Annotated in this window: 56 protein-coding genes (1 of these 56 running past the window's edge); 21 read left to right on the top strand and 35 right to left on the bottom strand. The window is 59.4% G+C overall.

The window, feature by feature from the left end; genetic code table 11:
• Positions 1–755, top strand: the 3' portion of a protein-coding gene (gene znuB / locus ACZZ0B_RS25885) for a zinc ABC transporter permease subunit ZnuB (protein ID WP_008081222.1). It extends 34 nt beyond the left edge of the window; only the last 755 of its 789 coding nucleotides appear in the window; its start codon lies beyond the left edge, outside the window; its stop codon occupies positions 753–755.
• 37 nt (positions 756–792) lie between these two features.
• Entirely contained in the window at positions 793–1506 is a 714-nt protein-coding gene (locus tag ACZZ0B_RS25880; protein WP_008081221.1) for a PA5502 family lipoprotein, read from the top strand.
• 75 nt (positions 1507–1581) lie between these two features.
• Here ACZZ0B_RS25880 and katE read toward each other — a convergent pair whose 3' ends face one another.
• Positions 1582–3723, bottom strand: a complete 2142-nt coding sequence (gene katE, locus ACZZ0B_RS25875) for a catalase HPII (protein ID WP_463546975.1) — start codon at positions 3721–3723, stop codon at positions 1582–1584.
• A gap of 260 nt (positions 3724–3983) precedes the next feature.
• Here katE and ACZZ0B_RS25870 point away from each other — a divergent pair, with 260 nt between their 5' ends.
• The 4 genes from ACZZ0B_RS25870 to ACZZ0B_RS25855 all read left to right on the top strand — a co-directional run bounded on the left by ACZZ0B_RS25870 (position 3984) and on the right by ACZZ0B_RS25855 (position 7844).
• Complete coding sequence (locus tag ACZZ0B_RS25870; RefSeq protein ID WP_008081216.1) at positions 3984–4991, top strand: methionine ABC transporter ATP-binding protein; 1008 nt, start codon at positions 3984–3986, stop codon at positions 4989–4991.
• A complete protein-coding gene (locus tag ACZZ0B_RS25865; protein WP_008081214.1) occupies positions 4991–5665 on the top strand; it encodes a methionine ABC transporter permease in 675 nt (224 codons plus the stop codon). Before ACZZ0B_RS25870 ends, ACZZ0B_RS25865 begins: the two co-directional genes overlap by 1 nt.
• Positions 5666–5742: 77 nt before the next feature.
• Positions 5743–6513: a MetQ/NlpA family ABC transporter substrate-binding protein gene (locus tag ACZZ0B_RS25860; RefSeq protein WP_440096071.1), complete on the top strand. Its 771-nt coding sequence runs from the start codon at positions 5743–5745 to the stop codon at positions 6511–6513.
• A gap of 108 nt (positions 6514–6621) precedes the next feature.
• Positions 6622–7844 (top strand): IS3 family transposase gene (locus ACZZ0B_RS25855; protein ID WP_463546540.1). Its coding sequence is split into 2 segments (ribosomal slippage): positions 6622–6973 and positions 6973–7844, totalling 1224 coding nucleotides; the frame shifts between segments, so codons are not numbered across the junction.
• Positions 7845–8001: 157 nt separating this feature from the next.
• Here the strand turns inward: ACZZ0B_RS25855 and ACZZ0B_RS25850 are convergent.
• The 5 genes from ACZZ0B_RS25850 to ACZZ0B_RS25830 are packed head-to-tail and all read right to left on the bottom strand — an operon-like array spanning position 8002 to position 11910.
• Positions 8002–8637 (bottom strand): SCO family protein, encoded by a 636-nt coding sequence (locus ACZZ0B_RS25850; protein ID WP_008081211.1) that lies wholly within the window; start codon positions 8635–8637, stop codon positions 8002–8004.
• Complete coding sequence (gene cyoE / locus ACZZ0B_RS25845) at positions 8634–9533, bottom strand: heme o synthase (RefSeq protein ID WP_463546539.1); 900 nt, start codon at positions 9531–9533, stop codon at positions 8634–8636. Before cyoE ends, ACZZ0B_RS25850 begins: the two co-directional genes overlap by 4 nt.
• Positions 9521–10600, bottom strand: coding sequence for a COX15/CtaA family protein (locus ACZZ0B_RS25840; RefSeq protein WP_463546538.1), 1080 nt, complete (start codon positions 10598–10600; stop codon positions 9521–9523). Before ACZZ0B_RS25840 ends, cyoE begins: the two co-directional genes overlap by 13 nt.
• A gap of 10 nt (positions 10601–10610) precedes the next feature.
• The gene (locus ACZZ0B_RS25835; RefSeq protein WP_463546537.1) at positions 10611–11204 is read right to left on the bottom strand and encodes a hypothetical protein; all 594 of its coding nucleotides are present in this window, start codon (positions 11202–11204) and stop codon (positions 10611–10613) included.
• A complete protein-coding gene (locus tag ACZZ0B_RS25830; protein WP_463546536.1) occupies positions 11170–11910 on the bottom strand; it encodes an SURF1 family protein in 741 nt (246 codons plus the stop codon). The genes ACZZ0B_RS25835 and ACZZ0B_RS25830 overlap by 35 nt, the downstream gene beginning before the upstream one ends.
• Positions 11911–11981: 71 nt before the next feature.
• Here ACZZ0B_RS25830 and ACZZ0B_RS25825 point away from each other — a divergent pair, with 71 nt between their 5' ends.
• Positions 11982–12185 (top strand): twin transmembrane helix small protein, encoded by a 204-nt coding sequence (locus ACZZ0B_RS25825; protein WP_016986462.1) that lies wholly within the window; start codon positions 11982–11984, stop codon positions 12183–12185.
• 9 nt (positions 12186–12194) lie between these two features.
• Here the strand turns inward: ACZZ0B_RS25825 and ACZZ0B_RS25820 are convergent, their stop codons facing one another.
• From ACZZ0B_RS25820 to coxB, 4 genes are all read right to left on the bottom strand, one after another.
• Entirely contained in the window at positions 12195–13082 is an 888-nt protein-coding gene (locus ACZZ0B_RS25820; RefSeq protein WP_008081199.1) for a cytochrome c oxidase subunit 3, read from the bottom strand.
• Between the two features lie 25 nt (positions 13083–13107).
• On the bottom strand, positions 13108–13659 hold the full coding sequence (locus ACZZ0B_RS25815; RefSeq protein WP_463546535.1) for a cytochrome c oxidase assembly protein: 552 nt from the start codon (positions 13657–13659) through the stop codon (positions 13108–13110).
• Positions 13660–13905: 246 nt separating this feature from the next.
• Entirely contained in the window at positions 13906–15492 is a 1587-nt protein-coding gene (ctaD, locus tag ACZZ0B_RS25810) for a cytochrome c oxidase subunit I (protein ID WP_008081194.1), read from the bottom strand.
• A gap of 82 nt (positions 15493–15574) precedes the next feature.
• Positions 15575–16702, bottom strand: coding sequence for a cytochrome c oxidase subunit II (coxB, locus tag ACZZ0B_RS25805; RefSeq protein ID WP_463546534.1), 1128 nt, complete (start codon positions 16700–16702; stop codon positions 15575–15577).
• 369 nt (positions 16703–17071) lie between these two features.
• Between coxB and ACZZ0B_RS25800 the strand changes: the two genes are divergently transcribed.
• Entirely contained in the window at positions 17072–17722 is a 651-nt protein-coding gene (locus ACZZ0B_RS25800; protein WP_008081191.1) for a hypothetical protein, read from the top strand.
• 123 nt (positions 17723–17845) lie between these two features.
• Here ACZZ0B_RS25800 and ACZZ0B_RS25795 read toward each other — a convergent pair whose 3' ends face one another.
• The 6 genes from ACZZ0B_RS25795 to ACZZ0B_RS25770 all read right to left on the bottom strand — a co-directional run bounded on the left by ACZZ0B_RS25795 (position 17846) and on the right by ACZZ0B_RS25770 (position 25409).
• A complete protein-coding gene (locus tag ACZZ0B_RS25795; RefSeq protein WP_463546533.1) occupies positions 17846–19372 on the bottom strand; it encodes a SulP family inorganic anion transporter in 1527 nt (508 codons plus the stop codon).
• A 90-nt stretch (positions 19373–19462) separates the two neighbouring features.
• Positions 19463–20191 (bottom strand): carbonic anhydrase, encoded by a 729-nt coding sequence (locus ACZZ0B_RS25790; protein ID WP_008081186.1) that lies wholly within the window; start codon positions 20189–20191, stop codon positions 19463–19465.
• Positions 20192–20428: 237 nt separating this feature from the next.
• A complete protein-coding gene (locus tag ACZZ0B_RS25785) occupies positions 20429–21487 on the bottom strand; it encodes a PA0069 family radical SAM protein (RefSeq protein WP_463546532.1) in 1059 nt (352 codons plus the stop codon).
• 74 nt (positions 21488–21561) lie between these two features.
• Positions 21562–22863, bottom strand: a complete 1302-nt coding sequence (locus ACZZ0B_RS25780; protein WP_463546531.1) for a c-type cytochrome — start codon at positions 22861–22863, stop codon at positions 21562–21564.
• A gap of 12 nt (positions 22864–22875) precedes the next feature.
• Complete coding sequence (locus ACZZ0B_RS25775) at positions 22876–24660, bottom strand: GMC family oxidoreductase (protein WP_463546530.1); 1785 nt, start codon at positions 24658–24660, stop codon at positions 22876–22878.
• Between the two features lie 2 nt (positions 24661–24662).
• A complete protein-coding gene (locus ACZZ0B_RS25770; RefSeq protein WP_158830073.1) occupies positions 24663–25409 on the bottom strand; it encodes a gluconate 2-dehydrogenase subunit 3 family protein in 747 nt (248 codons plus the stop codon).
• Positions 25410–25710: 301 nt separating this feature from the next.
• Between ACZZ0B_RS25770 and ACZZ0B_RS25765 the strand changes: the two genes are divergently transcribed.
• On the top strand, positions 25711–26355 hold the full coding sequence (locus ACZZ0B_RS25765; protein WP_463546974.1) for a dual specificity protein phosphatase family protein: 645 nt from the start codon (positions 25711–25713) through the stop codon (positions 26353–26355).
• On the opposite strand, the gene ACZZ0B_RS25760 is transcribed toward ACZZ0B_RS25765, so the two are convergent.
• The 3 genes from ACZZ0B_RS25760 to prlC all read right to left on the bottom strand — a co-directional run bounded on the left by ACZZ0B_RS25760 (position 26348) and on the right by prlC (position 30847).
• On the bottom strand, positions 26348–28393 hold the full coding sequence (locus ACZZ0B_RS25760; RefSeq protein ID WP_463546529.1) for a M3 family metallopeptidase: 2046 nt from the start codon (positions 28391–28393) through the stop codon (positions 26348–26350). The two genes, ACZZ0B_RS25765 and ACZZ0B_RS25760, sit on opposite strands and share 8 nt — an antisense overlap.
• 112 nt (positions 28394–28505) lie before the next feature.
• Entirely contained in the window at positions 28506–28799 is a 294-nt protein-coding gene (locus tag ACZZ0B_RS25755; protein WP_158830075.1) for a YheV family putative zinc ribbon protein, read from the bottom strand.
• Positions 28796–30847: an oligopeptidase A gene (prlC, locus tag ACZZ0B_RS25750; protein WP_463546528.1), complete on the bottom strand. Its 2052-nt coding sequence runs from the start codon at positions 30845–30847 to the stop codon at positions 28796–28798. Before prlC ends, ACZZ0B_RS25755 begins: the two co-directional genes overlap by 4 nt.
• 88 nt (positions 30848–30935) lie before the next feature.
• Here prlC and ACZZ0B_RS25745 point away from each other — a divergent pair, with 88 nt between their 5' ends.
• The 3 genes from ACZZ0B_RS25745 (at position 30936) to ACZZ0B_RS25735 (ending at position 32790) form a co-directional block, all read left to right on the top strand.
• On the top strand, positions 30936–31481 hold the full coding sequence (locus tag ACZZ0B_RS25745) for a gamma carbonic anhydrase family protein (protein WP_463546527.1): 546 nt from the start codon (positions 30936–30938) through the stop codon (positions 31479–31481).
• A gap of 29 nt (positions 31482–31510) precedes the next feature.
• On the top strand, positions 31511–32161 hold the full coding sequence (locus ACZZ0B_RS25740) for an HAD family hydrolase (RefSeq protein WP_463546526.1): 651 nt from the start codon (positions 31511–31513) through the stop codon (positions 32159–32161).
• A gap of 170 nt (positions 32162–32331) precedes the next feature.
• Complete coding sequence (locus ACZZ0B_RS25735) at positions 32332–32790, top strand: REP-associated tyrosine transposase (RefSeq protein ID WP_463546525.1); 459 nt, start codon at positions 32332–32334, stop codon at positions 32788–32790.
• A gap of 111 nt (positions 32791–32901) precedes the next feature.
• Here the strand turns inward: ACZZ0B_RS25735 and ACZZ0B_RS25730 are convergent, their stop codons facing one another.
• Positions 32902–33978, bottom strand: coding sequence for an aminopeptidase (locus ACZZ0B_RS25730; protein WP_463546524.1), 1077 nt, complete (start codon positions 33976–33978; stop codon positions 32902–32904).
• Between the two features lie 60 nt (positions 33979–34038).
• On the opposite strand from ACZZ0B_RS25730, the gene ACZZ0B_RS25725 reads away from it, so the two are divergent.
• Both ACZZ0B_RS25725 and ACZZ0B_RS25720 read left to right on the top strand, forming a co-directional pair.
• A complete protein-coding gene (locus tag ACZZ0B_RS25725) occupies positions 34039–34461 on the top strand; it encodes a PA0061/PA0062 family lipoprotein (RefSeq protein WP_440096085.1) in 423 nt (140 codons plus the stop codon).
• 40 nt (positions 34462–34501) lie between these two features.
• The gene (locus ACZZ0B_RS25720) at positions 34502–34921 is read left to right on the top strand and encodes a PA0061/PA0062 family lipoprotein (protein ID WP_463546523.1); all 420 of its coding nucleotides are present in this window, start codon (positions 34502–34504) and stop codon (positions 34919–34921) included.
• Positions 34922–34927: 6 nt separating this feature from the next.
• Here the strand turns inward: ACZZ0B_RS25720 and ACZZ0B_RS25715 are convergent, their stop codons facing one another.
• Both ACZZ0B_RS25715 and ACZZ0B_RS25710 read right to left on the bottom strand, forming a co-directional pair.
• Positions 34928–35167 carry a DUF1161 domain-containing protein gene (locus ACZZ0B_RS25715; RefSeq protein ID WP_008081158.1) on the bottom strand — a complete coding sequence of 80 codons (240 nt, stop codon included), beginning with the start codon at positions 35165–35167 and terminating at the stop codon, positions 34928–34930.
• 266 nt (positions 35168–35433) lie between these two features.
• On the bottom strand, positions 35434–35865 hold the full coding sequence (locus tag ACZZ0B_RS25710) for an OsmC family protein (RefSeq protein ID WP_463546522.1): 432 nt from the start codon (positions 35863–35865) through the stop codon (positions 35434–35436).
• A 242-nt stretch (positions 35866–36107) separates the two neighbouring features.
• Between ACZZ0B_RS25710 and ACZZ0B_RS25705 the strand changes: the two genes are divergently transcribed.
• Positions 36108–37109, top strand: coding sequence for an LLM class flavin-dependent oxidoreductase (locus ACZZ0B_RS25705; RefSeq protein WP_463546521.1), 1002 nt, complete (start codon positions 36108–36110; stop codon positions 37107–37109).
• 158 nt (positions 37110–37267) lie between these two features.
• Here the strand turns inward: ACZZ0B_RS25705 and ACZZ0B_RS25700 are convergent, their stop codons facing one another.
• Both ACZZ0B_RS25700 and ACZZ0B_RS25695 read right to left on the bottom strand, forming a co-directional pair.
• Complete coding sequence (locus ACZZ0B_RS25700) at positions 37268–37492, bottom strand: DUF1161 domain-containing protein (RefSeq protein ID WP_008081153.1); 225 nt, start codon at positions 37490–37492, stop codon at positions 37268–37270.
• 127 nt (positions 37493–37619) lie between these two features.
• A complete protein-coding gene (locus ACZZ0B_RS25695; RefSeq protein ID WP_008081151.1) occupies positions 37620–37835 on the bottom strand; it encodes a dodecin in 216 nt (71 codons plus the stop codon).
• A gap of 157 nt (positions 37836–37992) precedes the next feature.
• Here ACZZ0B_RS25695 and ACZZ0B_RS25690 point away from each other — a divergent pair, with 157 nt between their 5' ends.
• On the top strand, positions 37993–38319 hold the full coding sequence (locus tag ACZZ0B_RS25690; protein WP_007911686.1) for an ElaB/YgaM/YqjD family protein: 327 nt from the start codon (positions 37993–37995) through the stop codon (positions 38317–38319).
• Here the strand turns inward: ACZZ0B_RS25690 and ACZZ0B_RS25685 are convergent.
• Positions 38292–39209 (bottom strand): LysR family transcriptional regulator, encoded by a 918-nt coding sequence (locus ACZZ0B_RS25685; protein WP_008081149.1) that lies wholly within the window; start codon positions 39207–39209, stop codon positions 38292–38294. The genes ACZZ0B_RS25690 and ACZZ0B_RS25685 overlap by 28 nt on opposite strands.
• A gap of 114 nt (positions 39210–39323) precedes the next feature.
• Between ACZZ0B_RS25685 and trpB the strand changes: the two genes are divergently transcribed.
• The 3 genes from trpB to ACZZ0B_RS25670 all read left to right on the top strand — a co-directional run bounded on the left by trpB (position 39324) and on the right by ACZZ0B_RS25670 (position 41961).
• Entirely contained in the window at positions 39324–40571 is a 1248-nt protein-coding gene (trpB, locus tag ACZZ0B_RS25680; protein WP_077575227.1) for a tryptophan synthase subunit beta, read from the top strand.
• A complete protein-coding gene (trpA, locus tag ACZZ0B_RS25675) occupies positions 40571–41383 on the top strand; it encodes a tryptophan synthase subunit alpha (RefSeq protein WP_158831633.1) in 813 nt (270 codons plus the stop codon). The genes trpB and trpA overlap by 1 nt, the downstream gene beginning before the upstream one ends.
• A gap of 122 nt (positions 41384–41505) precedes the next feature.
• Positions 41506–41961 (top strand): anti-virulence regulator CigR family protein, encoded by a 456-nt coding sequence (locus ACZZ0B_RS25670; RefSeq protein ID WP_463546520.1) that lies wholly within the window; start codon positions 41506–41508, stop codon positions 41959–41961.
• Positions 41962–42163: 202 nt separating this feature from the next.
• Here ACZZ0B_RS25670 and ACZZ0B_RS25665 read toward each other — a convergent pair whose 3' ends face one another.
• The 10 genes from ACZZ0B_RS25665 to ACZZ0B_RS25620 all read right to left on the bottom strand — a co-directional run bounded on the left by ACZZ0B_RS25665 (position 42164) and on the right by ACZZ0B_RS25620 (position 52072).
• Complete coding sequence (locus ACZZ0B_RS25665; protein WP_463546519.1) at positions 42164–44125, bottom strand: DUF7844 domain-containing protein; 1962 nt, start codon at positions 44123–44125, stop codon at positions 42164–42166.
• Positions 44122–44442, bottom strand: a complete 321-nt coding sequence (locus ACZZ0B_RS25660) for a DUF2388 domain-containing protein (protein ID WP_007911662.1) — start codon at positions 44440–44442, stop codon at positions 44122–44124. The genes ACZZ0B_RS25665 and ACZZ0B_RS25660 overlap by 4 nt, the downstream gene beginning before the upstream one ends.
• Before the next feature lie 42 nt (positions 44443–44484).
• The gene (locus tag ACZZ0B_RS25655; protein WP_053116412.1) at positions 44485–44802 is read right to left on the bottom strand and encodes a DUF2388 domain-containing protein; all 318 of its coding nucleotides are present in this window, start codon (positions 44800–44802) and stop codon (positions 44485–44487) included.
• A 108-nt stretch (positions 44803–44910) separates the two neighbouring features.
• The gene (locus ACZZ0B_RS25650) at positions 44911–45228 is read right to left on the bottom strand and encodes a DUF2388 domain-containing protein (RefSeq protein ID WP_008081137.1); all 318 of its coding nucleotides are present in this window, start codon (positions 45226–45228) and stop codon (positions 44911–44913) included.
• A 374-nt stretch (positions 45229–45602) separates the two neighbouring features.
• On the bottom strand, positions 45603–45818 hold the full coding sequence (locus tag ACZZ0B_RS25645) for a DUF1127 domain-containing protein (RefSeq protein ID WP_008081135.1): 216 nt from the start codon (positions 45816–45818) through the stop codon (positions 45603–45605).
• A 321-nt stretch (positions 45819–46139) separates the two neighbouring features.
• Entirely contained in the window at positions 46140–47633 is a 1494-nt protein-coding gene (locus ACZZ0B_RS25640) for an acetyl-CoA hydrolase/transferase family protein (RefSeq protein WP_463546518.1), read from the bottom strand.
• Between the two features lie 214 nt (positions 47634–47847).
• On the bottom strand, positions 47848–49281 hold the full coding sequence (locus ACZZ0B_RS25635) for an NAD(P)(+) transhydrogenase (Re/Si-specific) subunit beta (RefSeq protein ID WP_016985542.1): 1434 nt from the start codon (positions 49279–49281) through the stop codon (positions 47848–47850).
• The gene (locus tag ACZZ0B_RS25630) at positions 49281–49601 is read right to left on the bottom strand and encodes an NAD(P) transhydrogenase subunit alpha part 2 (protein WP_003187417.1); all 321 of its coding nucleotides are present in this window, start codon (positions 49599–49601) and stop codon (positions 49281–49283) included. Before ACZZ0B_RS25630 ends, ACZZ0B_RS25635 begins: the two co-directional genes overlap by 1 nt.
• Positions 49602–49616: 15 nt before the next feature.
• Positions 49617–50738: a Re/Si-specific NAD(P)(+) transhydrogenase subunit alpha gene (locus tag ACZZ0B_RS25625; RefSeq protein WP_463546517.1), complete on the bottom strand. Its 1122-nt coding sequence runs from the start codon at positions 50736–50738 to the stop codon at positions 49617–49619.
• A 434-nt stretch (positions 50739–51172) separates the two neighbouring features.
• On the bottom strand, positions 51173–52072 hold the full coding sequence (locus ACZZ0B_RS25620) for a LysR family transcriptional regulator (protein ID WP_008081126.1): 900 nt from the start codon (positions 52070–52072) through the stop codon (positions 51173–51175).
• A 158-nt stretch (positions 52073–52230) separates the two neighbouring features.
• Between ACZZ0B_RS25620 and ACZZ0B_RS25615 the strand changes: the two genes are divergently transcribed.
• Positions 52231–53412, top strand: a complete 1182-nt coding sequence (locus tag ACZZ0B_RS25615) for an acyl-CoA dehydrogenase (protein ID WP_440096093.1) — start codon at positions 52231–52233, stop codon at positions 53410–53412.
• 13 nt (positions 53413–53425) lie between these two features.
• Positions 53426–54646: a CaiB/BaiF CoA transferase family protein gene (locus tag ACZZ0B_RS25610; protein ID WP_158831619.1), complete on the top strand. Its 1221-nt coding sequence runs from the start codon at positions 53426–53428 to the stop codon at positions 54644–54646.
• Positions 54647–54839: the final 193 nt, after the last annotated feature.

The following is a 54839-nucleotide window of genomic DNA, read 5'->3' as shown; positions in this document are numbered from 1 at the left end:
GTCTGGCGCTGGCACTGGTGGCCGGGCCGCTCGGTTCGTTTGTGGTCTGGCGGCGCATGGCTTATTTCGGCGACACCCTGTCCCACGCCGCGTTGCTCGGTGTGGCTTTGGGCTTTTTGCTGGATGTCAGCCCGACGGTCGCGGTCACCGTAGGCTGCCTGCTGCTGGCGGTGCTTTTGGTGACCTTGCAACAGCGCCAACCGCTGGCGTCTGACACGCTGTTGGGAATTCTCGCACCCAGCACGCTCTCTCTCGGCCTGGTGGTACTAAGCTTCATGCATGAAGTGCGGATCGACCTGATGGCCTATCTGTTCGGCGACCTGCTGGCGATCAGCCCGACCGACCTGGCGTGGATTCTCGGCGGCAGCGCGGCGGTGCTGGTGTTGCTGGTGACATTGTGGCGGCCATTGCTGGCGATCACCGTGCATGAAGAGCTGGCCAAGGTCGAAGGCCTGCCGGTTGCAGGTCTGCGCATGGCGCTGATGTTGTTGATTGCGGTGGTGATCGCCGTGGCGATGAAAATCGTCGGTGTGTTGCTGATTACTTCACTGCTGATCATCCCGGCAGCTGCGGCACAGCGTCACGCCCGCTCGCCGGAGCAGATGGCGGTTGGCGCGAGCCTGCTGGGCATGCTCGCCGTGTGTGGCGGGCTGGCACTGTCGTGGTTCAAGGACACCCCGGCCGGGCCGTCAATCGTTGTGACGGCGGCCGCACTGTTTCTGTTGAGTTTTGTTCTGCCCCGTCGTGGGGTGTAGACTTGGCCGCTTTTTGCGCAATTAGAGAGTCGCAGGAATGAAGCCGTTCGCCTCCCGTTATCTGCTCCTTGTCGCATTTTCAGTGCTGCTGGGCGCCTGCCAAAGCACGCCGCCGGTGGCCGAAGTCCCCGATGCGCGGGCTACGGCCATCGCACAGCTGGAGCAAAGCCTGGCCAGCAGCGAACTGGCCACCGCCGAAGACCAATTGGCTGCTTTGCAGAAAGAAACTCCCAATGATCAATCCCTTGAGCAATACCAGCGGCAGCTTGCCGAAGCGTATCTGCGTCGCAGCCAGATCGTGCTGCAGAAGGGGGATGTGAATGCCGCTGCTACGGCGTTAAGCCGTGCCCGTGCGTTGATGCCGAAAGCGCCGGCGCTGACCGGTGGCGTCAACGGCGCCATCACTGAAGCGCGCAAGGCTGAGCTGGAAAAAGCTGAAGCGGCGCTGCTGGCGGCCGAAGCCAAGCCGAAAGCCAAGGTGATCGATCCGACTGCCGAGAGCACCACGGTTGCGTTGAATATCACTGATAGCCGCAAACTTCGCCGGCAACTGGATGCGATCGCCGCCGATGTGGTGAATTATGAGTGTGGGGTGACGATTCAGGCGCCACGAACCAATGATTATCCTTGGTTGGCGACGTTGCTGACCAAGCGGGTCAAGAAATTGAATCCGGATTTTGATCTGAAGATTGTGAAGCAGACGGTGCGCACGGTGCCGGCGCAGATGGTGTTGAGTCCGCGTAAACCGTAAAAAGATCGCAGCCTGCGGCAGCTCCTACACAGTCATTCCCTGTAGGAGCTGCCGCAGGCTGCGATCTTTTGCTTTTTAAGCCGGAATGGCTTTCGCCTTAGGCTCACGATCCCAAACCCGATGCTGCCCGATCGCCGCAAAGAACGGTTTGGTCAACGCACCCACATCCTTGCCCTCCAGCAGCCCGGCATCTTTCTCCAGCTTCAACACATCCAGCAACTGCTTGGCTTCGCCCTGCAACGCAATTGCCTTCAAGTGCTTGTAAGCCTCCAGCACGTAGTGCAATGCCACGCCGTCGCCGCTCAACGCCTTGACCGACGCCGCGCCCCCCGGCACAAACACCGCGTCAAAGATCACCGACGGCATGCCCTCCATCGAAGCGTCCACGGGCAGGCTCTTGCCGTCCGCCGTTTTCACCGGCGCCGAAGTCGGCCCCAGCAACTTGGCATGCGCACCTTCAGCCGCCAATGCTTTCTTCATCGCATCAATCGCCGCGCCATCGACACCGTTAGCAGCAAGAATCGCCACTTTTCGCGTTTTGATGTTTTCCGGCAGCAGGTTCGCCTGACTCAGTGCTGGCGAGTGATCGAACGACACCTTGCGCGCATCCACCGTGCCTTTGGCAGGTGCAGGCAGACCCAGATTGGCCGCCACACGCTTGGCCAGTTCCAGATCGATGTTAGCCAGAATCTCGTTCACCTCGCGCGCCCGGATGAACTCGCGTTCAACCTTGCCCAGCTCGAAGCTGTAGGCGGCAATGATGTGCTCTTTCTCATGGTCGCTCATGCTGTTGAAGAACAACGTCGCCTGGGAGAAATGGTCGCTGAACGATTCGCTGCGCTGGCGGATCTTGTTCGCATCGATGCGTTCCGGATAACTCTCGAAACCACCGTCCTGCGCGGCCGGCGGTGTCTCTTTCGGCCAGCCGCCATCAATCGAGTTCGGCTCGTAAGAGGCACGACCCTTATCGATCACCGTGCGGTGCTGCGCATCGCGCTGGCCATTGTGGAACGGCGCCACCGGGCGGTTGATCGGCAGCTCATGAAAGTTCGGCCCACCGAGTCGGCTGATTTGCGTATCGGTGTAGGAAAACAGCCGACCTTGCAGCAGCGGGTCGTTGGAGAAGTCGATGCCCGGCACGATGTGGCCAGGGCAGAACGCAACCTGCTCGGTCTCGGCAAAGAAGTTGTCCGGGTTGCGGTTCAAGGTCATTTTGCCCAACGGCGTGATCGGCACGATTTCTTCGGGGATCAGCTTGGTCGGGTCGAGGATGTCGAAATCGAAGTCGTGTTCGTTTTCCTCCTCGATGATCTGCACGCCGAGTTCCCATTCCGGGTAGTCGCCCATCTCGATCGCTTCCCAGAGGTCGCGACGGTGGTAGTCGGTGTCTTTACCGGCGAGCTTCTGCGCCTCGTCCCAGACCAGTGAGCAAGTGCCGGCAGTAGGGCGCCAGTGGAATTTGACGAAGCGCGATTTGCCCTCGGCGTTGATCAGCCGGAAGGTGTGCACGCCGAAGCCCTGCATGCTGCGCAGGCTTTTCGGAATCGCGCGGTCGGACATCGCCCAGATGACCATGTGCGCCGATTCCGGCACCAGCGAGACGAAGTCCCAGAAAGTGTCGTGAGCAGAGCCACCGGTGGGAATTTCATTGTGCGGCTCGGGTTTCACCGCGTGGACGAAGTCGGGAAACTTGATCGCGTCCTGAATGAAAAACACTGGCATGTTATTGCCGACCAGGTCGAAGTTGCCTTCATCGGTGAAGAACTTCACCGCGAAGCCACGCACGTCGCGTACGGTATCGCCGGAACCACGCGGGCCCTGCACCGTGGAAAAGCGCACGAACACCGGCGTCTTTTTCCCCGGATCCTGTAGGAAACCGGCCTTGGTCAGCGTCGAATGGTTCTCGTAGGCCTGAAAGAAACCATGAGCGCCAGTGCCGCGCGCGTGGACGATGCGCTCCGGGATGCGTTCATGGTCAAAATGCGTGATCTTTTCCCGCATGATGAAGTCTTCCAGCAGCGACGGTCCGCGCGGGCCGGCCTTGAGGGTGTTCTGGTTGTCAGCAACCTTGACCCCCTGATTGGTACGCAGGGCCTGGCCGGTGGCGTCGGAGCGAAATTTTTCCAGGCTGTCGAGTTTGGCGTTGGTGTTGGCGCGATCCGGGGTATCGGTTCCGGCCATCTGGCTTTTATCGGTCGTAGGCTTCTTGCTCATCAGTCGTAAACTCCTCGGTTGACCCCGATGCTTGCCGGGGACTCTTGAGTGGTTCCCAGGCACGGCACCCAGGGTTTTCAAGTCGCTTACTTAGTGACTGATGAGGCACTCGGGGCGTTCCTTTTTTATGACCTTTGATCTTGTTATTGCCAAATCGAAGGTTAATTGCGAAATAAATGCTAAGAACCTCTATACGGACAGGCTAAAATGCGCGCCCGGCTAACCGCTGATCCTTTTCTAACGCGCCCCACAAGGTTCGCTACGTGATCGAGTTTCAAAACGTCCACAAGACTTACCGCGTCGCCGGTAAGGATATTCCCGCGCTGCACCCGACCAGTCTCTCTATCGAGAACGGGCAGGTGTTCGGCCTGATCGGCCATTCCGGTGCGGGCAAAAGTACCCTGCTGCGTCTGATCAATCGCCTGGAAGACTCCAGTGGCGGCAAGATCTTCGTCGACGGCGAAGAAGTCACCGCGCTGGATGCCAACGGCCTGCGCCGTTTCCGCCAGCAAGTCGGGATGATCTTCCAGCACTTCAACCTGCTTGCCTCCAAGACCGTGGCCGACAACGTTGCGTTGCCGCTGACCCTGGCGGGGGAGTTGTCGAGCAGCGAGGTGAATCAGCGCGTCGCCGAATTGCTCAAGCGCGTCGGCCTGTCCGACCACGCGAAAAAGTACCCGGCGCAATTGTCCGGTGGCCAGAAGCAGCGCGTCGGCATCGCCCGCGCCCTGGCGACCAAGCCGAAGATTCTGCTGTGCGACGAGGCCACCAGTGCCCTCGACCCGCAGACCACCGCTTCGGTCCTGCAACTGCTGGCCGAGATCAATCGCGAGCTGAAGCTGACCATCGTCCTGATCACCCACGAGATGGATGTGATCCGTCGCGTCTGCGATCAAGTGGCGGTGATGGACGCTGGCGTGATCGTCGAGCAAGGTTCGGTGGCCGATGTGTTCCTGCATCCCAAGCACCCGACCACCAAGCGTTTCGTTCAGGAAAGCGAGCAGATCGACGAAAGTGAACAGCGTGATGACTTCGCTCACGTGCCAGGCCGCATCGTGCGTCTGACCTTCCAGGGCGAAGCGACCTACGCGCCGTTGCTCGGTACCGTCGCCCGGGAAACCGGCGTCGACTACAGCATCCTTGCCGGCCGTATCGACCGCATCAAAGACATTCCGTACGGGCAATTGACCCTCGCCGTCACCGGTGGCGACATGGAGGCGGCTTTCGCCCGCTTCACCGCCGCTGACGTTCACATGGAGGTATTGCGCTAATGGAAGACCTGATCAGTTTCTTCACCAATATCGACTGGTACGAAATCTGGCTGGCCACTGGCGACACCATGCTGATGCTTGGCGGGTCGCTGCTGTTCACCGTGTTGCTCGGCCTGCCGCTGGGCGTGCTGCTGTTCCTCTGCAGCCCGCGCCAGTTGCTGGAAAGCCGTGGCCTCTACGCGTTCATGTCGTTGGCGGTGAACATCCTGCGTTCGCTGCCGTTCATTATTCTGTTGATCGTGATGATCCCGTTCACCGTGCTAATCACCGGCACGTCGCTGGGCGTGGCCGGTGCGATTCCGCCGTTGGTGGTGGGCGCGACACCGTTCTTTGCGCGTCTGGTGGAAACCGCGCTGCGTGAAGTCGATCGCGGCATCATCGAAGCGACCCAGTCGATGGGCGCGACCACGCGGCAGATCATCATGAACGCCTTGCTGCCGGAAGCCCGCCCGGGCATCTTCGCGGCGATTACGGTGACGGCGATTACACTGGTGTCCTACACGGCGATGGCCGGTGTGGTCGGCGCCGGTGGTCTGGGTGACCTGGCGATCCGTTTCGGTTACCAGCGTTTCCAGACCGACGTGATGATCGTCACCGTGGTGTTGCTGTTGATTCTGGTGCAAGTGCTGCAGATGGTCGGTGATCGACTGGTCGTGCATTTCTCGCGCAAATAACCGGTTTTGTAATCAAGAGATGAGCCGGCCATTCGCTGGCAGGCGCCAGACGGGCGCTTTGAAAAGGAGTTAGCTGAATGAAAAAACTGATCGCTGCTTTTGCTGCCGTTGCAGCATTCTCGGCCCACGCCGAAACCCTGACCGTTGCCGCCACCCCGGTGCCGCACGCAGAAATCCTCGAGTTCGTGAAACCAGCCTTGGCCAAAGAAGGCGTGGAGCTGAAGGTCAAGGTCTTCACCGACTACATTCAGCCGAACGTACAAGTCGCGGAAAAGCGTCTGGACGCCAACTTCTTCCAGCACCAGCCGTACCTCGATGAGTTCAACAAGGCCAAGGGCACTAACCTTGTCGCCGTGACCGGTGTGCACCTGGAGCCGCTGGGCGCTTATTCGAGCAAGCTCAAGGATCTGAAGGATCTGCCAAGCGGCGCCAACGTGGTGATTCCGAACGACGCCACCAACGGCGGCCGTGCGCTGTTGCTGCTGGCCAAGGCGGGCGTGATCACGCTGAAGGATCCGACCAACATTCTGTCGACCGTCAAAGACATCGCGACCAACCCGAAAGACCTGAAGATCCGTGAACTGGAAGCCGCGACCATCCCGCGCGTGCTGACCCAGGTCGATCTGGCGCTGATCAACACCAACTACGCGCTGGAAGCCAAGCTCGATCCGTCCAAGGATGCGCTGGTGATTGAAGGCAATGACTCGCCGTACGTGAACATCCTCGTGTCCCGCCCGGACAACAAGGACAGCGACGCGATGAAGAAACTGGCTGCAGCCCTGCACAGCCCGGAAGTGAAGAAATTCATTACCGAGAAGTACAAAGGCGCGGTGCTGCCGGCGTTCTGATTTAGATTGCTGTAACGAAAAAGGGACGCCACTGGCGTCCCTTTTTTGTGTCTGATGTCCCGTCCTGAATAAGGTTTACACCTTCTGACCCATTCTCAGGAGGACGTAATGAACACGGGAAAAAGGCGCAGCCAGCGTGATTACACGCTGACCTTTAAATTGTCGGTCGTCGATCAGGTCGAAAAAGGCGAGTTGAGTTATAAAGAGGCTCAAGAGCGCTATGGCATTCAGGGTAAAACGACTGTGCTGAACTGGTTACGCAGGCATGGTCGGCAGGACTGGAGTCAAGGCGCGTCCATTCGCTCCAAGAGACCCCGTTCCATGGATGAGCCCGATAAACCGCTGACACCCGAACAGCAAATCAAAGAGCTTGAAGAAAAGCTTGCCCAAGCCAACCAGAAAGCTCAGTTTTTCGAAGCCGTCGTTGATGTTTTGAAGAACGACTTCGGTGTTTCTGTCGTAAAAAAGCGATCCGGCAAGTCCTCTCCCAAGGGCAGATCCAAGACCTGAGCATTAGTCGGGCTTGCCAGTTCATAGGGATTTCCCGTCAGGCTTATTACAAGCGCAACCGGGCATGTGATGCCCGGGCTCGTCATGCCCAGGAAGTGATGGGGTTCGTGAGGGAAAAGCGACTTAGGCAACCGCGCCTTGGCACCCGAAAACTTCACAATCTAATGCGCACTGAGCCAGAAGTGTCCGTAAAGGTTGGTCGAGACCGTTTATTCGATATCTTGCGAGATCGGCGCGAACTGGTTCCCCGCAGACGGGCCTATCACAAAACGACAGACAGCCATCATCGCTTTCGCCGGCATCCAAACCTGCTCAAAGATGGGCCGATTCAGGTAGTTGCCAAGGTGCCAGAACAAGTATGGGTTGCGGACATCACCTACTTACCGACGCAAACGGGTGTGGTTTATCTGAGTTTGATCACCGATGCGTACTCCCGAAAAATCGTGGGGCACCATGTCCATGAAAGCTTGCACACCGAATCGGTGATCCAGGCGTTCAACAAAGCCCTCAAGCAACGGATGACGGAGCAACGCCTGGTGCATCACTCGGATAGAGGCGTCCAGTACTGCTCCGAGCTTTATCAGCGGCTGCATGCCAAATACGGCATCACCTGCTCAATGACCGATGGCTACGACTGCTACCAAAATGCGTTGGCTGAGCGTGTGAATGGGATTTTGAAAAACGAGTTATTGCTGCATCGCCCCAAAGATTTTGCAGAGGCCATCCGGATGGTGGACGAGTCGGTGCAGATCTATAACAACGAGCGACCTCATCTGTCGCTGAAATACAAAACGCCCGATGCGGTGCATCGGGCGTTTTGAGACTGAAACAGGTGTAAACCTATTTCAGGACTAGACATGAAATACCGACCCTGTAGGAGTGAGCCTGCTCGCGATCGCGGTATAGCTGTCACATCAATATTGGATGTGCCGACGTCATCGCGAGCAGGCTCACTCCTACAAGGGATCGGCGGTGTTCTTATTTGCGGTTTAGCATCACCGGGAGTTGCGCCACCAGTTTGGCGTTGTTCAGCGGCGCACGAATAAACCCCCGCTGGGTGCCATCCGGGCCAATCACCGCGAGGTTGCCGCTGTGATCCACGGTGTAATTCGGCTTACTGGTATCCGCCGGAATAAACGGAATACTCACCGCATTCGCCACCTTCTGCAGCTCTTCAATCGAAGTCGGCGTCAGGCCGATGAACTGCGGATCAAAGTAGCCCAGATACTGCTTCAACTGCTTCGGGTTATCACGGTTCGGGTCAACGCTGACCAGCACGATCTGCAACTTGTCCACAGCGTCTTTCGGTAGTTCACTCTTGATCTGGCGCAGTTGGGCGAGGGTGGTCGGGCAGATGTCCGGGCAGAAGGTGTAGCCGAAGAACAACAGGCTCCACTTACCCTTCAACTCATTGATCGCCACCGGTTTGCCGTCCTGATCAGTCATCGTCACGTCCGGCAGATTGCGGCTCTGTGGCAGCAGGATGATGCCGGCGTCGATCAACGCGGTCGGGTCGCCCTGGCCCTTGCCGCTCAGCACTTTGTTGACGGTCAGGCCGAGGATCAGCGCGATCACGGCGACGAGGATGAAGACGGTTTTCTGGGTTCGAGTCATAGGTTCAACAGTAAGTAGTGGTCTACGAGCAGGGCGATGAACAGTAGAAACAAGTACCAAATAGAGTACTTGAAGGTGTTGATCGCCGCGTGCGGCCGAGTGCCACGGTACAGCACCACGGCCCATTGCAGAAACCTTGCGCCGAGGGCGAGCGCGCAAATCAGGTAGAGCACGCCGCTCATGTGGATCACGTATGGCAGCAGACTCACCGCCAGCAGCGCAAACGTGTACAGCAGAATATGCACCTTGGTGTAGTGCTCGCCGTGGGTGACCGGCAGCATCGGGATGTCGGCCTTGGCGTATTCCTCTTTGCGATGGATCGCCAGCGCCCAGAAGTGCGGCGGCGTCCAGGCGAAGATGATCAGCACCAGCAACAACGGTTCGGCGCTGACGTGGCCGGTGGCGGCGGTCCAACCCAACAGAGGTGGGGCGGCGCCGGCGAGGCCACCGATGACGATGTTCTGTGGCGTCGCACGTTTGAGGAAACCGGTGTAGATCACCGCGTAACCGAGCAGCGAAGCGAGCGTTAGCCACGCCGTCAGCGGATTGGTGAAAGCCAGCAACAACGCCTGACCAAGCAGCGCCAATGCCAATGCAAAGGTCAGCGCTGCTGCAGGCGAAACCCGACCTTCAGCCAACGGCCGTTTATGCGTACGCGCCATCACTGCATCGATGCGCCGATCGACCACATGATTGACCGCTGCCGCGCCGCCGGCACATAGCACAATCCCCAGATTGCCGAACACCAGCACCGTCCATGGCACCCCGGCGCGGGTCGCGAGGAACATGCCGACCAGCGAGGTGATCAGCATCAGCACCACGACTTTCGGTTTGGTCAGTTCCAGGTAATCACGCCAGATCGCCTGATGCGGACGTTCGCCAATCAGAATCGCCACGGCGTTTCTCCTTTAATAGTGATGGGCGCGGCGGAATGTTTGCGCGGGCTCAGGCGCCAGCGCGCGAGCACCGGTTGTTTGACCCGAACCAGGCTGGTGCGCGCGTGGTAATTGACCAGCACCATCGTCAGCAACAGCGCCGCACCGCCAGCGTTATGTGCGACCGCCGCTGGCAGCGGTAGATGGAACAACACGTTGCTGATGCCGAGGGTGATCTGCGCCGCGAGGGCAATCAGCACCAGACCGGCCAACCGCGTCATGCCAACCACTTTTAGTTGCCAGGCGAGACCGAGCAGCACCAACGTCACCAGCAACGCGCCGATACGGTGAGTCAGGTGAATCGCCGTGCGCGCATCGCTGTCGAGTTGCCCGCCGAGATAATTCGGGCCGATGTGTTGCGTCAGATGAAAGCCATTGGCGAAATCCGCTGGCGGCAACCACTGCCCGTGGCAGGTCGGGAAGTCGATACACGCCACCGCCGCGTAGTTGGAACTGACCCAGCCACCCAGTGCGATCTGGCCAATCACCAACAACAGTCCCGCCGTCGCCCAATACTGCAAACGCTTGGGCACGGTCAGCGCCGGCAGCACGCCGGACAATCTAAGCGTCAGCAAAAACAGCAGACTCAACGTCGCAAAACCGCCAAGCAAATGCCCGGTGACCACTTGCGGCCAGAGCTTGAGCGTCACCGTCCACATGCCGAACGCTGCTTGCGCAAACACCACCGTCAGCAGAAACAGTGGCAGCTTCACCGGCTGCCCCGGATGACGCCGATTGACCCACGCCCGCCCGGCCAGAATCGAAATCAGCAGGCCGAGGGTGCCGGCGAAGTAGCGGTGGATCATCTCGTTCCAGCCCTTGTGCGCCTCCACCGGCGAGTCGGGGTAATGCAGTTCGGCATGGGCCAGTTGCGCTTCGCTTTTCGGCACGCTGATAAAACCGTAGCAGCCCGGCCAGTCCGGACAGCCGAGGCCGGCGTGGGTCAGGCGCGTATAGGCGCCGAGCAGCACCACAATCAGCGCCAGCAGGGTGGCAAACAGCGCGAGGCGAAATCCAGGTTTGGCCATGACGATGCCCTTATCCGATGTTCGACAGTTTCAGCAGGTGCCGCAGGTCGTTGAGCAGATCCTTGCCTTTCACATTCGGCTCGTAACGCAGCACGAGGTTGCCGTGCGGGTCGATGATCCACAGTTGCGGCGTGGCTTTGTCGCCCGTGGTCTTGCCGAACACATTGGCGTCCAGCGGATAGCGTTGCAGTTGCGGGTATTCGCGGCTCAGCTTGGCGTCGTAATCAGTGCTGACCGGTTGCGCCACGGCGAGGGCATGGCTGGCGCGCCCGGCATCGCGACCGAGACCGATCTGAATCTGCCGCGCCAGATATACCAGTTGCTGGCAATCGACCGCACAATCCTTCGGCGCAGTGACCAGCATCTGCCAGCGCTCTTCATCGGCCTGCACGCCGAGGTCGGCGCGGGTCTGGCCGTTGCCGATCAGCTCGCCGTGATAGCTGCGACCCTCCGGCACCCAGAACTGCAATTTGTACATGCCGGTGGCGAGCACCATTGGGCCAATCACGCCAAGCAAAATCAGCAGCAGCTGAACGCGCCCGCGACGGCGGCTGGCGGCAGGTTTCGCCTCAGACATGCTGGGTGGATTCATGGCCGTTCCCATGGTGTTTCTCCTTTGCATTGTGCAAGCCCAAATAGACGTAGAGGCCGAGCAGGGCGGTGGCCATGGCGAACCACTGCACGGCGTAACCGAGGTGTTTTTCCGGGCCCATCGCAACCACCGGCCAATCGGCCTCGTAGCTGGCCGGGCCGGGTTCGGCGCGTAATTCGTAGGCGAAGCCGTCGCGGTCGAGGGTTTGCCACAGCTTGGCGGGTTCGACGGCGGTGATGGTTTGCGGCCAGGTGCTGCTGACTGGATCAGCGTGCAACTGGAAAGTGGCGCCGGGGGCGACGTAGACCCAGGCATCGACATTCAACGCTTCAGTGGGCGTGGTGAATTGCGGCGGTACGCGGCGATCCGGCCACGGCAACCAGCCGCGATTGACCAGCAGCCACAAACCGCTGCGTTGATCCTGAAACGGTTGCAGCAACTCGACGCCGACTTTGCCGTTACGTTGGCGGTTATCCAGCAGCAGACTGTGCGCGGCATCGAACTGGCCGTGCAGATGCACGCGGCGATACGCCGGATCGGCGCCGTTCAGCAACTCAGTGCTGGCCATCGGCTCGGCCGCACGACGTTCGGCGTAACTGGCGAGCAGGGCGGTTTTCTCGGCGCCCCGGCTCAGTTGCCAAAAGCCCAGCGACACCAGCAGCGGCAGCAACAACGCCACCACCACGGTCGGAATCACGCCCGGACGAAAGTGCTTCATGGCCGCGCCACAAAGTCAGTCGTTGCGCTCGCTATACTCAATTGCATCGCCTGTCCCCCGGAGTTCTTCCCATGCTCAAAACAGCGATCGTCCTGATGCTGATTGCCACGGTGATCAGCCTGTTCAGCGGCCTGTTTTTCCTGGTCAAGGACGACAGCAGTTCCAATCGCCTGGTCATCGCCTTGAGTGTTCGGGTGGCATTGGCCGCTGGCACCGTCGGCTTGATCGCCTGGGGCTTTTACAGCGGCCAATTGGTCTCGCATGCACCTTGGTAGGGTTGTTCCTCAGAGTACGTAAACGAAGATAAACAGGCCGATCCACACCACGTCGACGAAGTGCCAATACCAGCTCGCCGCTTCGAAGCCGAACTGGTGCTCGTTGTCGAAGTGGCCCTTCATGATCCGCATCAGCATCACAAACAGAATGATCGTGCCGATGGTCACGTGGGCGCCGTGGAACCCGGTGAGCATGAAGAACGTCGCGCCATAAATGCCCGAACCGAGGGTCAGCCCCAGTTCGTGATAGGCGTGTATGTATTCCTCAGCCTGGAAACCAAGAAACGCACAGCCAAGCAACACGGTGATCGCCAGCCAGATTTTCAACGCGCCGCGATGGCCCTTCTTCAAGGCATGGTGGGCGATGGTGATGGTCACGCTGGAGCTGACCAGCAGGATCGTGTTGATCAGCGGCAGGCCCCACGGGCTGATGACGTCCTTGGGCGGCGGGAACAGTTTCGGATCCGGCGTGTGCAGCAGCGGCCAGGTGAACTGGAAGTTCGGCCACAGCATGTGCGCGATGCCTTTGGTGCCTTCCCCGCCGAGCGCCGGGCCGGAGACGTGGCGCACGTAAAACAGCGCGCCGAAGAAGGCGACGAAGAACATCACCTCGGAGAAGATGAACCAACTCATGCCCCAGCGAAACGAGCGATCCAGCTGCGCGCTGTAGAGTCCCGCGCGGCTTTCCTTGATCACCGCGCCGAACCAGCCGAACAGCATGTACGCCAGCAACAGGCCACCGACGAAAAAGATGTACGGGCCGTGGGATTCCGGGCGCGCCGCCTTCAGATCGTTGAACCACGTAGCGAGGCCATACACGGTGATGGCCATGCCGAAGGTGGCGATGATCGGCCATTTGCTTTGCGGCGGAACGTAATAATGCTCATGAGTTGCCATTTATTGTTCTCCTTATCGGGCACGCTCAACCGCCAGTGTTTGCAGCCACCGGCGGATGTCGGGCGGTGATATCGAACAGCGTGTAGGACAGCGTCAGGTGCTTCACTTCCTTGGGCATGTCGCGGTCAACAATGAAACGCACTGGCATCTCGATCTGCTGACCGGGCTGCAGCACCTGCTGGGTAAAGCAAAAGCATTCGGTCTTGTGGAAATACGCCGCCGCGTTACTCGGCGCGATGCTCGGCACGGCTTGCGCGCTCATCGGTTTGTCGGTGGGGTTGCGCGCGATGAAGATCATTTCGTTGACTGCGCCGGGATTGGCGGTGAGTTCGTCATGCTTGGGGTAGAAATCCCAAGGCATGTCGGCGGTGTTGGTCGACAGAAACTGCACGCGTACCTGGCGCGAAGTGTCGACCACTTGCTCGCCCTCGTACTGCCCGGCAGTCTTGCCGTTGATGCCGAAGGCTTTGCACATCACGTCGTAGATCGGCACCAGGGCAAAGCCGAAAACGAACATCGCCACCACCACCCCAAGCAGGCGGGTGACGAGCTTCTTCATCGATACCGAGTCAGCCATGGCTTCCACCCCCTATCGGTGATGCCTTTGTGGCGAGGGGATTTATCCCCGTTGGGCTGCGCAGCAGCCCTGAATCCAGCGCACACGGTTTGCCTGATAAATCTCGGTTGCAGATTTTGGGGCTGCTTCGCAACCCAGCGGGGATAAATCCCCTCGCCACAGGGGATCTGTGTACTGCCCAATAAGAGTTGTGAGCATCCACAGGGGATCTGTGCCTTTGCACAAATTTCACAAAAGGCTGGATATTCATTTCACTTCCGGCGGTGTGGTGAAGGTGTGGTACGGCGCCGGTGACGGCACGCTCCACTCCAGACCTTCCGCGCCATCCCATGGTTTGGCCGGTGCTGGCGGGCCGCCGCGAATGGTTTTGATCACGATGAACAGGAAGAAAATCTGCGTCGCACCGAACATGAACGCGCCAATCGACGAGACCATGTTGAAGTCGGCGAACTGCAGGTTGTAGTCCGGAATCCGTCGCGGCATCCCCGCCAGTCCGACAAAGTGCATCGGGAAGAAGGTCAGGTTCATGCCGACAAACGACAGCCAGAAATGCAGCTTGCCGAGGGTTTCGTCGTACATGTGGCCAGTCCATTTCGGCAGCCAGTAATAGGTCGACGCGAAGATCCCGAAAATCGCCCCCGGCACCAGCACGTAGTGGAAGTGCGCGACCACGAAGTAGGTGTCCTGATACTGGAAGTCCGCCGGGGCGATGGCCAGCATCAACCCGGAGAAACCGCCGATGGAGAACAGGATCACGAACGCCACGGCAAACAGCATCGGCGTCTCAAAGGTCAGCGAGCCTTGCCACATGGTGCTGGCCCAGTTGAACACCTTCACCCCGGTCGGCACCGCGATCAGCAGCGTCGCGTACATGAAGAACAGCTCGCCCACCAGCGGAATGCCGACCACGAACATGTGGTGCGCCCAGACGATGAACGACAGGAAGGCGATGCTTGCCGTGGCGTAGACCATCGAGGTATAGCCGAACAGCGGCTTGCGCGAGAAGGTCGGAATGATCGAGCTGACGGCGCCGAAGGCCGGCAGGATCATGATGTACACCTCGGGATGCCCGAAGAACCAGAACACATGCTGGAACAACACCGGGTCACCGCCACCGGCCGCACTGAAGAAACTGGTGCCGAAGTGGATGTCCATCAGCATCATCGTCACGCACCCGGCCAGCACCGGCATTACCGCGATCAGCAGAAACGCGGTGATCAGCCAGGTCCAGACGAACAGCGGCATTTTCATCAGCGTCATGCCGGGGGCGCGCAGGTTGAGGATGGTCGCGACGACGTTGATCGCGCCCATGATCGAACTGATGCCCATCAAGTGGATGGCGAAGATGAAGAAGGTCACGCTTTCCGGCGCGTAGGTCGTCGACAGCGGCGCATAGAACGTCCAGCCGAAGTTCGGCCCGCCACCGGGGGTGAACAGGGTCGACACCAGGATCAGGAACGCCGCCGGCAACAGCCAGAAGCTGAAGTTGTTCATCCGCGGCAGGGCCATGTCCGGCGCGCCGATCATCAACGGGATCATCCAGTTGGCGAGGCCGACGAACGCTGGCATCACCGCACCGAAGACCATCACCAGACCGTGCATGGTGGTCATCTGGTTGAAGAACGCCGGCTCGACGATTTGCAGCCCCGGCTGGAACAGTTCGGCGCGAATCACCATCGCGAACGTACCGCCGAGCAGGAACATGCAGAACGCAAACCACAGGTACAGCGTGCCGATGTCCTTGTGGTTGGTGGTCAGCACCCAGCGCATCAGGCCTTTGGCGGGGCCGTGGGCGTGGTCGGCATGACCATGGTCATCGATGACAGCGCTCATGGCCGGTCTCCTTTACGTGAGTGGGCGGGGCAGGCCGGGGCGCGTTGCCCCGGCCGGTTCACGAAGTACGCGATAGACCGGCTCATTTGCTTTCCGCCTGTTTCAGCTCCAGCACTTCTTTTGGCGTGACCATGTCGCCCTTGTTGTTGCCCCAGGCGTTACGTTCGTAAGTCACGACCGCTGCGATATCGACTTCCGACAGCTGCTTGCCGAACGCCGCCATGGCGGTACCGGGCTTGCCGTGGAAGACAATGCTCAAGTGGCCTTCTTTCGGGCCGGTGGCGATTTTCGAGCCCTTGAGCGCCGGGAACATTGGCGGTAGGCCCTGACCTTCGGCCTGGTGACAGGCGACGCAGGTGGTGTGATAGATCTTGTCGCCGCGTTCCTTGAGTTCGTCGAGCGTCCATTCCTTGCTGGTCAGCTCTTTAAGCTGCGCGGCTTCGGCTTTGCGCTCGGCAAGCCATTTGTCGTAGTCGGCCTTGTCCTTGACCTCGACCACGATCGGCATGAAGCCGTGATCCTTGCCGCACAGTTCGGCGCACTGGCCACGGTAAATTCCGGGCTTGTCGATGCGCGTCCACGCTTCGTTGACGAACCCAGGAATCGCATCGCGTTTAACTGCGAAGGCCGGCACCCACCACGAGTGGATAACGTCGGCGGAGGTCACGAGGAAGCGCACCTTGGCCCCGGTCGGCAACACCAACGGCTTATCGACCTCGAGCAAGTAGTGCTCGCCCTTGGCTTCCTTGTTGTGGATCTGCTCGGCGGGGGTGGCCAGGTTGCTGAAGAACTCGACGTCCTGCCCCAGGTATTTGTAGTGCCACTTCCACTGATAGCCGGTGATCTGGATATCGATATCCGGCTCACTGGTGTCGTACATCTTGATCAGGGTGGCAGTCGCCGGCACGGCCATCGCCACCAGAATCAGAAACGGTACGACGGTCCAGAGAATTTCGACGGTGGTGCTTTCGTGGAATTTTGCGGCGACCTGCCCGGTAGAACGGCGGTGCACCATCATCGACCAGAACATGGCGCCGAAGACGATGATCCCGATCACCACACAGATCCAGAAAATGGTCATGTGCAGGTCGAATACTGCGTGACTGATTTCAGTCGCTCCAGGCGCCATATTCACAGTCCAGGCAGCGTCTGCCGGACTGAAAATCGACCACAACAGGAGGCCCATCCAGACGTGTGGATGTCGCATCATTGCGGGTTCCCCTTATCGTTCTTGTTATCCCGCCGGCTTTCGCCTGCGGCAAGGGAGCGGCTGCATCAGACTACGAACTTGAATCGCCGGGCCTTGCTGCGGGTGCAGTCGGGCGTCATCAGCTAACTCCATTCACTGGCGAGTATAGTCAGCGGCTGAGAAATGCAATGTGCTGAAGTAAATGATCTGAAACAGCGGGTGCTTGCATTCGAGGGCACGAATGGAGAAGGATGCAGACGAGTGGTGGCAAATCGATATAACGCAGTTGCATCAAGGATGAAATAATTATGACAAATGCGTCTTAGCATTTTTCGTAAGCCAGCTAACTTATGTCTTCCCTATTTCATTGCCTTGTTTCCTGGAGTTTTCATGAACACCGCCGCATTGCGCGAGCAGATCCAAACAGCCCAACAACATGAGAAAGACACTGGCCTGCTGACCCGTCAGCTGGAAAGCAAGCTGCCGCATCTACACCCGTCGATCCAGTTACCGGAAGCCGACGCCAATGGTGTGCTGACGCGTTTTGTCGCCGCCTACATCGATGAAGTGCCGGACCTGCTGGACGCAGCCAATGAAGTCGCCAGGGAAGCGGGAATCGAATCGCAGATCAAACCGGTGCTGAAAATCGCCGAGCAGTATTTCCTTCAGCCGCCGGCCATCATGGCCGGGCACGTTGGCCTGGACAGCCTGCTCGACGAAGCCTATCTGGCGCACCGTTTTGTCGAAGAGGTCAACGACCTGTACATCAAGCATTTCGGCCAGCCATTGATCCCCTTGGACATGACGGTCGCCAACTTGATTGCTCACCAATTGATCGGTGAGGAATTTGCCAACCAACTGGACGAAGCGGTGCATCACGCCATCGACGAGATGCTCAACGACGAGAGTTTTGCCCTGGAGTCGGTAGAAGCCTACCGCGACAAACTCAGCAGTCCGGACACCGGCGCCGCGTGGAAACGCTGGCCGTGCATGGGCCGCCGCCTGGGTGTGGGCCTGGAACTCGACCAGCCCGCCGCCTGAGTTCACACGATCCAATGTAGGAGCTGCCGCAGGCTGCGATCTTTTGACCTTGTTTTTTACAATCAAGATCAAAAGATCGCAGCCTGCGGCAGCTCCTACGGGGGTTGAGTTCAACCCGGAGATTTAGCCGGCTGCACCGATGCCTGTTGTTGTGCGAATCCGTCCTTCAAGTCTGCGCTTCAAGCCTCGCGATTCGATCAACAGTTTCGAGCCCTTCGCCGCATTCGCCCGGCCCCACTCCTCCAGCAACTCCAGACACGAATGGTCGATGTAGCTCAGGTTATTGAGCGGCACATGCACCGTCGTGCCCAGCGGAATGCTGCCCAGCACCTGCGTCAGCGCCGGCACCTTGAGGAAGGTCGCCGCGCCGACCAGACGCAACTCCATTTCGCCTTCCTGCGGCAGATCGATCAGGCTGATCTTCAACCGCGAAGCCTTGAACGCCAGTTTCAGCAGGGTCATACCGAAACCGATCAGCACACCCGTCAGCAGGTCCGTGAAGATAATCGCCAGCGCCGTCGCCGCGTAAGTGAACATCGGCATCCGTCCATAACGACCCAGACCACGAAACGCCTTGAGGTCGACCAGTTTGAAACCGGTATACACCAGCACGCCCGCCAGACTCGCCACCGGAATGCTTTGCAGCACGCTCGACAGCAACAGCACGAACGCCAACAGCCACAGGCCATGGAAGATCGTCGAGTACCGCGTGGTCGCACCGGCCTGAACGTTGGCCGAACTGCGCACGATGACCCCGGTCATCGGCAGCGCGCCGACCAGGCCGCAGAGCATATTGCCGATACCTTGCGCCGACAGCTCACGGTCAAAGTCCGAGCGCACACCGTTGTGCATACGATCCACCGCGGCGGCAGACAACAGGGTTTCCGCACTGGCGATAAACGCCACGGCGAACGCCGCGATCAACAGCGTCGGGTCAGCCAGGCTGAGCAGATCGGCAGGCCTGAGCCAATCAATCGCTTCCGCCAGATTCGCCGGTACTTCAACGCGTTTCACCTGTAACGCCAGCAGCAGACTCGCCCCCGTCGCCAGGCCGACACCGAGCAATGCCCCGGGCACGAAGCGCAGCGAATGCGGGCGAAACTTCTCCCACAACCACATCACCGCAATCGTCGACAGGCCGAGCAACCCGGCCTGCCAGCCGAACGACGGCAAGGCCTGCGCCACGGCCGCCGGGAACGCCGTGAGGTTATCCAGCCCTGAAGGTTTCGGCGATGCATCGAGCATCACGTGCACCTGTGACAGCACGATCAACACACCAATCCCCGCCAGCATCCCGTAGACCACCGCTGGCGCCGTGACCCGAAACCAGCACCCGAGCTTCAAGCGCCCGGCCACCAGTTGCAGAAAACCGGCGAGCAGCAGAATCGGCCCGAGCATCTCGATGCCGTGCTGGCGCACCAGTTCAAAGACCAATACCGCCAGACCCGCCGCTGGCCCACTGACCTGCAACGGCGAACCCGCCAGCCAACCGACCACCAGACCACCGATGATGCCGGTGATCAGACCCTTGGCCGGCGGCAACCCTGAGGCAATCGCAATGCCCATGCACAGCGGCAGGGCGACCAGAAACACAACCACTGAAGCGAGCAGCTCCCGTGGCAACACCGCTTTCAATTGAGCCGCACGCATGGCGATTCTCCCGAAGTTTTCTTCAGGCATGGCAAGGCCGGGTCGCTGAATCAGCGACCGGCGTCAAACCACACAGATGTTTAGGAGGATTTAGAAGCGCGCTTTGGGCGTCGCCACCGGAATCGGATGGCTGCCATCGAGCGGCAGGAAGCGTCCCTGATCCGCGTCGTAAGCTTTGATTTCGCTGGTTTCGATGTTGTAGACCCAGCCATGGATGAACAAATGACCGTTCGCCATGCGCGAGGCTACCGAAGGATGGGTACGCAAGTGCTGCAACTGGGCGATGACGTTTTCCTCGGTGAGGATCGGCATGCTTTCTTTTTCGTCGGCGCAGTGACAGTTGTCATGCACCATGGTTTTCGCGACTTCGGCGTGGCGCAGCCAGGCTTTGACCGTCGGCATTTTTTCCAGGCTGTCCGGGTTGAGCACCGCACGCATGGCGCCGCAATCGGAGTGGCCGCAGATGATGATGTGCTGCACGCCGAGGGCCAATACCGCGTATTCGATCGCGGTGGACACGCCGCCGTTCATCTGGCCGTAAGGCGGGACAACGTTGCCGACGTTACGGGTCACGAACAGGTCGCCAGGCGAGCTTTGGGTGATCAGCTCGGGGACGATGCGCGAGTCGGCGCAGGTGATGAACATCGCTTTTGGCGACTGGGCCGTGGCGAGTTTCTTGAAGAGTTCTTCCTGCTGCGGAAAAACCTCATGATGAAAATGCAAAAAGCCATCTACGATCTGGCGCAGCGCTGCATCGGCGGATTCCGCTTCTGGGGTTTGCGCCGACGCAGCCAGCGGCTGTTTATCCTTATCACTCATGATTCATCCTCTTTGACGGATTCAGGGAATCTTCCCCGGTATTCCGGTATGAAGCCAGTGGCTGTTTAAACTATCCCGGTCATCCCGACCGGTCAGTCACTCGATGAACAAGGTAGCCGCCGAAACTTAACTCAAACTGAATCAAACGCTCTAGAACGTGTGTTCCAGGTCACAAAAAACGTGACTGGCGACTTTCGACGGAAGGATTCCAACCCCTCAACCCAGAGCTAATTGTCGCTAAATCAACGACATCTGGCGACCCGGCGGACAGAAGGCTGTGCAATCGAGGTTGTAGCCTTCGCGATGATTCAGACCAAGACGTTTAATCGCCTTCGAAAACCGCTGAGCCAACAGATCGGCAAACACTCCTTCGCCGCGCATGCGTGCGCCAAAACGACTGTCGTACAGCTCGCCGCCACGGCTCTGACGGATCAGGCTCAAGACATGCGCCGCCCGTTGCGGATAGTGCGCCTGCAGCCACTCTTCGAACAGCGGCGCCACTTCCAGCGGTAGACGCAACATCATGTAGGCGGCACTTTGCGCGCCGGCGGCGTGGGCCTCGTTGAGCAGGTTTTCGATCTCGCTGTCGTTGATCATCGGAATCATCGGCGAACACAGCACACCGACCGGAATCCCTGCTTCGCGCATTACCCGAATAGCGCGCAATCGCGCCTTGGGCGCCGCCGCGCGCGGTTCCAGAATGCGTTTGAGTTCATCGTCCAGCGTGGTCAGGCTGATCATCACCGCTACCAGCCGCTGCTGCGCCAGCTCGGTGAGCAGGTCGAGATCACGCAAGATCAGCGAGCCTTTGGTGACGATGGTCACCGGATGCTTGTAGCGCAGCAGCACTTCGAGGATTTGGCGGGTGATCTTGTGTTCGCGCTCGATCGGTTGATATGGATCGGTGTTGGAGCCCAGATTGATCGGCGCGCATTGATAACCGCGCTTGCTCAGCTGTTCTTCCAATACCTGGGCGGCGTTGGTCTTGGCGATCAGCCGGGTTTCGAAATCCAGCCCCGGCGACATGTCCCAATAGGCATGGCTGGGCCGCGCGTAGCAATAGATGCAGCCGTGTTCACAGCCGCGGTAGGGATTGATCGAGCGATCGAAGGGCAGATCCGGCGAGGTGTTGCGGGTGATGATGGTTTTCGCGGTCTCGATCATCACCTCGGTGTTTTGTGTTTCGGGCACTTCCTGATACCAGCCGTCGTCCTCAGCTACCGAACGGCTCGGCGCGAAGCGGTTGTGCGGGTTGGTCGCGGTGCCGCGGCCGCGAGGTGGCAATGGAGTAGACATGAAAACGCCCCGATACTGTATATGCACACAGTATCGGGGCGTTGCGCATCTGGCTAGTGCCGTCGGGCGACTGGTCAGTTGTGCTGTGTTACCTGACCGAGATCATCGCTGGAGGTGTGTTTCATATCCTCCTTGCGCAGCTCGGCAACATCAGCAGCCTTCACCGGCGCACCCTTGTTGCCCCAACTGCCACGAATAAAACTCACCACATCCGCGACTTCCTGATCCGACAAACGCCAGGCGAAACCCGGCATGGTGAAAGTAGAAGGCGCGGTGTGCGTCGCCGGCAGGGTACCGCCCTTGAGCACGATGTGAATCAGCGAGGTCGGATCTTCCGATTGCAGCACCGGATTGCCCGCCAGTGCCGGGAACACTCGCGTGTAGCCGTGACCATCGGTGCGGTGACACGCCGCGCAGTTGTCGATGTACACCGAGGCACCGCGTTGGCTGTCGTCGCCGTTCCACAGCGCTTTGGCGGCTTTCTCTTCGTACTGGTGCGGTTGATCGTTTGGATCATTGGCCGGCAGCGACTTGAGGTAGCGGGCGATGGCGGTCAGGTCGGCGTCGGTCATGTATTGCATGCTGTGGGTGACCACATCACTCATGCCGCCGAACACCGCGCTGCGATCGCTGCGTCCGGTCTTGAGGAATTGCACCAGTTGCTCTTCGCTCCAGCCGCCGAGGCCGTCCTTGTGATCGCCGCGCAGGCTCTTGGCGATCCAGCCTTCCAGCGGCGCACTGCCGGCGAGGAAGTTGCTGCCATCGGCCGCGCTCAAGGATTTTTCCTGCATGGTCAGCGCACGTGGCGTGTGGCAGGCGCCGCAGTGGCCGAGGCCTTCAACCAGATACGCGCCACGGTCGATCACCGGGTCGGTACTCGTTGCTTGGTAGTCCTCGACCTTCGGCGCAAACATCCAGCGCCAGCCCATCAATGGCCAACGCATGCTCAACGGCCACGGAATGTCGCTGGCCTTGTTCTCCTGCGCGACGGGTTCGACGCCGTGCATAAAGTACGCGTACAGCGCCTGCATGTCGGTTTCGCTGACACGCGCGTAGGACGGATACGGCATCGCCGGGTACAACGTACTACCGTTTTTGGCGACGCCATGGCGAACGGCCTGATCGAAGTCCTCGAAGCTGTATTCACCGACGCCGGTTTTGTCCGGGGTGATGTTGGTCGAATAGATCGTGCCGATCGGCGTTTCCATCGGCAGACCACCGGCGAACGGCTTGCCGCCCTTGGCCGTATGGCAGGCGACGCAGTCACCGGCGCGGGCGAGGTATTCGCCTTGGTTGATCAAATTTTGATCAACCTCAGCCGCATGAATCGAGGCGCTGCCGAGCAGCGCCAAGGTGGCGATAACGAAATTTTTCATGGTCATCGCTCCTTAAGCCTGAACCAGCGGGCCGGGGTTTTTCAGGTATTGCTCGCGAATCGCCTTCGCCGACCAGTAGGTCAGTGCCGCGACCAGCCCGGTCGGGTTGTAGCCCAGGCCTTGCGGGAACGCCGAGGCGCCCGGAACGAAGACGTTATGCACGTCCCAGCTCTGCAGGTAGCGGTTCAGAGCGCTCTTTTTCGGATCGGTGCCCATAATCGCGCCACCGTTGAGGTGGGTAGTCTGGTAGGACGCAGTGTTGAAGTGGTCGCCGACTTTCTTGCCGATCACCGCGATGGCTTTCGGGCCCATCGCTTCGGCGACCTTGCCCATTTTCTCGACCATGAAGCGGTTCATCTTGATGTCGTTTTCCTGCCAGTCGAAGGTCATCCGCAGCAGCGGCAAACCGTAGGCATCGCGGTACACCGGATCGAGGTCGAGGTAGTTGCCACGGTAAGACTGATGCGCACCGTGGGCGTCCATCGACACCTGGTGGGTGTAGTAATCGGCGGTCGCGCGTTTCCAGTCACTGCCCCAGGCCGGGGTGCCCGGCGGGTTCGAGGTGCCGGCAATCGGCCGGCTGCCGGCCTGGTTGACCCACATCGGCGAGCCGCCGACGAAGCCGTGCGGGCCGTGGTCGAAGTTGTCGGCGTTGAAATCGTCCAGCGCCACGCCGTTGCCGCCAGCGCCGATGAAGTTGTTGGTGTGGGTGTCTTTGTCGAAGAACGCCTTGATGGTCGCCATGTTCTGGTAGGCGAAGTTACGCCCGACCACGCCTTCGCCAGTCTTCGGGTCGTACGGTTTGCCGATGCCGGACAGCAGCATCAACCGCACGTTGTGCAGCTGGAACGCACCGAGGATCACCAGATCCGCCGGTTGCTCGATCTCGCGGCCCTGGCCGTCGACGTAGGTGACGCCGGTGGCTTTGCTCTTGGTGCTGTCGAGGTTGATCCGCAGCACGTGGGCGTTGGCGCGCAGCTCGAAATTCGGCAGCGGTTTCAGCGCCGGCAGAATGTTCACGTTCGGCGAAGCCTTGGAGTACATGTAGCAAACATAACCGCTGCAAAAACCGCAGAAGTTGCACGGACCCATCTGCGCGCCGTAAGGGTTGGTGTACGGCCCCGACGTATTCGCGGAAGGCAGGTTGTAAGGTTTGTAACCGACCTCTGTAGCCGCTTTGCCGAACAGCTGTGCGGACACCGTATTCTTCTGCGCTTCCAGCGGGAACGGGTTGGAGCGATCCGGCGCGTACGGGTTGCCGCCCTTGCCCTGACCGACCAATTGACCTTTCACGGTCCAGGCCTGGCCGGAGGTGCCGAAGACTTTTTCGGCGAAATCGAAAAACGGCTCCAGCTCTTCATAGCTGACGCCGAAGTCCTGGATGGTCATGTCCTTGGGGATGAAGCTTTTGCCGTAGCGCTCTTCGTAGTGGCTACGCATGCGCAACTCGATCGGGTCGACCCGGAAGTGCACGCCCGACCAGTGCAGGCCGGCACCGCCGACGCCGTTGCCCGGCAGGAACGCGCCCAACTGGCGGTTCGGCAGGGCGATGTCGTTGACGCTGTGGCGAATGGTGACGGTCTCTTTGGAGATGTCTTGAAAGAGTTTTTTGCGCACGCTGTAGGTGAGTTCGTCGATTACCTGCGGATAGTTACCGTCGGGGTAGGTGTCCTGCATCGGCCCGCGCTCCAGCGCCAGCACGTTGAGACCTGCTTCGGTCAGTTCCTTGGCCATGATTGCGCCGGTCCAGCCGAAACCGACGATGACTGCGTCAACCTTCTTCATTACCGTTGCCATGCTTACGCCCTCTCGCCGCGAATCGAAACTGCCGGGAAGGGGTATTGCTCGTTGCGTTCCACCCAATCCATAAAATCGGCGCGGGCGCCGGGGAAGCCGATCATGGTCCAGCCGACCATGCCTTTATTGCCACCGTGGATCGGGTCGCAGAAGAACCCTTCCTTGGTGTTTTGCAGCAGCAGATTGAAGAAAATCTTCGCCGGAACCGCATCGAACTGTGGTTTGCCGGCTTCAAGTTGCTTGAGCAAATCGTCTCGGGTAGCGCTGTCTTGCTCAGCAAATACTTTACCGTTGAGGGATTTTGCCCACTGATCCGTGGCGGCGATGCCGAGGCGATAGATCTCTTTGGGCACCAGTTTGCTCTGCCAGCCCATTTCCGGAGCGGCGTCGGCGTTGAACGGGCCTTGCATGTACCAGAGGGCGCCGGCGGCGTACGGCGTATTCATCTGGCGATCGATGTATTCCGGCACGCCGGCTTCGAGCGCGCCCGGGCCTTGGGCATCGTTGGGGATCAATTGCGCGACGGCGGCATTGATGAACGCCCATTCTTCGGCGGTGAAGTAATTCGGCTGATACGCGCCGGCGTCAGCGCGAGCGGCTTGCCCGGCCGGAGCAGCAGGCGCAGCTGCGGGCGCCGCTTGCAGCACGCTGCTGCCCAGACCGGTGCCGGCCAGGGTGACCACCGGGATCAGGGTCAGGGATTTGCGCAAAAACTCACGCCGCGGGTTGTCTCGACTTTCATCAGACATGGGGTGCACCTCATCAGGCATCAGGGGGTAACCGTTTCTGCGAACGGCTTGAGGATTTTTCGTCGCGACGCGGCCGGATGACCCGGAAAAGGGGGCCGCGTCTGCAACATCGTGTGACAAATGGTAGCAGGCTAAGCTTCGGGATGAACCGATTCAGTGGAAAAAAGAGCGGTTTTTGTTGGCTGTACGCCATGAAACAGCGCTGATTGACGATTCTTTTACAAACGGCTCACGGGGCTTTGACCGCCGAACATCGAAGCTATGGTTCCTCTCATCGATGAATCCCGACACGGTCACCAGCATGTCCCGAGTGCGTTTGTTCTCTGCTTTGTGTTTATCGCTTGTAGTGCTGCTGCCCTGGATGCCGGCCCACGCCGCGTCGGCAACGGCTGTTCGCCCGACTGAATGGGCGCAGCCGGTCGAGGTGCAATACAACCTGTTCCAGATGTCGCCAACGCTCTATCGCAGCGCATTACCCGATGGCGGCGCGGTGCCGCTGCTGAAAAATCTCAAGGTCGCCACCGTGATCAACTTCCTCCCGGAAGCGGACAGCAACTGGCTGTCGGAGTCGGGCATCAATCAAGTACAACTGCCGTATCGCACCAACCACGTCGACGACGCCGATGTCCTCAAAGCCCTGCGCGCCATTCAGGCTGCTGAAGCCAACGGCCCGGTGCTGATGCATTGCAAACACGGCTCCGACCGCACCGGCCTGATGGCCGCGATGTACCGCGTGGTGGTGCAAGGCTGGAGCAAAGAAGACGCCTTGAGCGAAATGACCCAAGGCGGATTCGGCGAGAGCGGCCACTTTCGCGACAGCGTGCGCTACGTGATGCAGGCTGATGTCGACAAACTGCGCACGGCGCTGGCCAATGGTGATTGCAGCACCAGCGCATTCGCTACCTGCTCGATGAAGAGCTGGTTGCAGTCGGTGAATCTCAAGTAAGCGCAGGGTTCAATTCGCCTTCGACTGCCGTGGGTTCAAGGCTGACGGGCTGACCGAGGAACATTTGCATGGCGCTCAGTAGCGAAGACGAATCGCCGGATAAAAACGCTTCGCGAAACGCCCGCCCGGTGTGCGGGTTGAACACGCCATCGTGCTGAAAACGTTTGAACGCCTCGGTCGCCAGCACGCCTGACCGCTTGTAGGCATACACCGAGGCTTCGTAGCCGGTGGCCAGATAATCGAAGCTGTTGGCGAACCGGCAATAGTCCGGCATTTGTAGCGTGGGAAATTCGCGCTGCACCGCCTCGAATACCTGCGCAATACTGCGGCCGTCGCCGTGGCTTTGGTGCAATTCAAAATCCAGTAACGCCCCCATCAGCAACATCGCCGTGGCCCTGCTGGTCTGTGCCTCAAGCGCGGTCAGTGCGGTGTTGACCCGCTCTGCGGTCAGGCGCTCACCCGTTTGATGGTGCGCCGCCAGCCACAAGAGAAACTCCTGCGACAAACACCATTGCTCAAACAACTGCCCGGTGAATTCGGCGGTATCGCGGGCGAATTGTGAAATGCCTGACAAATTGAAGTGCGGCGAGCGCGTCAGCACCTGTTGCAGGCAATGCCCGAATTCATGGAGCAGCACCCGCAGATCGTGATGCGAAAGCAGGCACGGGTGCTCAGCCGTCGGGGCGGTGAAATTGCTCGACAGCACGGCTATCGGCGTCGCCAAGCGCCCTTCGGCATTGATTCGCCGATTACGCACGGTGCCTGTCCAGGCATAGTCGGGCGCATTCTCAGCCGCGTACGGATCCAGATAGATGTGCCCGATCACTTGGTCGTGCTCACTGACCTCGAACAGGCGCACCTGCTCATGCCAGCGATCAAACGTGAGTTGCTCGCGAATCGCGATACCGAACAGGTGTTCGCTGAACCGGCATAACCCGCGCAACGTGCTCTCCAGCGGGAAGTACTGGCGTAAGCCCTGCAGGGCGCCGTCCAGTTGCTGCACACGTAATTGCTCGGCGAGAAAATCCGCATCCCACGCCTGAATCGTCCCGAAGCCCTGCTGATCGGCGAACGTCCGCAGCGTTTGCGCCTCCTGCTCCAGCAAAGGTTTCGCCAGCGCTACCTGCTGGCGCAGAAAGGCGCTGACCTGAGTGGTGTTGGTGATCACCCGGTTGTCGAGGCGCAACTCGGCGAAATTGTTGAAGCCCAGCACTTGGGCTTTCTCGTGACGCAACGTCAGCAGTAAACTCAACACCGGCTCGTTATCGAACTGATCCGCCTGCGGGCCCTGATCGGAGGCGCGGGTGCTCCAGGCAATGAAGTATTCCTCGCGCAATGCACGGTCGCGAGCGTAGGTCATGATTTGCTGGCAGGTATTTTGATCCAGCGTGAGCAGCCAGCCGTCGAGCCCGGCTTGCCTGGCCTTGAGCGCCAGTTGCGCCTGACTGTGCGGGCTGAGACCGGCGAGCAACGTGACATCGGTGATGTGCTTGATCCACGCGGCATTGGCGAGTTCGATCTGGCTTGAAAACAGTTGTTCGAGCCGGCCGATAAGGCGATTCAAACGTGCCAGCTTCTCCTGTGGTGCCGCAGGTAACTCCACCCCGGACAAGCGAAAGCGGCGCAGGATTTTCGCCAGTGAGGCTTTGCGCGAAGCATCGAAATGGCTGGCAACCGCACTGTTTTCCAAGCGTTGAAACGTACGGAACAACGGCACGCTCGCCAACTTGTCAGTTCGGTATTGCCCTGCGATCTGGCTGCATTGCGCGTTGGCTTTTCCCCACGCGCTGTCGGCGGATTTCCCCATCGAAAGGTATTCGATCACCGCCATCGCTTCCGCCAATCTGGCATCGGCTTCATCAACGGCAAGGATCACATCATCCCAGTTCGGCTGTTCGGTCTGGCTGGCGATTACTTGCTCAATATTTTGCTGGTTATTGGTCACGATCGCGGTAATCGCGGGCAGCAGATGTTCGGCACGCACGGTCGACCACGGAGGCAGCGTCCAGCGTTGTAACAGCGGATTGGAATCAGGCATGACGTCTTCCTTGAAGGATGGCTGAAGAGCCAGCCTAATCAGGAAGCGCAGGGGAAGGGTGGTACATAGTTACCACCTTTCACCGCAAAAACGGTGAAAGGTGGGTTAGCCGTCAGTGTTGCTCGTCAGGCTTTTTCTTCAACTTCGGGTTGGGGAAAAACTGTACCGCTTGCACAGTCTTGTCCGGCGCAGGTTTGCTGATCGCGCTGGTGTTGACCCGCGTGCCCAACTCCTTTGGCACCGACAGCCCTTGCTCGTTGAGCGTGTCGGAGTAACCGCAAGCCACACATTCACGGTGCGGCACGCTGTCTTCGTTCCACATCATCAACTTGTCCGGCTCGCTGCACGCCGGGCAGACCGCCCCGGCGATAAAGCGTTTCTTGGTAATCACAGGCCCGTCACTCATGCTGCCGCGTCCTCACTCAGGCCGCTGTGGCGCAACAGTGCGTCAATCGACGGCTCACGGCCACGGAAGTCGACGAACAGCACCATCGGTGCCTGCGAACCGCCGCGCGCCAGAATCGCTTCGCGGAAGGCGCGACCGGTTTCTGCGTTAAGCACGCCGTCTTCTTCGAATTTCGAGAAGGCATCGGCCGACAACACTTCAGCCCACTTGTAGCTGTAGTAACCCGCCGCATAACCGCCGGCGAAGATGTGCGCGAAGCTGTTCGGGAAGCGGTTGTAGGCTGGCGGACGCATCACCGACACCTCGTCACGCACGCCTTCGAGCACCTGCGCGGCAGTGCGGCCGTCACCGTGGGTGGCGTGCAGTTCGAAGTCGAACAGCGAGAATTCCAGCTGACGGACCATCATCAGGCCGGACTGGAAGTTCTTCGCTGCGAGCATTTTTTCCAGCAGATCCTGCGGCAGCGGCTCACCGCTTTCGTAGTGAGCGGAAATCAGCGCGAGGCCTTCCGGCTCCCAGCACCAGTTTTCCATGAACTGACTTGGCAGCTCGACCGCGTCCCACGCCACGCCGTTGATCCCGGAAACACCGGCGTGATCAACGCGGGTCAACAGGTGGTGCAGGCCATGGCCGAATTCGTGGAACAGCGTGGTCACTTCATCGTGGGTCAGCAGCGCAGGTTTGCCGCTGTCGGCCGGGGTGAAGTTGCACACCAGATTGGCCACCGGGCTTTGCAGCACACCGTCAATGGTGCGACGACGATCGCGGGCACCGTCCATCCACGCACCGCCACGCTTGTTGGCGCGGGCGTAGAGGTCGAAGAAGAAGCGGCCGACATGCTGGCCGTTTTCCTTGATTTCGAACAGGCGAACATCCGGGTGCCAGGTGTCGAAGCCTTTCTGTTCGGCGATTTCGATGCCGTACAGACGCTGAACAATGGCAAACAGACCGCCCAGCACTTTGTCGATCGGGAAGTAGGCGCGCAGGGTTTCCTGAGCAACGCTGTAGCGTTGTTCACGAAGTTTTTCGCCGTAGAAACCGCTGTCCCAGCTTTGCAGATCGGCGCAGCCCTGTTCGGCGGCGTAGGCGCGCAGCTGTTGCAGATCCTGTGCGGCGAACGGTTTGCTGCGCTTGGCCAGATCGCGCAGGAAGCTCAGCACCTGATCGCTGGACTCGGCCATTTTCGTGGCCAGGCTCAGTTCGGAGAAGCTGGCGAAGCCCAACAGCTTGGCCAGTTCCTGACGCAGGTCGAGGATCTCTTCCATCACCGGGCCGTTGTCGTTCTGGCCGGCGTTCGGGCCTTGATCCGAGGCGCGGGTGCAGTAGGCGGCGTAGACTTCTTCACGCAACGCACGGTCTTGCGCGTAGGTCATCACCGCGTAGTAGCTCGGGAATTCCAGGGTGATCAGCCAGCCATCGAGGCCTTTGGCCTGAGCAGCGGCGGCCATTTGCGCCTTGGCCGAATCGGTCAGGCCGGCGAGGGCGGCTTCGTCGGTGACGTGCTTGGTCCACGCCTGAGTGGCGTCGAGCAGCTGGTTGGAGAAGCGGCTGCCCAGCTCGGACAGTTTGCTCTGCACTTCGGCGTAGCGTTTCTGTTCGGCTTCCGGCAGGTCGATACCCGACAGACGGAAGTCACGCAGGGCGTGTTCCAGAATAGTCTTCTGCGCCACGTCGAAACCGGCGGCTTGCGGGCTGTTGGCCAGGGCTTCATAAGCCTGGAACAGCTCGCGGTTCTGGCCCATCTCGGTGGAGTAGGCGCTCAGGGCTGGCAGGCACGATTCGTAGGCTTCACGCAGTTCGGCGCTGTTGCACACGGCGTTGAGGTGGCTGACCGGGCTCCAGGCAGCGCCGAGGCGATCATTGAGTTCGTCCATCGCCAGTACCAGGCCGGCCCACGTCGGGTTCTGCACTTGGGTCTTGAGGATTTCGGCAATGGCGGCGCGGTTGTCGGCCAGGATCGTTTCGATGGCGGGCAGGACGTGTTCGGCACGGATCGTGGAGAACGGTGGCAGGTCGTAGGACTGCAGCAGAGGGTTGTTCACGCTCACGGTTGGCACCTTGGCTGGGGAAACATTGCCCCATCTTAATTACAATCGGCATTCACCGCAGCTATCGGCGACAGAGAGAGAAATTATCGTGTCCGTTCGCAAGTACCAGAATCACACCCCCAGCCTGAGCAAAGGCGCATTTGTCGACAGCTCGGCGGTGGTGATCGGCGACGTCGAAATCGGCGCAGACAGCTCGGTCTGGCCGCTGACCGTGATCCGTGGCGACATGCACCGCATCCGCATCGGTGCGCGCACCAGCGTGCAGGACGGCTGCGTGTTGCACATCACCCACGCCGGCCCGTTCAACCCCGACGGCTTTTCGCTGCTGATCGGCGACGACGTGACCATCGCCCACAAAGTCATGCTGCATGGCTGCAGCGTCGGCAGCCGCGTGCTGATCGGCATGGGCAGCATCGTCATGGACGGCGCGGTGGTTGAAGACGACGTGATCATCGGCGCCGGCAGCCTGGTGCCGCCGGGCAAGCGCCTGGAAAGCGGTTTCCTCTACGTGGGTAGCCCGGTGAAACAGGTCCGTTCGTTGAGCGACAAGGAACGCGCCTTCTTCACCTACAGCGCCGCCAATTACGTAAAGCTCAAGGATCTGCATCTGGCCGAAGGCTACGACACACTCTGAACTGAATTGGCGACTGCCCAGGAATTCCCATGCATTACCAAACCGTACTGTTCGACCTCGATGGCACCCTCACCGACCCGCGTGAAGGCATCACCCGTTCCATTCAGTTTGCCTTGGCCAAGCTCGGCATCGATGAGCCGGACCTGACCAAGCTCGAACACTTCATCGGCCCGCCGCTGTTGCAGGCGTTCATGCAGTTCTATGATTTTGATGAGGCCAAGGCGTGGGAGGCGGTGAATTTCTATCGCGAGCGCTTCAAGGTCACTGGCCTGTACGAGAACCGTATGTTTGACGGCGTCACACCGTTGCTGGAAACCCTCGGTGGCCAAGGTCGGCAGTTGTATATCGCGACGTCCAAACCGTGGATATTCGCCCGCGAGATCGCCCGGCACTTTGATTTCGCCCGGCACTTCAAGGTCATTTACGGCAGCGAACTGGATGGCACGCGCACCAACAAGGTCGAGCTGATTGCGCACCTGATGAAGGAAGAGGGGCTGGTTCCGGCGAATACGCTGATGATCGGCGACCGCAAACACGACCTGATCGGTGCGCGCAGCAATGGCCTGGATGCGGCGGCGGTCGGTTATGGATTTGGCAGTTTTGAAGAGCTGAATGCCGAGGCGCCGGCTTATCACTTTGAAACACTGGATGAGATGCATCAGGCGTTTTTGCGGCGCTGATCAGTCAGTCTTCGCGAGCAAGCTTTGCTCCTACAAAGGAAACATGGTCTGTAGGAGCAAGGCTTGCCCGCGAAGAGGCCCTCAGTAACATCCCGATTAATTGTTCTTCATCGAGTCCTCCTCCAACGATCTACTGTGAATGCAGAGTTCACGATCAAGGAGGATCGCTTATGAAAAGCCCATGCCACGCCCACCGCCTGCGCCTCGGCCGCTATTCCGGTGAAGGACAGATTTATCTGCTGACTGCAGTAGTCCGAAACCGTCGCCCGGTTTTTTCTACGTTTGCGGCCGGCCGACTGGCCGTCAATGCTTTCCAGAAAGCAGAGCAAGAGCAACTGGCGAAATCATTGGCCTGGGTGGTCATGCCTGACCATATTCATTGGCTGATTGAGCTGCAAAACTCGACGCTACCGTCGTTGATGGGGCGAACAAAATCTCGCACCACGGTTGGCTTGAATCGGTTGCTTAAAATGGAGGGAACCCTGTGGCAGTCAGGCTTTCATGACAGAGCAATCAGGCGAGAAGAGGATCTTCAAGCGGTTGCCCGATACCTCGTTGCTAACCCGCTGCGTGCTGGACTGGTCAAGAAGATTGGCGACTATCCGCTTTGGGATGCCATTTGGGTATGAGCATTCAGAGGCCCTTTCGCGGGCAAGCCTTGCTCCTACAAAAAGCGCACCCGCGATTCATCTGTAGGAGCAAGGCTTGCCCGCGAAGAGGCCGGCCCAGCCAATGCAAAATCAGGATTGCGCCAATGCCTTGAGCGCCGCCTTGCGCTCAGTAACCGGCAACCCACCCAATCGTTCAACCTGCGCATAAAATCTCAGCCAATCCCCCCCGACTTGTTTGAACAACGCCGAAAACGCCGGCACCCACTGGTCATACAGCCCAAACGGCAACAACCGTGCATTGTTCAGCGGCGCGTTCACCCAAGCGTCATAGCGCTTGTCCCCGGCCCACTGGCTGTCCCTCTTCACCCGATAATCCCGGCGAAACTGTTCGAACTCGGCCGCTTTGCGTTCGCGCATCCGCTCAGCCGGCAATGGCTGTGCGTACAGCTTTTCAAGCCGTGAGCGGGTATCGAGGACTAACTCAATGAATTGATCGCGTTGCTTGAGCCGAGAATTTTTATCCGCCGGCAACCCGCGAAACGCGCGCCACTGCCGTGTGCCTTCCTGCTCGACAAAGGTGGCGAAGGACTCGTTGAACTCGGTGTCATCCTTCACATAGAAACGCTGATGCGCCAGTTCGTGAAAGATCAGCGTGGCCAGGCGTTCATCGCCCCAGCCCAGCATCGTGTTGATGATCGGATCGTTGAACCAGCCGAGCGTCGAGTAAGCCTCGACGCCGCCAATCGACACGTCCATGCCCTGCAAGCGCTGGATCGCCGCTTCACCCCGCGCCGCGCCCTGGCTGTAATAGCCGCGATAGGCCACGCACCCGGCAATCGGAAAGCAATGATTCTGCGGCGTCAGGGAAAACTCCTGAGTGGCGAACACATTCCACACCACGAACGGCCGGCCAATGTCGGCGTACAGGCGATAGCTCTGGTTGTCCGGCAGGTGCAGATGCTCGCTGGCGAATGCACGGGCCTTTTGCGATTGGCTCAGGTGCGCGCGCAACGTGGCGTCGCGGCTGGGGTCGGCAATGACCTTTGCCACCGGCTCACGCGCCCGCAACAGTTGCAGTTGGCCACTGGCCAACTGGCCGTAATAGCTGACGCTGGCGCAACCGTTGAGCAACAAAAACATCACACCCGGAAACAAAACCCGAAAAACGCGATCAAGTAACCCATGGCTTGGAAACGGCCTGATCAAAATAAGAAATCCCCCCGGAGAGTCTGCTCGCAAGACTATCCCGCCTTAAGGAGCACCGCTATGCGCATGTTGATGCTGACGGGAGGCCTGCTGACGCTGGCCGGTTGTGCCCATTTCGGAATGCCCGATCCGGACCCTTCGCAAGCCTGGATTGATCTTGATGCACGGCAGCAGGACACGGCACTGCAAGCGCTGAAGGTCGATAGCAGCGCGGCCGTCGATAAACGTTACTTCGAGGTACAGCCCGGCAGCCATGAGTTGACGGTGCGCTATCAGTTTCCGGTCGACGCCACCAACATCGGCCCCGATGCCGAACCGCTGTGGCGTGATTGCCGGATGAACGTGAAATTCAAGGATTTCAATGCCGGTCAGCGTTATCAATTACAGGCCGGCAGCATCGGTTTCCGGCCATGGGCCAAACTTTATGATGAGCAGCGCAACGTGGTGGGGCAGGGCACACCGGCGGGCTGCCAGAAGACTTGATCGGCGTTATGCTGGCTGTCCACATCAAAGGACATTGATCATGCGCAGGTTGACGTTGTTGCTGGTAGGAAGTGTGCTTGCCGGCTGTCAGAGCCCGCTGCCAGCGGCGGATCCCGGCAAAGCCTGGGTCGACTTTGCGATGCCGACACCCGGCGGCAAGGTGTTGATGGCGGAACGGCTGGACAATGTGCGCCTGCAGGACGGACGCTTTTTTCAGGTCGCGCCGGGCAGCCATGAACTGACGGTGCGCTTCGATTTCGAGATTTTCGGCGGCGGCCAGGGCATGGACACCGACCCGCAGGAGCGGCTGTGCTACATGACCGTGCCTTATGACCACTTCGAAGCCGGGCAACGTTACCGGCTCGAAGCCCGCTCGCTGGCCTTCACACCAAGCGCCCGGTTGATCAATCGTCAGGGGCAGATCGTTGCCGAAGAACGGCAGATCAACTGCGTGCCGTAGGCGTTATCAGGAGTCGTTCTTCTGATAGATGATCGCTTTGGTGCCGTTCTCACACGAACCCACCACCATGGCTATGTCGTGTTTGGCCGCCTCTTCCTTGCTGACGATTTCCAGCGTGTACGAGGGCACGGCTTTGGCCTGGATCTTGATTTCGATTTCTTTTCTCAGTTCTTCGCAGTCTTTCGGTGCTGCAACTACCGAGGTGGCCAGTGCACTGCAAAGGATCGCCAAGCCAATACGTTTCATGAGTGAAGCTCCCTGAGGCAGCGCGCACGGGTGTGCGCTGAAGCTGCTGTCATGTATTCGACCATATTTTCATAAAACGAGTTCTGACTTCGCTCACAAGATGTGTGGAGGAATTGACGAAATATCAGGTGCCCTGAAAAACCTGTGGGAGCTGGCTCGCCAGCGATGGCGTCGGCACAGCGACCATTGAGGTCGCCAGATACACCGCTATCGCTGGCAAGCCAGCTCCCACAGGGATTATGTTGCTGTGGCTGGATCGCGCGCGATCAACTGACCAACGTCGCCTCAAGGCTGATCTGCGCATTCAGCACTTTCGACACCGGGCACCCTTCCTTGGCCTTTTTGCTCAGCTCATCAAACTGCGCCTGTGTGGCCCCCGGGATTTTCGCCTTGAGGATCAGCTTCACCGCAGTAATTGCGAAACCGCCCTCAACCTGATCGAGGGTCACTTCAGCCTGGGTCTCGATGCTGTCAGCCTTAAGGCCCGCATCGCCGAGAATCATCGAAAACGCCATGGAGAAACAACCGGCATGTGCAGCGCCGATCAGTTCTTCCGGGTTGGTGCCCTTGCCGCCCTCGAAGCGCGCCTTGAAACCGTACGGTGCTTCTCTGAGGACACCGGTTTCAGTGGAGATCGAGCCAATGCCGGTTTTCAGATCGCCTGCCCAATGTGCGGATGCTTTCTTCACGATAGCCATGTCTGCCTCCTCAAGATCTGACGCGGAAACGCCGCGCCGTCGTGGTTTTTGCTTGCAAGGCTTCTGAGGATAGACGCCGGGACAAAGTTCAGCCCGTCTGAATCGTTGACTTTTTTAGTAGGAAATTTCGGCTCCGCTATTGAAACTCGGGTATATGCCCTTATTGCTTAAACACGCTTATGGATTCGGCAGGTTTTCGTTCGCAAAGAAAAACCTGCCGCCTCACTCGGAGACGCAGGTTTATGAAGCAACTGTCCGACGTAAAATTTTCTACTCTCGACCTGGTGCCAGTGCGCGAAAACGGCAGCCCGGCGCAGGCGCTACGCAATTCGCTGGATCTGGCGCAGCACGTCGAGAAATTCGGCTACACGCGGTTCTGGGTGGCGGAACACCACAACATGGACGGCATCGCCAGCTCGGCAACGTCGGTGCTGCTCGGCTATCTGGCCGGCGGTACGTCGACCATTCGTGTCGGCTCCGGTGGCGTGATGTTGCCCAACCACGCACCGCTGGTGATCGCCGAACAGTTCGGCACGCTGGAAAGCCTGTACCCGGGGCGGATCGATCTGGGTCTGGGCCGTGCGCCCGGTTCCGATCAAATGACCGCGCGTGCGCTGCGCCGTGAACGCTCCGGTAGCGCTGATGATTTCCCCGAGGACGTCGCCGAACTGGTGCGTTTCCTCGGCCCGCGTACCCCGGATCAGCGGGTGATTGCGATGCCGGGCACGGGTACCAATGTGCCGATCTGGTTGCTCGGTTCCAGCCTGTTCAGTGCGCAACTGGCCGGTGAGCGTGGTTTGCCGTACGCCTTCGCCTCGCATTTCGCCCCGCGCTTCATGCACGAGGCGATCCGCGTCTATCGCAATCACTTCAAGCCATCGGCGGTGCTCGACAAGCCGTACGTGATGCTCGGTGTGCCGTTGGTGGCAGCGGATACCGATGAACAGGCTGATTACCTGGCGACTTCGGTGTACCAGCGCATTCTGGCGTTGATGCGTGGGCAGAGTCTGGTGCAGCGTCCGCCGGTGAAAACCATGGACGGCCTGTGGCTGCCGCATGAGCGTGAGGCGGTGGGTGATTTCCTTGGGCTGGCGATGGTCGGCAGCCCAGCGAAAATCCGCGCGAAGCTGGAAGTGCTGATTGAGCAGACGCAGGCGGATGAGCTGATTTTCACCAGTGATCTCTACGAACACGCCGATCGCGTGCATTCCTACGAACTGCTGGCACAAGCCATGAAGGGATAACGCGCACCCCCCCTGTAGGAGCTGTCGAGTGAAACGAGGCTGCGATCTTTTGATCCAGGTTTTTAGAGCAAGATCAAAAGATCGCAGCGTGCCGCAGCTCCTACATGAGACACAAAAAAGCCGACGCATTGGCGTCGGCTTTTGTATTTCAGGCGCGATCAACCGCGTTTGTAGACGATTTCCTTGGTGCCACCTTCGCAGGTGCCGACCACTTTACCGTCAGCCGCTGCGCCTTTATCGACAACCTCCAGCGAGTAATTGGACGCACCTTTGGCATCAATTTTCGCCGCGATCTCGCTTTTCAGCTCTTCACAAGGCTTACCGGCAGCAAACGCACCACCCGCAAGGCTCAACAAACCTACTGCCAACATGAACTTCTTCATCGGTCGCACTCCCTGGTCGGATTAAAAGAGGCGGGCATCGAGCGTTCACCCGATGCACTCACCCTGTAGCGCTTTGCCATTCCTATGGCACTCGGCCAGCGCGCAAGTTCAGAAGACTAGACCAAACTCAGCTACTGGCAATCTTGAAACCGACTTTCAATGTCACCTGAAAATGCGCGGCCTTGCCGTCCTTGATGTGACCACGGGTTTCGGTCACTTCAAACCATTCCAGGTTGCGAATGGTCTTGTTGGCTTCAGCAATTGCGTTGTTGATGGCGTCTTCGATGCTGGTGGTCGACGAACCGACCAGCTCGACTTTCTTGTACGTGTGGTGGTCACTCATAACGAACTCCTTGGCGTGTGGAATTGAGACTAGCAGTGAATCTGCACTGTTGATTTCGGTGGCTCTGCGCAGGCGAAGTTCAGATTTTCTGCACTTTCTCAAACCGTTGAAGTCCCAAACAACACACGCCACTCATCACCAATGCAGGAGAGCCACCATGGCCAACACCTCTTTACGTAAAGCCTCGTTGCAAAGCATGGAAGCCGAGATCGAGAGTCTGCTCAAGTCGTTGGAAAGCCTGAAGGACGACGCTTCGGACGAGTCGCGCAAGACCCTCAAGGCGCTGAAAAGCAACGCCGAAAGCGCACTGAAACATTCGCGTCATCTGCTCAGCGACGCCTATGAAGAAGTCAAAGTGAAAACCCGCGAGACCGGGATCGCCACCCGCGACTACGCGCAGGAACATCCGTGGACGACTGCCGGTGTCGCGGTCGGTGCAATCGGTCTGCTCGCTGCTTACTTGCTGTTCAAGCGCGGCGAGTGATCGCTCTGGCGCAGCTCATTCTTGAGCCATTGCGCCAGTTGCCGAGCGCGTCCGTCTGCGGCGCGCTTGGGTAGCCACAACGCCAGTTGCGCCGGGGTTTCACAGAAACCCCATGGCGCAACCAGGCGACCGGCCTTCAAATCTTCCGTCACCAGCGGCTCCGGCGCGATTGCCACGCCGAGACCAGCGACGGCTGCCTCCAGTAAATAATACAAATGCTCGAAACCTTGCCCGAGCTTCAACGCTTTTGCGTCGAGGTCGCTTTGCTGAGCCCAGCTTGGCCACGCTTGTGGGCGCGAGGTGGTGTGCAGCAGCGGTTCATTGAGCAGGGCCGAGGCTGGCGCGGTTTGCAGACGTTGGTAGCCGCTGAACAATGGGCTCATGACCGGGCCGATACGTTCTGCGGCCAATTCATAAACTTGCATGTCTGCCGGCCATGGCGGTTCGGCGAACAGCAGCAAAGCATCCAGCCCCGGACGCCGAGGATCGAGATCGCCTTCACCCGCTGAAAGATGCAGACGCAAATCCGGCAGATCAGCATTCAATCGTCCCAAACGCGGAATAAACCAGCGCGCCAGCAGGCTTCCCGAGCATCCCAACACAAACGGCGCATCGGCGGTGCTCTGAGTTAACTCGGCGCAAACACTGCGCAACCGATCAAAAGCTTCGCCGCTGGCATCGCGCAAGCGCATGCCGGCATCTGTGAGTTTCAAGCCGCGACCATCCTTGACGAACAGGCTGACGCCCAAGTGTTCTTCCAGCACTTTGAGCTGACGACTGACCGCGCCGTGGGTAACGTGCAGCTGCTCGGCAGCCTGACTGACACTGTTCAGCCGGGCGGTCGCTTCGAACGCGCGCAAGGCGTTCAGCGGGGGAAGGTCATGGCTCATGGTATCTGTGAGTTTTCCTGACAGGTTGTGGCGATCTTATCGGTTTTCAGCCTGGAAGGTCAGGGGTAGAGTGGTCGTCATTGTCTTTTGACCCGAATTCACCTGGAGCGACTCATGACCCAGACTTCGAACACCTCTGATCTGCGTAACGGCCCGGACGATAACGGCCTGTTTGGCTCCTTCGGTGGCCGCTACGTGGCGGAAACCCTGATGCCGTTGATCCTCGATCTGGCCCGCGAATACGAAGCGGCCAAGGAAGATCCGGCCTTCAAAGAAGAATTGGCCTACTTCCAGCGTGACTATGTCGGACGGCCGAGCCCGCTGTATTTCGCTGAACGCCTGACTGAATTCTGCGGCGGCGCGAAGATTTATCTCAAGCGCGAAGAGCTGAACCACACCGGCGCGCACAAGATCAACAACTGCATCGGCCAGATCCTGCTGGCGCGACGCATGGGCAAGAAACGCATCATCGCCGAGACCGGCGCCGGCATGCACGGCGTGGCCACGGCCACCGTCGCCGCCCGTTTCGGTCTGGATTGCGTGATCTACATGGGCACCACTGACATCGAACGTCAGCAGGCCAACGTCTTCCGCATGAAATTGCTGGGCGCTGAAGTGATTCCGGTTGTTGCCGGCACTGGCACCCTGAAAGACGCGATGAACGAAGCCCTGCGTGACTGGGTGACCAACGTCGACAACACCTTCTACCTGATCGGCACCGTGGCCGGCCCGCACCCTTATCCGGCGATGGTTCGCGACTTCCAGGCCGTGATCGGCAAGGAAACCCGCGATCAGTTGCAAGCGCAGGAAGGTCGTCTGCCGGACAGCCTGGTGGCGTGCATCGGTGGTGGTTCCAACGCGATGGGCCTGTTTCACCCGTTCCTCGACGACAAGAGCGTTGAGATCATCGGTGTTGAAGCTGCGGGTTACGGCATTGAAACCGGCAAGCACGCGGCGAGCCTGAATGGCGGCGTTCCGGGTGTGTTGCACGGCAACCGTACCTTCCTGCTGCAGGACGACGACGGCCAGATCATCGACGCCCACTCGATTTCCGCCGGCCTCGACTATCCAGGCATCGGCCCGGAACACGCGTGGTTGCATGACATCGGCCGCGTTCAGTACACCTCGGTGACCGACGACGAAGCCCTCGACGCGTTCCACAAATGCTGCCGCCTGGAAGGGATCATTCCTGCACTGGAAAGCGCCCACGCCTTGGCTGAAGTGTTCAAACGCGCACCGAAGCTGCCGAAGGATCACCTGATGGTGGTCAACCTCTCGGGCCGTGGCGACAAAGACATGCAGACCGTCATGCATCACATGGAAAACTCTCAACAAGAGCCATCCAAGCAGGAGAAACACTGATGAGCCGCCTGCAAACCCGTTTTGCCGACCTCAAAGAACAGAACCGCGCCGCGCTGGTGACTTTCGTCACCGCCGGTGATCCGGACTACGACACTTCGCTGGCGATCCTCAAAGGTTTACCGGGTGCCGGTGCCGATGTGATCGAGCTGGGCATGCCGTTCACCGACCCGATGGCCGACGGTCCGGCGATCCAGTTGGCGAACATCCGTGCCTTGGGCGCGAAGCAGAACCTGGTGAAAACCCTGCAAATGGTTCGCGAGTTCCGTGAAGGCAACAGCGATACCCCGCTGGTGCTGATGGGCTACTACAATCCGATCCACATGTATGGCGTTGAGCGCTTCATCGCTGACGCGAAAGAGGCCGGCGTCGATGGCCTGATCGTGGTCGACATGCCGCCTGAGCACAATGCCGAGCTGTGTGATCCGGCGCAGGCTGCCGGTCTGGACTTCATCCGTCTGACCACGCCGACCACCGACGATGCGCGTCTGCCGAAAGTGCTCAATGGCAGTTCCGGTTTCGTTTACTACGTGTCGGTGGCCGGTGTGACCGGTGCTGGCGCTGCAACGCTGGAGCATGTCGAAGAGGCGGTGACCCGTCTGCGTCGGCATACCGATCTGCCAATCAGCATCGGTTTCGGCATCCGTACCCCGGAGCAAGCGGCGGCCATCGCGCGTCTGGCTGATGGTGTGGTGGTGGGTTCGGCATTGATCGATCACATCGCCAACGCGACCACGCCAGCCCAAGCCGTCGACGGTGTGTTGGGCCTGTGCTCGGCACTCTCCGAAGGCGTGCGTAAGGCCCGCGTCAGCTGAAGGTAAAGTTCCTGATACAGAGGAATTAGCACCTCAAAGTGCAGACTAATCCAGCAAGACCGAGGGCTTCAGAACATCGTTCTGAGGCCCTTTTTGCTGTTTGTGCCGTGAGGAAAGACCCGATGAAAATGCCGAAACGTCTGATAGCCGGATTGGGCGTACTGATGATCAGTGCAACTCCGCTGCTGGCCAGCGCCGATCCGCGCGATGATCACGACCACGGCGGCCCGCAGCAGGGCCAACACGACAACCGCGGCGACAACCATGGTGATGATCACCACGGCCCGCAGAACAACCACCGTGGTGGCCCGCCACCGCGCGACTTTGGCCCGGTGCGCCAGACCATTCGCGACAATCATGGCTACTTTGTCCGCGGAGCGCCGCCGCCTCCGGGGATTCATCTGGAGCGTGGCCGGCCGTTGCCGCACGGGTATTACGGCGAGCGTCTGGACAGTCGCGCGTTGGGTCGTTTGCCGGTGTATCCGGGGTATGAATGGCGCCGGGCTGGCGGCGATATCGTGCTGATCGCGGTGGGTACCGGGATCGTGTACGAAATCCTGGATGGTGTCCTCTATTGACCGTCTGATCTAACTGGCAGGCCATCAACTGTGGTGAGGGGATTTATCCCCGACGGGTTGCGAAGCAGCCCCAAATCCGGCAAATGCGGTTTTTCAGTCAAACTGTGTTCGCTGGGATTGCGACTGCTTCGCAGCCGATCGGGGATAAATCCCCTCGCCACAAGGTATGCACTCAGCATCAGCATCAGCATCAGCATCAGGCTCAGGGCAGTTCCAGCCCGCCAGAGGCTTTGTGCAATTTGCGCAAATGCGCGCCGATCTGCTTCACGTTCTCCTCACTCGCCGCTATCTCGGCAGCGCGCTTCGGCTCCAGCAACTTGCGCACCTCCGCGTCCAGATCCCCCGACAGCACCAGCAACTTCTTCTGCCGCTGGCTGCTTTCATCTTCCAGTCGCTTGAACTCACTCGGCTGTGGCAACCCATAACCACGACTATCAAGAAGCTCTGCCGGACGACTGAGGAAGCCGCTGTTGGCGAGGATTTCCTGCAACGTCGCGTTGGCCTTGTCCATGCCGCCATTTTCCAGCTCGCGCGCGCCGAGGTAGCGTTGCTTGACCTCATCCTGAGCCAACAGCAACTGACGTCGATAACTCGCCTGCTCCAGCAACAACAAGGCGGCGCTGGTGCGCAGATCCGCACGCTCGAACCACTCGCGGCGTTCTTCGGCAGTGAGCGACAGCCATTCCTCAACGGTGGTCTGTTTGATCGGCAACTGCTTCTTCAACACATCAAACATCGCCTGGTAGCGATCGCGGAACGAGTCGAAACGATAACCCAGACGCAGCGCTTCTTTCGGATCATCGAGCACGCTGGTATCGGCCAGCCCGCGCCCCTTCATCACTTCCAGCAAGCCGTTGGGCATGATGCTGTCCAACCCGACGAACCGGCTGTTATCACTGCCGCTGCGCAACAGTTTCAAACCTTCCACCGCGCAGTTGTTGGAGAGGAAGAAGTAGTTGCCGTCGTAGCTCCAGTGCATTTCGGCCGCATGCTCGACCACGCCTTCGATCTCTTCCCGTGACAGGTTGATTGGCACGGAGGCGAGGCTGCGCAATTCGGTCTTGGTGTATTCGTCGATCACCTGCGCAAGCGGCAGGACGAACAGCCGTGAAGGGTATTTGCCGACCAATCCGTCCCAGCTCGACAACTGCACATCGCCGACAAAGGCGCGGTACGACAGCACCAGATGCTGATCGAGATCGAGCCTGCAATCCGGCCCACGCGGACGGCCCGGCGCGCAGATCACCAGGCGCAACATGCTGTGGCCCCAGCGGCTGACCCAGTTCTGATTGGCTTCGGCCAACAAGTAATCAACCGCGTAAACCCGCTCCGGATCGACCTGCCCTAAAGGCTGTTTGGCGAAATCGTTACCCGCGTTCAAAAACGCAAAGGTCTTGCTGCAAGTGTCCTTGGCCGGCGGCGCCCAGCCGAAGTGTTGCTGGTAATAGCGGTACAGCGCCGGGCGGCGGCAGGCGTAGCTCGGGTCGAGGAGGAAATACTCCATGTTGACCGCGACGAATTCTTTCGGGCTGGAAATCTCGTAGAGATCGGGGCTGCGGGCGATCTGTCGGTTGTGCTGCTCGCGTTCACCGCGACGGCCGACGTATTGCTGCCAACCGGCGAGGTCGAGCAGGCGCGGGTCGTCGCTGAGGGTGAAGCGGCGACCGTTCTGGCCACGGCATTCGTCAGGAATGCCAATCAGCCCGGCACTGTTGAAGCGGCGTGTGCAGCGCTGGATCAGCGTGCGCTCGGCGGCTGGCCACAAGCGCGCGCGGTCATAAATGTGGGTGATTTCGTGCAGCACCGTGGCGAGCAATTCCTGGCGCACTGTGCCGTGGGGGCGATTGGTTTTTTCTTTCGCTGCGCTGCCATCGGTGAGGCCGGCGAGCAGTTTGCGGTTCAGATCGAGTTCGGCAACCAGCGTCGCCTGGCCGTAGGCATTGGCGGGCATGTCGTCAGTCCAGCCGACATCGATGCGCCGATCCAGCCGCTCGATAAAGCTCGGCGGCAGTTTTTGCATCGCCTCATCGATCAGCGCCTGGCTGGCCTGTTGTTGGGCGGGGCTCAGACCGTCGGTCTTGAGCCGCAATTGCAGGCCGGCGTGGGCGCTGTTGCCAAGTAGCAACAACGCGCCGGCCAGCAGCCAGGCGCCGAGTGACTTCACAGTGCGAGGATGGCTTCGGCGAGTACCTGATCACTGGCGTCGCGCGCTTCCGGGACGCGCGTGCGCAAAGTGTTGAGTGCGGCTTCCAGGTGCGCGCCACGGATATCACCGTTGGTGGCAACGAAACTGGCGGCGTCATCGTGCGCTTCACGGATGATCTTCGAGTCGCGAATCGACGTGGTGGTGTCGGAGGTGAAATCGATGGTGCGCTGGGAGGCACGAACGATGATGTTACTGGTGGCTACCAGGGTGTGTGCCTGAGCCACGTCGGCCAGCAAAAACAGGCCAAGGGCGGCAGCAATCAGCGGGCTACGCATGGAACGACTCCGAAGGGGCAGGTTAACTAAGGGCTAGGTTAACTATTGGACGAGAATTGCTTCTGCCAGTTCAAGGTCAGAGACATGAAGTTTCGGCCGTTTTTTACGCAGGTAATTAAGCGCGGATTCCAGCTGCGCCCCACGCAATTGGCCGTCACTGGCCACGAACGCTGCCGCGTCATCGTGAGCGGCGAACAGCAGTTTACGGTCGAAAGGCGCGGAAGACACCATGCTGGTGGCGTAACCACTGACGACAATGCCTTGCGTCGACGCGTTGAAAGCATCATAGGCATCGACCGACGTCGCCCAACAGGCGCTCAGCAAAACGGAAGGGATCAGCAGATTTGGAAGAAAGCGCATCGGACTCGGTAACTATTAGCGAGCCGCAAGGCTAGCGCAATGCCCGGGCCAGAGCCAGTCTCGAAACATCGGGACACGCCCGGCGTGTCCCGTAATGCCTTGCAGCGATTAGATCGTCAGGATGGCCTGAGCCAGCTCCGCGTCAGTCGCGTTCAGTTGTGGAGCCTGGTGGCGAATGTGATCCAGCGCGCTTTCCAGTTTCACGCCACGGATGTCGCCTTGGGTGGCGACGAAGCTGGCCGCGTCATCACGGGCAGCGAGGACGATTTTGTCGTCACGGAACGACGAGGTCACGTCGGAAGTGGCGTCGGAGGAAGATTTCAGCGCACCCACGACGGCGTCGGTGGTAACGATGAAGCTGGTGGCGCTGGCGTTGGCAGCCACGGCCAGCAGGGCGGCAGCGCTGAGCAGACGAAGACGGGACATAGGGTAACTCCTGTGAATAAACCGTATTGAGAGGTGGCTCGGTATCTGAGGAGTCAGACGCCTGTTGCGCATCATTCGCCACGTTCTGTGTGGATATTAGGCGCAGATCCGTTCGCCAAACCAGCATCCAGACGAAAAACCGTAGGAGCTGTCGAAGGCTGCGATCTTTTGCTTTGGATTTTCAAGATCAAAAGATCGCAGCCTTCGGCAGCTCCTACAATTGTAGTGGTCTTATTTCAAATTATGTGAACTGTACTGGTATTGCTTTTCAAGAGCTAAAACGACAAAACCCGTCGTGGTTTCCCACGACGGGTTTTGCTTGTTCAATTCGGGTTGCTGGCGGTGGGTCTAACGACCAGAGCCAGCGACGCTGCTTAGCGCCAGAACGGCTTGCTCAGCTCTTCGTAGCGTTGTGCTTCGCTGATACCGGCGTCAGCCAGCAGACGCGAATCCAGACGGGCCAACTGGTGGCGGCTGGAGATGCGGCGCTGCCACAACATCAGGTTGGCGAGAACGCGCAGAGGCAGGGAAGCCTGGGTGTTTACAGCTTTGTCTTCGAAGAACAGTTCGGAACTGAGTGTACGTTCCATGGTTGACATCCTTCCGCTTGTGGCGGGATCAGGTAGTGGTTTGACTGGTGCCCATGATCCTCTCGTTTGCCTAGTCTCTCTAGATACAGTTCAACTGTATTGTGAGTGACCAGTTAACTGTTTATACGCGGTGTACGGGTCAAAATTGGGCAAACTGTACCTATGCGCACTTAAGTGGTGCATTTTTGCTTATTTCGGCAGGAAACGTAGGCAAATGCCGTAGGAAATGACCAGTACAGCAGTACAGTTTTTGTCGGAAGCATGACTTGCGGAAGTTCGCTGACGCAAACTGTGTTTGCATCAGCGGTTTATCTGTGTGAATTACACGGCCAGCATGCGCCCGGTTTCTTCCAGATTCATGTGCCAGCTCAGCGCTTCACGCAGGATGTGCGGCGTGTGGCCGCCGATAGCACAGGCTGCCGTGAAGTAATCGTTCAGTGCCTGGCGGAAGTCCGGGTGCACGCAGTTATCAATGATCACCCGCGCACGTTCCCGTGGCGCCAGGCCACGCAGGTCAGCCAGACCGACTTCGGTCACCAGAATGTCGACGTCATGCTCGGTGTGGTCAACGTGGCTGACCATCGGCACCACGCTGGAAATCGCGCCGCCCTTGGCGATCGATTTAGTTACGAACACCGCCAGATGCGCGTTGCGCGCGAAGTCGCCCGAGCCACCGATACCGTTCATCATCCGCGTACCGCAAACGTGGGTCGAATTGACGTTGCCGTAGATGTCGAACTCCAGCGCCGTATTGATCCCGATGATGCCCAGGCGACGCACCACTTCCGGGTGGTTGGAGATCTCCTGCGGGCGCAGCACCAATTTGTCTTTGTACTTCTCCAGATTGCCGAACACGTCGCTGTTGCGGCGCTCCGACAAGGTGATCGAACTGCCCGAAGCAAAGCTCAGCTTGCCGGCGTCGATCAGATCGAAGGTCGAATCCTGCAACACTTCGGAGTACATGGTCAGGTCTTCGAACGGCGAATCGATCAGGCCACACATCACCGCGTTGGCAATGTTGCCGATACCGGCCTGCAACGGGCCGAGCTTGTTGGTCATGCGCCCGGCGTCGACTTCCTGTTTGAAGAAGGTGATCAGGTGCTCGGCGATGGCGTTGGTATCGACGTCCGGCGTCGACACGGTGGACGGCGAATCCGACTGTTGGGTGATGACGATGGCGACAATCTTCTCCGGCGGAATCGGAATTGCGGTGCTACCGATGCGGTCGTCGACTTTTACCAGAGGGATCGGCGTGCGCGTCGGGCGGTAGGTCGGGATATAAATGTCATGCAGGCCTTCGAGGTTGGCGTTGTGCGCCAGGTTGATCTCGACGATCACCTGGTTGGCGAAAATCGCGAAGCTCGCCGAGTTGCCCACCGAGGTGGTCGGCACGATGTGGCCTTGTTCGGTGATGGCCACGGCTTCGATGACCGCGATGTCCGGCAGCTTCAATTGTTGGTTGCGCAGTTGCTCGACGGTTTCCGACAGATGCTGGTCGATGAACATCACCTGGCCGGCGTTGATCGCCTTGCGCAAGGTGCTGTCGACCTGAAACGGCATGCGTCGCGACAGTACGCCGGCCTCGGTCAGTTGCTTGTCGAGGTCGTTGCCCAGGCTGGCACCGGTCATCAGGCTGATCTTCAGCGGCGTGACCTTGGCGCGCTCGGCCAGTGCGTGAGGGACGGCTTTGGCTTCGCCGGCACGGGTGAAACCGCTCATGCCGACGGTCATGCCGTCCTCAATCAGAGCGGCTGCGTCGGCGGCGCTCATCACTTTATCCAACAACGAAGGCAGGCGAATACGGTCACGGTACATGGATTATTATCTCGGGAAGCGAGTAGCAGGATGCGCAGTCTAGTGAATTTGACGGGCGCCTGTCCCGCTACCAAGGTCGCAAACGAGGCGTCTATTCAGCGGGTTTCAAGTAAAACACCGTTACCGGATCTGCAACAACGCGGCAAATTGTCCGACTGTTTGCGCAAACAAAAACGCCCCGACAAGTCGGGGCGTTCGCTACTGCAGCGGGGAGTTATTCGACCGCTTTAACCATGTCTTCGATGACTTTCTTCGCGTCGCCGAAGACCATCATGGTCTTGTCCAGATAGAACAGTTCGTTGTCCAAGCCGGCATAGCCGCTGGCCATCGAGCGCTTGTTGACGATGATGGTCTTGGCCTTGAACGCTTCGAGAATCGGCATGCCGGCAATCGGCGACTTCGGATCGTTCTTCGCGGCCGGGTTGACCACGTCGTTCGCGCCGAGCACCAGCACCACGTCGGCCTGGCCGAACTCGGAGTTGATGTCTTCCATCTCGAACACCTGATCGTAAGGCACTTCGGCCTCGGCGAGCAGGACGTTCATGTGCCCCGGCATACGACCGGCAACCGGGTGGATCGCGTACTTCACGGTCACGCCACGGTGGGTCAGCTTCTCGGTCAATTCCTTCAGCGCATGTTGTGCACGCGCTACTGCCAAGCCATAACCCGGCACGATGATCACGGTGTCGGCGTTGGTCAGCAGGAAAGTCGCGTCGTCAGCCGAACCGGATTTCACCGGACGGGCTTCTTTCGCACCGGCAGGGCCTGCATCGGCCGTGTTGCCGAAACCGCCGAGCAGTACATTAAAGAAGGAACGGTTCATCGCCTTGCACATGATGTACGAAAGGATCGCACCGCTCGAACCCACCAGCGAACCGGCAATGATCAGCATCGAGTTGTTCAGCGAGAAGCCGATTCCCGCCGCCGCCCAGCCCGAATAGCTATTGAGCATCGACACCACCACCGGCATGTCTGCACCGCCAATCGGGATGATGATCAGCACGCCCATCACGAACGCCAGCGCCAGCATCAGCGCGAACGCGGTGAGGTTGCCGGTGAACATGAAGGTCAGGCCGAGAGCGAGCGTGGCCAGACCCAATACTGCGTTGAGCTTGTGCTGACCAGCAAACTGTACTGGTGCGCCCTGGAACAGACGGAACTTGTACTTGCCCGACAGCTTGCCGAACGCAATCACCGAACCGGAGAAGGTGATCGCACCGATCGCCGCGCCGAGGAACAGCTCCAGGCGGTTGCCCGTCGGGATCGAGTCGCCCAACTGTTTAACGATGCCCAGCGATTGCGGCTCAACCACCGCAGCGATCGCGATGAACACTGCCGCGAGGCCGATCATGCTGTGCATGAAGGCGACCAGTTCCGGCATCTTGGTCATTTCAACGCGCTTGGCCATGATCGAACCGGCGGTCCCGCCGACCAGCAGGCCAACGATCACGTAGCCGATACCGGCAGTCGCGAGCTCAGCGCCCAACTTATAAATGAGACCGACAGTGGTCAGGATGGCCAACGCCATGCCGAGCATGCCGAACAGGTTGCCGCGCCGCGAAGTAGTCGGGTGCGACAGGCCTTTGAGGGCTTGGATAAAGCAGATCGACGCGATCAGGTAGAGCGTCGTGACGAGATTCATGCTCATTACTTCGGCGCCTCTTCTTTTACTTTCGGGGCTTTCTTCTTGAACATCTCAAGCATGCGGCGGGTGACCAGGAAGCCACCGAACACGTTGACCGCGGCCAGTGCCACGGCGAGGGTGCCCATGGTTTTGCCCAGTGGCGTGACGGTCAGTGCGGCCGCCAGCATGGCGCCGACGATCACGATCGCCGAGATGGCGTTGGTTACCGCCATCAACGGCGTGTGCAGCGCAGGTGTAACGTTCCAGACCACGTGGTAACCGACATAAATCGCCAGCACGAAGATGATCAGGTTGTAGATACCGGGGGAGATAAGCTCTTCCATCGTCTGAATCCCTGCTTAGGCGTTTTTGCGGATGACTTGGCCGTCGCGGCACATCAGGCACGCGGCGACGATGTCGTCTTCGAGGTTGACGTCGAACTGGCCTTCTTTGGTGAAGACCAGCTTGAGGAAGTCCAGCAGGTTGCGTGCGTACAGCGCCGAAGCGTCTGCAGCGACTTCGCCGGCCAGGTTGGTCGGGCCACAAATGGTCACGCCATTCTCGACCACAACCTGATCAGCCACGGTCAGCGGGCAGTTGCCGCCCTGAGCCGCCGCGAGGTCGATGACCACCGAACCCGGTTTCATCTGCGCCACGGTGTCCGCGCTCAACAGCGTCGGTGCCTTGCGGCCCGGAATCAGCGCGGTGGTGATGACGATGTCAGCTTGCTTGGCGCGCTCGTGCACGGCCTGCGCCTGACGCTGCATCCAGCTCGCCGGCATTGGCCGCGCGTAACCGCCGACACCGACGGCGCATTCGCGCTCTTCATCGGTCTCGTAAGGTACGTCGACGAACTTAGCGCCGAGGGATTCGATCTGCTCTTTCACCGCCGGACGCACGTCGGACGCTTCGATCACCGCACCCAGACGTTTCGCCGTAGCAATCGCCTGCAACCCGGCCACACCGGCACCGAGAATCAGCACGCGCGCCGCTTTCACGGTGCCCGCAGCCGTCATCAGCATTGGCATGAAGCGCGGATAGTGGTGAGCGGCCAGCAACACAGCCTTATAGCCGGCAATGTTCGCCTGCGACGACAACACATCGAGACTCTGCGCTCGCGAGGTGCGCGGCGCCGCTTCGAGGGCGAACGCGGTAATGCCGCACTCGGCCATCTTCGCGATGGTTTCGTTGTTGAACGGGTTGAGCATGCCGACCAACACCGTACCGCGCTTGATCAGCGTGAGTTCGGCATCGCTTGGCGCGACCACTTTGAGAATCAGCTCGGCGCCAAACGCGTCATTGGCACTGCCAATGGTTGCGCCTGCCGCTTCATAGGCACTGTCGACCACACTGGCTTTAACGCCGGCGCCGGTTTGCACAGTGACCTTATGACCTTGGCCGATCAGCTTTTTAATGGTTTCCGGGGTTGCAGCAACCCGTGTTTCACCGGTCTGGGTTTCGAGAGGAACACCAATGTGCACGTCAAATCTCCTGCGTGATCTTATTGAGTAAACCCATGCACTACGGATGGTGCGACTGGGGCGGCCGATCAGCACGATCCCGCCAAATCAGGGCGGGGCGCGGCATTTTGCAGGCGAACTTTATGCCCTTCAAGGGATTATGACGGGTGACGGAAAATTAACTACAAGTCATGCCGTGACCGAATGTCGCACATGCCCTGTCGAATCCCTTACAGGCCGTGCCCTGCAAGGATTCTGGCGCAATATGGAAAAATTTCTCATCGGTGACGTGAATAGACCGCAATACGTCGTGAATGGAGGCTCAAAGCCACGTCTTCAGGCGCTTGTAGGACGTCTGTACGACTTTCGGATACAGTCTGCGCATATGCGACAAATACTTATATCTGTAGGGCTTTGGTTTTTCTGACTACGAGGTCAATAATCGCTGAAAGCCTTCACCCTTCTAGGCTGTAGCTCTGTGCCTGATTTACCAGCCAGTCGCGAAATGCCTTTAAAGACGCCGATTCGACCTTTCGTTCGGGAATCATCAGGTAATAGGCCTTGATGCTGGCGAGTGCCTGCGGGTTGGCAATCACCAGGCGGTTCTCAGCCAACTCGCGCTGAATCAGGAACGGTGGAATCAGCGCGATCCCCATGTCGTGCATGGCCGCTTGGGCGAGCATGGAGAATAGCTCGTAGCGCGGGCCTGTCATGTCGCGGGGGATATTCAGGTGTTGCGAGTTGAACCACTGTCGCCAGGCGTAAGGGCGGGTGGTCTGTTGCAGTAGTGGTAGCTCGGCAATCTCGTCGGCGGTCAGAAGCGTCTTGTTGCCGAGTAGGGCGGGGCTGCACACCGGCATCGGATTCTCGCCCATCAGCCTGTGGGATTCGGTACCTGACCAATCGGCGTCACCGAAGTAGATCGCCGCATCGAATTCAGTGTCGGCAAACAGGAAGGGCCGGGTGCGGTTGGTCAGGTTGACCGTGACTTCCGGGTGCTTGAGCTGGAAATCCTTGAGGCGCGGCAGCAGCCATTGCGTACCGAAGGTTGGCACCACCGCCAACTCGATCACATTGGTGCCTTGCTGGCCCATCACCGACAGTGTGTCGCGCTCAACTGCATCGAGTTGCGTGGCGACTCGGCGGCTGTAGGAAAGTCCTGCCTCGGTCAGCTTCACTCCACGTCGCGAGCGTCGGAACAGTTCCACACTGAGGAACTCCTCAAGGCTGGCGATTTGTCGGCAAATGGCGCCCTGGGTGAGGGAAAGTTCTTCGGCGGCGCGGGTAAAGCTCTCGTGGCGTGCAGCGGCTTCAAAGCTGATCAGGGCGGTGGTGCTGGGGATCTTCCTGCGCATGTACGTCAACCTCACTAATGCGCCGCATAAAAGGCATTTCGCGACGTTTCGGAGTGAGAAATTAGCACAACAGAATGCGAAATCCTCGTTTGCCGCGACGGCGAACCACGCCTAGGATCAATGCCACGTTAATTCACCCGATTTGCGAGGACACACTCATGGGCGCTAAAGCTAGCTTCAACTGGATCGATCCCCTGCTGCTGGATCAACAGCTCACCGAAGAAGAGCGCATGATCCGCGACACCGCCGAGCAGTTCGCTCAGCAGAAGCTCGCGCCGCGTGTTCTTGAAGCTTTCCGTCATGAGAAGACTGATCCGGCGATTTTCCGCGAAATGGGCGAAGTCGGCCTGTTGGGCGCGACCATCCCTGAGCAATACGGTGGCAGCGGCCTCAACTACGTGAGCTACGGCCTGATTGCTCGCGAAGTGGAGCGGGTCGACTCCGGCTATCGCTCGATGATGAGCGTGCAATCGTCGCTGGTAATGGTACCGATCAACGAATTCGGCACCGAAGCACAGAAACAGAAATACCTGCCGAAACTGGCTTCCGGCGAGTGGATCGGCTGCTTCGGTCTGACCGAGCCAAACCACGGTTCCGACCCGGGCGCGATGATTACCCGGGCCCGCAAAGTCGACGGTGGATACAGCCTGACCGGCGCGAAGATGTGGATCACTAACAGCCCGATCGCCGACGTGTTCGTAGTCTGGGGTAAGGACGATGCCGGCGACATTCGTGGCTTCGTCCTGGAGAAGGGCTGGAAAGGCCTGAGCGCTCCGGCGATTCACGGCAAGGTCGGCCTGCGTGCGTCGATCACCGGCGAGATCGTCATGGACAACGTGTTTGTACCGGAAGAGAACATCTTCCCGGACGTGCGCGGTCTGAAAGGCCCGTTCACTTGCCTCAACTCTGCGCGCTACGGCATTTCCTGGGGTGCACTGGGCGCTGCCGAGTTCTGCTGGCACACCGCCCGCCAGTACACGCTGGATCGCCAACAGTTCGGTCGCCCATTGGCCGCTACTCAGCTGATCCAGAAGAAACTGGCCGACATGCAGACCGAGATCACGTTGGCGCTGCAAGGCTGCCTGCGCCTGGGTCGCATGAAGGACGAAGGTACCGCTGCGGTCGAAATCACTTCGATCATGAAGCGCAACTCCTGCGGCAAGTCGCTGGACATCGCCCGTATGGCGCGCGACATGCTCGGCGGCAACGGTATCTCCGACGAATTCGGCGTGGCGCGTCACCTGGTCAACCTGGAAGTGGTGAATACCTATGAAGGTACTCATGACGTTCACGCACTGATCCTTGGGCGTGCGCAAACCGGTCTGCAGGCGTTCTATTAATAGGAGAGCGACCATGGGCGCGCTGTCGCATCTGCGGGTACTGGATTTATCGCGCGTGTTGGCCGGGCCGTGGGCCGGGCAGATCCTCGCCGACCTTGGCGCCGAGGTGATCAAGGTTGAGCGCCCGGGTAATGGTGACGACACTCGCGCCTGGGGGCCGCCCTTCCTTAAAGACGCTTATGGCGAGAACACCTCGGAAGCGGCTTATTACCTGTCGGCCAACCGCAACAAGCAATCGGTGACCATCGACTTCACCCGCCCCGAGGGTCAGAAGCTGGTGCGTGAGCTGGCTTTGAAGTCCGATATTCTTATCGAGAACTTCAAGGTCGGTGGTCTCGCGGCTTATGGGCTGGACTATGAATCGCTGAAGGCGATCAATCCGAACCTGATCTATTGCTCGATCACCGGGTTCGGCCAGACCGGGCCTTATGCCAAGCGTGCTGGCTATGACTTCATGATTCAGGGGCTGGGCGGGCTGATGAGTCTGACCGGTCGTCCCGAGGGTGATGAAGGTGCCGGGCCTGTGAAGGTCGGTGTGGCACTGACGGATATCCTTACGGGGCTTTATTCGACTGTCGCGATACTGGCGGCGTTGGCTCATCGCGATCACGACGGGGGTGGTCAGCACATCGATATGGCGTTGCTGGATGTGCAGGTTGCGTGTCTGGCGAACCAGGCGATGAATTACCTGACGACGGGCAACGCGCCGAAGCGTCTGGGCAATGCGCATCCGAACATCGTGCCTTATCAGGACTTTCCTACAGCTGACGGCGATTTCATTCTTACCGTGGGTAATGACGGGCAATTCCGCAAGTTTGCCGAAGTGGCCGGGCAGCCGCAGTGGGCTGACGATCCGCGGTTTGCTACTAATAAGCTGCGAGTAGCGAATCGGACGGTGTTGATTCCGCTGATTCGCCAGGCGACGGTGTTCAAGACGACTGCCGAGTGGGTTGCCGAGCTGGAGCAGGCGGGCGTGCCTTGTGGGCCAATCAATGATCTGTCGCAGGTATTCGAGGATCCGCAGGTGAAGGCGCGTGGTCTGGCGATAGAGCTGCCGCACGCACTGGCGGGAATGGTGCCGCAAGTGGCCAGCCCTATCCGCATGTCGCAGACACCGGTTGAGTATCGGCGCGCCCCTCCTTTATTGGGTGAGCATACGCTGGAGGTTCTTCAAGGTGTGCTGGGCTTGGGCGCGGGTGCGGTGGCTGAGCTGAAGGCGGCTGGGGTGCTCTAAAGATCCCTTCTATATAGAAGGGATCACGTTTGCTTCCTTTATATAGATGCATTTGGTCGTTCTTTAACCAATCTGCAAGTGATTGAAAGAAAAGCGAAATTAACGGTTGACGGCAGATCTCAGGTGTCTATAATTCGCCCCACTTCCGGCGCAGTCGAAACGGAAAACTCCTTGAGATTCAATGAGTTATGTA

This window comes from Pseudomonas sp. AC247, from assembly GCF_979258015.1.
Note: the sequence above shows the minus strand (reverse complement) of the source record. Positions and strands in the feature narration are given on the sequence as shown.

Coding starts and splice junctions, on each gene's coding strand:
- ACZZ0B_RS25880 (WP_008081221.1), top strand. CDS start 793: ATGAAGCCGTTCGCCTCCCGTTATCTGCTCCTTGTCGCATTTTCAGTG.
- ACZZ0B_RS25865 (WP_008081214.1), top strand. CDS start 4,991: ATGGAAGACCTGATCAGTTTCTTCACCAATATCGACTGGTACGAAATC.
- ACZZ0B_RS25860 (WP_440096071.1), top strand. CDS start 5,743: ATGAAAAAACTGATCGCTGCTTTTGCTGCCGTTGCAGCATTCTCGGCC.
- ACZZ0B_RS25850 (WP_008081211.1), bottom strand. CDS start 8,637: ATGACTCGAACCCAGAAAACCGTCTTCATCCTCGTCGCCGTGATCGCG.
- ACZZ0B_RS25840 (WP_463546538.1), bottom strand. CDS start 10,600: ATGGCCAAACCTGGATTTCGCCTCGCGCTGTTTGCCACCCTGCTGGCG.
- ACZZ0B_RS25835 (WP_463546537.1), bottom strand. CDS start 11,204: ATGGGAACGGCCATGAATCCACCCAGCATGTCTGAGGCGAAACCTGCC.
- ACZZ0B_RS25830 (WP_463546536.1), bottom strand. CDS start 11,910: ATGAAGCACTTTCGTCCGGGCGTGATTCCGACCGTGGTGGTGGCGTTG.
- ACZZ0B_RS25825 (WP_016986462.1), top strand. CDS start 11,982: ATGCTCAAAACAGCGATCGTCCTGATGCTGATTGCCACGGTGATCAGC.
- ACZZ0B_RS25820 (WP_008081199.1), bottom strand. CDS start 13,082: ATGGCAACTCATGAGCATTATTACGTTCCGCCGCAAAGCAAATGGCCG.
- ACZZ0B_RS25815 (WP_463546535.1), bottom strand. CDS start 13,659: ATGGCTGACTCGGTATCGATGAAGAAGCTCGTCACCCGCCTGCTTGGG.
- ctaD (WP_008081194.1), bottom strand. CDS start 15,492: ATGAGCGCTGTCATCGATGACCATGGTCATGCCGACCACGCCCACGGC.
- coxB (WP_463546534.1), bottom strand. CDS start 16,702: ATGATGCGACATCCACACGTCTGGATGGGCCTCCTGTTGTGGTCGATT.
- ACZZ0B_RS25800 (WP_008081191.1), top strand. CDS start 17,072: ATGAACACCGCCGCATTGCGCGAGCAGATCCAAACAGCCCAACAACAT.
- ACZZ0B_RS25795 (WP_463546533.1), bottom strand. CDS start 19,372: ATGCGTGCGGCTCAATTGAAAGCGGTGTTGCCACGGGAGCTGCTCGCT.
- ACZZ0B_RS25790 (WP_008081186.1), bottom strand. CDS start 20,191: ATGAGTGATAAGGATAAACAGCCGCTGGCTGCGTCGGCGCAAACCCCA.
- ACZZ0B_RS25785 (WP_463546532.1), bottom strand. CDS start 21,487: ATGTCTACTCCATTGCCACCTCGCGGCCGCGGCACCGCGACCAACCCG.
- ACZZ0B_RS25780 (WP_463546531.1), bottom strand. CDS start 22,863: ATGAAAAATTTCGTTATCGCCACCTTGGCGCTGCTCGGCAGCGCCTCG.
- ACZZ0B_RS25775 (WP_463546530.1), bottom strand. CDS start 24,660: ATGGCAACGGTAATGAAGAAGGTTGACGCAGTCATCGTCGGTTTCGGC.
- ACZZ0B_RS25770 (WP_158830073.1), bottom strand. CDS start 25,409: ATGTCTGATGAAAGTCGAGACAACCCGCGGCGTGAGTTTTTGCGCAAA.
- ACZZ0B_RS25765 (WP_463546974.1), top strand. CDS start 25,711: ATGTCCCGAGTGCGTTTGTTCTCTGCTTTGTGTTTATCGCTTGTAGTG.
- ACZZ0B_RS25760 (WP_463546529.1), bottom strand. CDS start 28,393: ATGCCTGATTCCAATCCGCTGTTACAACGCTGGACGCTGCCTCCGTGG.
- ACZZ0B_RS25755 (WP_158830075.1), bottom strand. CDS start 28,799: ATGAGTGACGGGCCTGTGATTACCAAGAAACGCTTTATCGCCGGGGCG.
- ACZZ0B_RS25740 (WP_463546526.1), top strand. CDS start 31,511: ATGCATTACCAAACCGTACTGTTCGACCTCGATGGCACCCTCACCGAC.
- ACZZ0B_RS25735 (WP_463546525.1), top strand. CDS start 32,332: ATGAAAAGCCCATGCCACGCCCACCGCCTGCGCCTCGGCCGCTATTCC.
- ACZZ0B_RS25725 (WP_440096085.1), top strand. CDS start 34,039: ATGCGCATGTTGATGCTGACGGGAGGCCTGCTGACGCTGGCCGGTTGT.
- ACZZ0B_RS25720 (WP_463546523.1), top strand. CDS start 34,502: ATGCGCAGGTTGACGTTGTTGCTGGTAGGAAGTGTGCTTGCCGGCTGT.
- ACZZ0B_RS25715 (WP_008081158.1), bottom strand. CDS start 35,167: ATGAAACGTATTGGCTTGGCGATCCTTTGCAGTGCACTGGCCACCTCG.
- ACZZ0B_RS25710 (WP_463546522.1), bottom strand. CDS start 35,865: ATGGCTATCGTGAAGAAAGCATCCGCACATTGGGCAGGCGATCTGAAA.
- ACZZ0B_RS25705 (WP_463546521.1), top strand. CDS start 36,108: ATGAAGCAACTGTCCGACGTAAAATTTTCTACTCTCGACCTGGTGCCA.
- ACZZ0B_RS25700 (WP_008081153.1), bottom strand. CDS start 37,492: ATGAAGAAGTTCATGTTGGCAGTAGGTTTGTTGAGCCTTGCGGGTGGT.
- ACZZ0B_RS25695 (WP_008081151.1), bottom strand. CDS start 37,835: ATGAGTGACCACCACACGTACAAGAAAGTCGAGCTGGTCGGTTCGTCG.
- ACZZ0B_RS25690 (WP_007911686.1), top strand. CDS start 37,993: ATGGCCAACACCTCTTTACGTAAAGCCTCGTTGCAAAGCATGGAAGCC.
- ACZZ0B_RS25685 (WP_008081149.1), bottom strand. CDS start 39,209: ATGAGCCATGACCTTCCCCCGCTGAACGCCTTGCGCGCGTTCGAAGCG.
- trpB (WP_077575227.1), top strand. CDS start 39,324: ATGACCCAGACTTCGAACACCTCTGATCTGCGTAACGGCCCGGACGAT.
- trpA (WP_158831633.1), top strand. CDS start 40,571: ATGAGCCGCCTGCAAACCCGTTTTGCCGACCTCAAAGAACAGAACCGC.
- ACZZ0B_RS25670 (WP_463546520.1), top strand. CDS start 41,506: ATGAAAATGCCGAAACGTCTGATAGCCGGATTGGGCGTACTGATGATC.
- ACZZ0B_RS25660 (WP_007911662.1), bottom strand. CDS start 44,442: ATGCGTAGCCCGCTGATTGCTGCCGCCCTTGGCCTGTTTTTGCTGGCC.
- ACZZ0B_RS25655 (WP_053116412.1), bottom strand. CDS start 44,802: ATGCGCTTTCTTCCAAATCTGCTGATCCCTTCCGTTTTGCTGAGCGCC.
- ACZZ0B_RS25650 (WP_008081137.1), bottom strand. CDS start 45,228: ATGTCCCGTCTTCGTCTGCTCAGCGCTGCCGCCCTGCTGGCCGTGGCT.
- ACZZ0B_RS25645 (WP_008081135.1), bottom strand. CDS start 45,818: ATGGAACGTACACTCAGTTCCGAACTGTTCTTCGAAGACAAAGCTGTA.
- ACZZ0B_RS25640 (WP_463546518.1), bottom strand. CDS start 47,633: ATGTACCGTGACCGTATTCGCCTGCCTTCGTTGTTGGATAAAGTGATG.
- ACZZ0B_RS25635 (WP_016985542.1), bottom strand. CDS start 49,281: ATGAGCATGAATCTCGTCACGACGCTCTACCTGATCGCGTCGATCTGC.
- ACZZ0B_RS25630 (WP_003187417.1), bottom strand. CDS start 49,601: ATGGAAGAGCTTATCTCCCCCGGTATCTACAACCTGATCATCTTCGTG.
- ACZZ0B_RS25620 (WP_008081126.1), bottom strand. CDS start 52,072: ATGCGCAGGAAGATCCCCAGCACCACCGCCCTGATCAGCTTTGAAGCC.
- ACZZ0B_RS25615 (WP_440096093.1), top strand. CDS start 52,231: ATGGGCGCTAAAGCTAGCTTCAACTGGATCGATCCCCTGCTGCTGGAT.
- ACZZ0B_RS25610 (WP_158831619.1), top strand. CDS start 53,426: ATGGGCGCGCTGTCGCATCTGCGGGTACTGGATTTATCGCGCGTGTTG.